The sequence below is a fragment of the Streptomyces sp. NPDC008317 genome (genome assembly GCF_042955955.1).
Classification (GTDB): domain Bacteria; phylum Actinomycetota; class Actinomycetes; order Streptomycetales; family Streptomycetaceae; genus Actinacidiphila.
Map to the genome: position 1 here is coordinate 115,344 of NZ_JBIBFQ010000006.1, position 57,671 is coordinate 173,014.

Annotated in this window: 46 protein-coding genes and 1 tRNA gene (2 of these 47 cut by a window edge); 21 read left to right on the plus strand and 26 right to left on the minus strand. The window is 72.2% G+C overall.

Features of this window, described 5'->3' with window-relative positions:
• Window positions 1-327, plus strand: partial view of an HNH endonuclease gene (locus ACFY9V_RS20670; RefSeq protein ID WP_355346841.1) — the 3' end only. Its footprint begins 687 nt before the window's first position; the window shows 327 of its 1,014 coding nt (coding positions 688-1,014); the start codon falls outside the window, past its left edge; its stop codon occupies window positions 325-327.
• Between the two features lie 8 nt (window positions 328-335).
• Window positions 336-3,068: an SUKH-4 family immunity protein gene (locus ACFY9V_RS20675; RefSeq protein WP_391162306.1), complete on the plus strand. Its 2,733-nt coding sequence runs from the start codon at window positions 336-338 to the stop codon at window positions 3,066-3,068.
• Window positions 3,069-3,208: 140 nt separating this feature from the next.
• Here the strand turns inward: ACFY9V_RS20675 and ACFY9V_RS20680 are convergent, their stop codons facing one another.
• Complete coding sequence (locus ACFY9V_RS20680) at window positions 3,209-4,120, minus strand: LysR substrate-binding domain-containing protein (RefSeq protein WP_391162307.1); 912 nt, start codon at window positions 4,118-4,120, stop codon at window positions 3,209-3,211.
• A gap of 116 nt (window positions 4,121-4,236) precedes the next feature.
• Here ACFY9V_RS20680 and ACFY9V_RS20685 point away from each other — a divergent pair, with 116 nt between their 5' ends.
• The 3 genes from ACFY9V_RS20685 to ACFY9V_RS20695 all read left to right on the plus strand — a co-directional run bounded on the left by ACFY9V_RS20685 (window position 4,237) and on the right by ACFY9V_RS20695 (window position 6,895).
• Entirely contained in the window at window positions 4,237-5,049 is an 813-nt protein-coding gene (locus tag ACFY9V_RS20685; RefSeq protein ID WP_391162309.1) for an inositol monophosphatase family protein, read from the plus strand.
• A gap of 48 nt (window positions 5,050-5,097) precedes the next feature.
• On the plus strand, window positions 5,098-5,742 hold the full coding sequence (locus ACFY9V_RS20690) for an NAD(P)-binding domain-containing protein (protein WP_391162310.1): 645 nt from the start codon (window positions 5,098-5,100) through the stop codon (window positions 5,740-5,742).
• A gap of 190 nt (window positions 5,743-5,932) precedes the next feature.
• On the plus strand, window positions 5,933-6,895 hold the full coding sequence (locus ACFY9V_RS20695; protein WP_355338013.1) for a DivIVA domain-containing protein: 963 nt from the start codon (window positions 5,933-5,935) through the stop codon (window positions 6,893-6,895).
• Between the two features lie 349 nt (window positions 6,896-7,244).
• Here the strand turns inward: ACFY9V_RS20695 and ACFY9V_RS20700 are convergent, their stop codons facing one another.
• Window positions 7,245-8,588, minus strand: a complete 1,344-nt coding sequence (locus ACFY9V_RS20700) for a histidine kinase (protein WP_391162311.1) — start codon at window positions 8,586-8,588, stop codon at window positions 7,245-7,247.
• 256 nt (window positions 8,589-8,844) lie between these two features.
• On the opposite strand from ACFY9V_RS20700, the gene ppc reads away from it, so the two are divergent.
• Window positions 8,845-11,580 (plus strand): phosphoenolpyruvate carboxylase, encoded by a 2,736-nt coding sequence (gene ppc / locus ACFY9V_RS20705; protein ID WP_355338007.1) that lies wholly within the window; start codon window positions 8,845-8,847, stop codon window positions 11,578-11,580.
• A 130-nt stretch (window positions 11,581-11,710) separates the two neighbouring features.
• Here ppc and ACFY9V_RS20710 read toward each other — a convergent pair whose 3' ends face one another.
• Window positions 11,711-12,313, minus strand: a complete 603-nt coding sequence (locus ACFY9V_RS20710) for a TetR/AcrR family transcriptional regulator (RefSeq protein ID WP_188282429.1) — start codon at window positions 12,311-12,313, stop codon at window positions 11,711-11,713.
• A gap of 148 nt (window positions 12,314-12,461) precedes the next feature.
• Window positions 12,462-13,454: a fatty acid desaturase gene (locus ACFY9V_RS20715; RefSeq protein ID WP_391162313.1), complete on the minus strand. Its 993-nt coding sequence runs from the start codon at window positions 13,452-13,454 to the stop codon at window positions 12,462-12,464.
• A gap of 222 nt (window positions 13,455-13,676) precedes the next feature.
• Here ACFY9V_RS20715 and ACFY9V_RS20720 point away from each other — a divergent pair.
• From ACFY9V_RS20720 to ACFY9V_RS20745, 6 genes are all read left to right on the plus strand, one after another.
• Window positions 13,677-13,748, plus strand: a tRNA-Gln gene (locus ACFY9V_RS20720).
• Window positions 13,749-13,856: 108 nt separating this feature from the next.
• Window positions 13,857-15,314 (plus strand): bifunctional UDP-N-acetylglucosamine diphosphorylase/glucosamine-1-phosphate N-acetyltransferase GlmU, encoded by a 1,458-nt coding sequence (gene glmU / locus ACFY9V_RS20725; RefSeq protein ID WP_391051663.1) that lies wholly within the window; start codon window positions 13,857-13,859, stop codon window positions 15,312-15,314.
• A gap of 143 nt (window positions 15,315-15,457) precedes the next feature.
• On the plus strand, window positions 15,458-16,438 hold the full coding sequence (locus ACFY9V_RS20730; RefSeq protein WP_355337998.1) for a ribose-phosphate diphosphokinase: 981 nt from the start codon (window positions 15,458-15,460) through the stop codon (window positions 16,436-16,438).
• A gap of 220 nt (window positions 16,439-16,658) precedes the next feature.
• Window positions 16,659-17,264, plus strand: a complete 606-nt coding sequence (locus ACFY9V_RS20735) for a 50S ribosomal protein L25/general stress protein Ctc (RefSeq protein ID WP_355337995.1) — start codon at window positions 16,659-16,661, stop codon at window positions 17,262-17,264.
• Between the two features lie 131 nt (window positions 17,265-17,395).
• Complete coding sequence (pth, locus tag ACFY9V_RS20740; RefSeq protein WP_391162314.1) at window positions 17,396-17,989, plus strand: aminoacyl-tRNA hydrolase; 594 nt, start codon at window positions 17,396-17,398, stop codon at window positions 17,987-17,989.
• A 108-nt stretch (window positions 17,990-18,097) separates the two neighbouring features.
• Window positions 18,098-18,589 (plus strand): hypothetical protein, encoded by a 492-nt coding sequence (locus ACFY9V_RS20745; RefSeq protein ID WP_391162558.1) that lies wholly within the window; start codon window positions 18,098-18,100, stop codon window positions 18,587-18,589.
• A 52-nt stretch (window positions 18,590-18,641) separates the two neighbouring features.
• Here the strand turns inward: ACFY9V_RS20745 and ACFY9V_RS20750 are convergent, their stop codons facing one another.
• Together ACFY9V_RS20750 and ACFY9V_RS20755 are read right to left on the minus strand one after the other, a co-directional pair.
• Window positions 18,642-19,061, minus strand: coding sequence for a glyoxalase (locus tag ACFY9V_RS20750; protein WP_391162315.1), 420 nt, complete (start codon window positions 19,059-19,061; stop codon window positions 18,642-18,644).
• Window positions 19,058-19,888, minus strand: coding sequence for a trans-aconitate 2-methyltransferase (locus ACFY9V_RS20755; RefSeq protein ID WP_391162316.1), 831 nt, complete (start codon window positions 19,886-19,888; stop codon window positions 19,058-19,060). Before ACFY9V_RS20755 ends, ACFY9V_RS20750 begins: the two co-directional genes overlap by 4 nt.
• Before the next feature lie 166 nt (window positions 19,889-20,054).
• Here ACFY9V_RS20755 and ACFY9V_RS20760 point away from each other — a divergent pair, with 166 nt between their 5' ends.
• On the plus strand, window positions 20,055-20,552 hold the full coding sequence (locus tag ACFY9V_RS20760) for a MarR family transcriptional regulator (RefSeq protein ID WP_355337983.1): 498 nt from the start codon (window positions 20,055-20,057) through the stop codon (window positions 20,550-20,552).
• Here ACFY9V_RS20760 and ACFY9V_RS20765 read toward each other — a convergent pair.
• From ACFY9V_RS20765 to rsmI, 13 genes are all read right to left on the minus strand, one after another.
• Window positions 20,511-21,293 carry a LuxR C-terminal-related transcriptional regulator gene (locus ACFY9V_RS20765; protein ID WP_188282377.1) on the minus strand — a complete coding sequence of 261 codons (783 nt, stop codon included), beginning with the start codon at window positions 21,291-21,293 and terminating at the stop codon, window positions 20,511-20,513. The two genes, ACFY9V_RS20760 and ACFY9V_RS20765, sit on opposite strands and share 42 nt — an antisense overlap.
• A gap of 439 nt (window positions 21,294-21,732) precedes the next feature.
• Window positions 21,733-22,881, minus strand: coding sequence for a galactokinase (gene galK, locus ACFY9V_RS20770; RefSeq protein WP_355337980.1), 1,149 nt, complete (start codon window positions 22,879-22,881; stop codon window positions 21,733-21,735).
• On the minus strand, window positions 22,878-23,858 hold the full coding sequence (gene galE, locus ACFY9V_RS20775) for a UDP-glucose 4-epimerase GalE (RefSeq protein WP_355338102.1): 981 nt from the start codon (window positions 23,856-23,858) through the stop codon (window positions 22,878-22,880). The genes galK and galE overlap by 4 nt, the downstream gene beginning before the upstream one ends.
• A 68-nt stretch (window positions 23,859-23,926) precedes the next feature.
• Window positions 23,927-24,973, minus strand: a complete 1,047-nt coding sequence (galT, locus tag ACFY9V_RS20780; RefSeq protein WP_355337977.1) for a galactose-1-phosphate uridylyltransferase — start codon at window positions 24,971-24,973, stop codon at window positions 23,927-23,929.
• Window positions 24,974-25,200: 227 nt separating this feature from the next.
• The gene (locus ACFY9V_RS20785; protein ID WP_391162317.1) at window positions 25,201-25,929 is read right to left on the minus strand and encodes a LuxR C-terminal-related transcriptional regulator; all 729 of its coding nucleotides are present in this window, start codon (window positions 25,927-25,929) and stop codon (window positions 25,201-25,203) included.
• A gap of 152 nt (window positions 25,930-26,081) precedes the next feature.
• Window positions 26,082-27,809, minus strand: coding sequence for a hypothetical protein (locus ACFY9V_RS20790; RefSeq protein ID WP_391162319.1), 1,728 nt, complete (start codon window positions 27,807-27,809; stop codon window positions 26,082-26,084).
• Between the two features lie 204 nt (window positions 27,810-28,013).
• Window positions 28,014-29,804, minus strand: a complete 1,791-nt coding sequence (locus ACFY9V_RS20795) for an ATP-binding cassette domain-containing protein (RefSeq protein ID WP_391162320.1) — start codon at window positions 29,802-29,804, stop codon at window positions 28,014-28,016.
• 86 nt (window positions 29,805-29,890) lie between these two features.
• Window positions 29,891-30,823 carry a 4-(cytidine 5'-diphospho)-2-C-methyl-D-erythritol kinase gene (locus tag ACFY9V_RS20800; RefSeq protein ID WP_391162321.1) on the minus strand — a complete coding sequence of 311 codons (933 nt, stop codon included), beginning with the start codon at window positions 30,821-30,823 and terminating at the stop codon, window positions 29,891-29,893.
• Window positions 30,824-30,958: 135 nt separating this feature from the next.
• A complete protein-coding gene (rsmA, locus tag ACFY9V_RS20805; protein ID WP_391162323.1) occupies window positions 30,959-31,858 on the minus strand; it encodes a 16S rRNA (adenine(1518)-N(6)/adenine(1519)-N(6))-dimethyltransferase RsmA in 900 nt (299 codons plus the stop codon).
• A gap of 70 nt (window positions 31,859-31,928) precedes the next feature.
• Window positions 31,929-33,074: a ubiquitin-like domain-containing protein gene (locus tag ACFY9V_RS20810; RefSeq protein ID WP_391162324.1), complete on the minus strand. Its 1,146-nt coding sequence runs from the start codon at window positions 33,072-33,074 to the stop codon at window positions 31,929-31,931.
• Window positions 33,075-33,220: 146 nt separating this feature from the next.
• Window positions 33,221-34,108 (minus strand): TatD family hydrolase, encoded by an 888-nt coding sequence (locus ACFY9V_RS20815; RefSeq protein WP_391162325.1) that lies wholly within the window; start codon window positions 34,106-34,108, stop codon window positions 33,221-33,223.
• 35 nt (window positions 34,109-34,143) lie between these two features.
• Complete coding sequence (locus ACFY9V_RS20820; RefSeq protein ID WP_391162326.1) at window positions 34,144-34,743, minus strand: hypothetical protein; 600 nt, start codon at window positions 34,741-34,743, stop codon at window positions 34,144-34,146.
• Window positions 34,744-35,094: 351 nt separating this feature from the next.
• The gene (gene rsmI, locus ACFY9V_RS20825; protein WP_355337951.1) at window positions 35,095-35,970 is read right to left on the minus strand and encodes a 16S rRNA (cytidine(1402)-2'-O)-methyltransferase; all 876 of its coding nucleotides are present in this window, start codon (window positions 35,968-35,970) and stop codon (window positions 35,095-35,097) included.
• A 315-nt stretch (window positions 35,971-36,285) separates the two neighbouring features.
• Between rsmI and ACFY9V_RS20830 the strand changes: the two genes are divergently transcribed.
• The 3 genes from ACFY9V_RS20830 to ACFY9V_RS20840 all read left to right on the plus strand — a co-directional run bounded on the left by ACFY9V_RS20830 (window position 36,286) and on the right by ACFY9V_RS20840 (window position 40,821).
• Window positions 36,286-38,010 (plus strand): phospholipid carrier-dependent glycosyltransferase, encoded by a 1,725-nt coding sequence (locus ACFY9V_RS20830; protein WP_391043451.1) that lies wholly within the window; start codon window positions 36,286-36,288, stop codon window positions 38,008-38,010.
• A gap of 249 nt (window positions 38,011-38,259) precedes the next feature.
• Window positions 38,260-39,894: a penicillin-binding transpeptidase domain-containing protein gene (locus ACFY9V_RS20835; protein WP_391162327.1), complete on the plus strand. Its 1,635-nt coding sequence runs from the start codon at window positions 38,260-38,262 to the stop codon at window positions 39,892-39,894.
• Between the two features lie 81 nt (window positions 39,895-39,975).
• On the plus strand, window positions 39,976-40,821 hold the full coding sequence (locus ACFY9V_RS20840; protein WP_355337945.1) for a DMT family transporter: 846 nt from the start codon (window positions 39,976-39,978) through the stop codon (window positions 40,819-40,821).
• A gap of 3 nt (window positions 40,822-40,824) precedes the next feature.
• Here ACFY9V_RS20840 and ACFY9V_RS20845 read toward each other — a convergent pair whose 3' ends face one another.
• The 6 genes from ACFY9V_RS20845 to ACFY9V_RS20870 form a co-directional block, all read right to left on the minus strand.
• Window positions 40,825-41,757, minus strand: coding sequence for an RNA polymerase sigma-70 factor (locus ACFY9V_RS20845; protein ID WP_391162328.1), 933 nt, complete (start codon window positions 41,755-41,757; stop codon window positions 40,825-40,827).
• 4 nt (window positions 41,758-41,761) lie between these two features.
• Entirely contained in the window at window positions 41,762-42,751 is a 990-nt protein-coding gene (locus ACFY9V_RS20850) for an NAD-dependent epimerase/dehydratase family protein (RefSeq protein WP_391162329.1), read from the minus strand.
• Between the two features lie 158 nt (window positions 42,752-42,909).
• Entirely contained in the window at window positions 42,910-43,752 is an 843-nt protein-coding gene (locus ACFY9V_RS20855) for an SDR family oxidoreductase (protein WP_391162330.1), read from the minus strand.
• A gap of 4 nt (window positions 43,753-43,756) precedes the next feature.
• Complete coding sequence (locus ACFY9V_RS20860) at window positions 43,757-44,941, minus strand: serine hydrolase (protein ID WP_391162331.1); 1,185 nt, start codon at window positions 44,939-44,941, stop codon at window positions 43,757-43,759.
• 338 nt (window positions 44,942-45,279) lie between these two features.
• Window positions 45,280-47,064, minus strand: a complete 1,785-nt coding sequence (locus ACFY9V_RS20865; protein WP_391162332.1) for a glycoside hydrolase family 6 protein — start codon at window positions 47,062-47,064, stop codon at window positions 45,280-45,282.
• A 299-nt stretch (window positions 47,065-47,363) separates the two neighbouring features.
• Complete coding sequence (locus tag ACFY9V_RS20870; protein ID WP_391162333.1) at window positions 47,364-49,055, minus strand: FAD-binding dehydrogenase; 1,692 nt, start codon at window positions 49,053-49,055, stop codon at window positions 47,364-47,366.
• A gap of 183 nt (window positions 49,056-49,238) precedes the next feature.
• Here ACFY9V_RS20870 and gltX point away from each other — a divergent pair, with 183 nt between their 5' ends.
• On the plus strand, window positions 49,239-50,624 hold the full coding sequence (gene gltX / locus ACFY9V_RS20875) for a glutamate--tRNA ligase (RefSeq protein WP_391162559.1): 1,386 nt from the start codon (window positions 49,239-49,241) through the stop codon (window positions 50,622-50,624).
• A gap of 87 nt (window positions 50,625-50,711) precedes the next feature.
• Complete coding sequence (locus ACFY9V_RS20880; RefSeq protein WP_391162334.1) at window positions 50,712-51,380, plus strand: hypothetical protein; 669 nt, start codon at window positions 50,712-50,714, stop codon at window positions 51,378-51,380.
• 128 nt (window positions 51,381-51,508) lie between these two features.
• Here the strand turns inward: ACFY9V_RS20880 and ACFY9V_RS20885 are convergent, their stop codons facing one another.
• The gene (locus ACFY9V_RS20885; protein ID WP_391162335.1) at window positions 51,509-51,934 is read right to left on the minus strand and encodes an ATP-binding protein; all 426 of its coding nucleotides are present in this window, start codon (window positions 51,932-51,934) and stop codon (window positions 51,509-51,511) included.
• 185 nt (window positions 51,935-52,119) lie between these two features.
• Here ACFY9V_RS20885 and ACFY9V_RS20890 point away from each other — a divergent pair, with 185 nt between their 5' ends.
• The 3 genes from ACFY9V_RS20890 to ACFY9V_RS20900 all read left to right on the plus strand — a co-directional run.
• On the plus strand, window positions 52,120-53,229 hold the full coding sequence (locus tag ACFY9V_RS20890) for a helix-turn-helix domain-containing protein (RefSeq protein ID WP_391162337.1): 1,110 nt from the start codon (window positions 52,120-52,122) through the stop codon (window positions 53,227-53,229).
• Window positions 53,226-53,915 (plus strand): ElyC/SanA/YdcF family protein, encoded by a 690-nt coding sequence (locus ACFY9V_RS20895; RefSeq protein ID WP_391162561.1) that lies wholly within the window; start codon window positions 53,226-53,228, stop codon window positions 53,913-53,915. The genes ACFY9V_RS20890 and ACFY9V_RS20895 overlap by 4 nt, the downstream gene beginning before the upstream one ends.
• A 270-nt stretch (window positions 53,916-54,185) precedes the next feature.
• Window positions 54,186-57,671, plus strand: the 5' portion of a protein-coding gene (locus tag ACFY9V_RS20900) for a S41 family peptidase (protein ID WP_391162339.1). The gene runs 351 nt beyond the window's last position; 3,486 of the gene's 3,837 nt are visible here — the first part of the coding sequence; its start codon is at window positions 54,186-54,188; its stop codon lies beyond the right edge, outside the window.

Sequence of the window (57,671 nt, forward strand, 5' to 3'; positions counted from 1 at the left end):
GTCAACGACCTGGTGTACGTGAACAAGTGCCTGCGCGACCACCTGACCAAGGACTTCCTGGCGATCTCCTACCTCCAGGGCGGCCTGCTCGCGGTCAAGGTCAAGGGCGAGCGGACCGGCTCGGTCTGGTTCTGCGCGTACGACGACGTCCGCGACGGCGACCGCTGGGCCGCCCCCGCCGACCGGGTCGCGGAACTGCTGCTGCCCTGCGGTGAGTCACTCGACGCGTTCCTGCTCCGGCTCGCGGGCAATCCGCCGGAATTGGAGACCGTCGCGAACCTGATGGTGGACGGGGGCTTCGCCAGCGCCGTCCCGGTGGAGGGATGAGGCCGGACATGGTCACTTTCGCGCAGGCCCAGGAGCGGGCGGAGCGCTGGATCAACGGCGACGTCCCCGCGTACGAGGCCCGGGAGATCCGGGTCCGCGAATTCGACCTCGGCTTCGTCGTCTGGTCGGAGCCGCGCGAGGGCGGCCCGTCCGCGGGCGACGGCGGCGACGTCCGCGTCGTCATAGCCAAGGACAGCGGCGAGGCCACCTTGTGGCCCGGCCTGCCCGTCGGCGAACTCATCAGGCGTTACGAGGAGGAGTACGGCCCGGTGCCGAACGACGCGGTGCCCGACCCGCCGCAACGCATCGACCTGGAGGCCACGTCCTTCCTGTTGAGCCCGCCGCAGTGGCTCCAGGACGCGGCCGACAAGATGGGCATCCCCGACAACCGCCGGTCGAGCCGGACCAACGGTGCCGGTATCGCCGCGGGCGCGGGCGCCGACGCTCCCGCGTGGCATGCCGCCGCCCCCGGGTCCGACGGCGCCCCGGCCGACCGTGCCCCGGCGGCCGACGCCGACGGCGGGTACGGCCTGGCGGCGGCCTCGGGACCCACCTCGGGACCGGGCGACGGTACGGGCTCCGCGCCCGGCTCCGGCTCCGGCTCCGGCTCCGGCGGTATCGACTACCGGCGGCCCGCCTCCGCCGGGTCCTCCGGCGCCTCGACGCCCTCCCCCTCCCCCTCCCCCGCTGACAGCGCTCCCGTCGCACCGGCCGCGTCCGGCGGGATCGACTACCGGCGCCCGGCCCCGGCGGCCGACGCGCCCGCGACGCCCTCGGCGCCCGCGGAACCGGCCGTGCCCGGCGGCAGTTGGGCGGGCAAGACGACCAGCGACAGCGGCGAGGGCCAGTCGGTCCCGGTGCCCGCGACCGTCTTCGCGCCGCCGATCAGCGGCTCCGACCAGGTGGACGTCGCGCAGGACCCCGAGGCCGAGCAGGCCCGCACCGAACTGCTGCCGAGCGGCAGCGGGTTGCCCAAGACCCGGATCGCCCCGCCCGTGGAGCCGCAGGCTCCCGTGCCGCCCGCCAGGCCCGGCGTGCCGCACACCGTGGGGGGTTCGGAATTCCCGCCGCCCGGCGGACCCGCGGTGCCGCTGCCGCCGCCCGGCGGCCTCGGCGCCGGATCCGTGCCTCCGCCCGGTGGCCCCGGTCGCGGTGCCGCCGACATCGCCGACCTGGAGACGGCGAAGGCCGCCCGCGGCCATGTGCCGCCGCCCTCGGGCGGTCCGGTCCGCAGCCCGGACGCGCCGCCGCCCCCGCCGGGAGCCGCCGCTCCTGCGGGCGGTTACCTGCCGACGCAGCTCGTACCGCAGAATCCGCCGGGTGGTCAGAGCCCGCAGGGCCCGCAGGGACCGCCGCCGCCCGGCGCCGGTCGCCCCGGCGGCAACGACCCGCACTACGCGGCGACCATGCTCGCGGGCCCCGGCGGCCCGCCCGGACCTCCCGGACCCACCGGTCCGACGGGACCGCCCCCGCCGCCGCCCGGCCCCGGCATGTCGCCGCCCCCGCCGCCCGCGGGGAACAACGACCCGCACTACGCGGCCACGATGCTGGCAGGACCTTCGGGGCCGCCCGGACCCCAAGCGCCCGGCGCGGGCCCCGGCGCGCCCGGCCGGCCCGGCGGCAACGACCCGCACTACGCGGCCACGATGCTCGCGGGTCCCGGCGGCGCGCCCATGGGGCCGCCGCCCCCGCCCGGTGGCGGCGGCATGGCCCCGCCCCCGCCGCCCGGCTACGGCTACCCGCAGCCGACGGCGGTGCCCACGGTCGGCCCCGGCTACATGGCGGTGCTCCGCTACCGCGGCCAGGACGGCAGCGAGCAGCAGCTCATCCGGCGTTCGGCGCCCGGCACTCCGCACCCGGAGTGGCAGATCCTGCACGAGCTGCGCTCGATGGGCGTGCGGCCCGAGCAGGTGCTCGAACTGCACACCGAGCTGGAGTCGTGCGATCTGCCCGGTGGTTACTGCACGCGGATGATCCGCGAGACCTGGCCGCAGGTGCGGATCAGCCACACCGCGCCGTACGGCAGGGACCACGCCAGCCGCCAGCAGGGCGTCCAGCATCTGCTGACGCACCAGGGCGAGCTGCACCAGGTGGCGGGCGCGCCCGCGCGCCCGCAGCCGCAGCGGGTGCCGATGCCCGACCCGCACAGTGTGCTGCGGGTGCCGCCGGTGCCGCTCGACGTGATCGGGCAGGAACTGGCGTCGGCCTTCGGGCCGCAGGGCCTGTTCCGCTTCGACCAGCGGGCGGTGTCCCGGCAGGGCGTGCCCGACATCGTGGCGCAGACCCTGGTGTGGGCCGGGCTGCCGGTGGACTTCGGCCCGTTCTTCTGGGCGCAGGCCCAGCCGGGCCAGCCGGTGCCGACGCTGGCGGAGCTGGCCCAGCAGCGCGGCGTGCAGGCGGCGTCGGACGCGGGCTCGTATCTGGTGATGGGCAATGACTTCGGCCGTCAGCTCTGTGTGCAGTACGGCACCGCGCACATCGTGGCGGTGCCGTTGGAGGCCGGTCCGGGCGGACAGCCCGCGCCGCCGCAGTTCGTCAATTCGAGCCTGCCGGAATTCGCCCGCTGCCTGGCGCTGCTGGGCCGGATGTGGCGGCTGCGGATCGGGCTGACGCCCGATCAGGCGGGCCGCTGGACGGTGGACTTCCAGGCGCAGCTCGCCGCGCAGGACCCGGCGGCCATCGCCTCGCCCGACCACTGGTGGTCGGTCCTCATCGAGCAGATGTGGGACGGACTGCTGTAACGGCCCGGCGAGGGCCCGGCCGACAGAAGTTCCGTCCCGCCGGGTCGTAGCAGAGGCGTCAGGGAACGGCCCCGCCGCGGCGGGGCCGTTCGCTGTGCCAGTTCAGGCGGGCCGGTCAGGCGGGCCGATCTGGTGGCCGGTCAGGCGTTCAGTGGTGCGAACAGCGCCTGGACGGTTTCGGTGGCCAGGTCGCGCAGCCAGATGTGGGCGCGGTCCTCGTCGTACCGCTGGTGCCACAGCAGGTACAAGGGGACGTCGGGCAGCGGGAGCGGCGTCGGCAGGGTGAGCAGGCCGAGGTGGTCCCTGGCCTCGCGGGTGACCGCGTCGGGCACGGTGACCACGAGGTCGGTGTCGAGGACCAGCCGCAGCGCGAAGGCGGCGGTGGGCCCGGCGGCGGCGACGCGCCGTTCGAGGCCGTGCGCCGCCAGGGCGTCGTCGACCGAGTCGCGCAGGCTTCCGCGCCGGGAAACGGTGAGGTGTTCCGCCGCCGCGTAACGCTCGGGGCTCAACGGGCCCTCCGCCAGCGGGTGGCCGGGCCGGACGGCGACGACCAGCCGGTCCCTGCCGACGAGGCGGTGGCGGATGTCGGGAAGCGCCGACCGGCCGGAGCTGGATTCGAGGTCGGCCTCGCCCCGGTGCGACTCGGGCGTGTCCGTGCCGGGTTCGGCGGACAGCCGCAGCCGGGCGCCGGGCGCCTGCTCGCGGACGGCCGTGGTCAGGGCGGTGCCGCAGGCCGCGGTCAGCGCGTCGTGCCAGCGCACGGTGAAGACCCGGTCCAGAGCCGCCAGGTCGAGGCTCTGCCGGGCGGACAGCAGGCGGTGGGCCTGCTGCACGAGGGCGTGGACTTCGGCGCGCATGGCCAGCGCGCGAGGGGTGGGGAGCATGCCGCGCCCGGCGCGGACCAGGATCTGGTCACCGGTGACCTTGCGGATACGGCCCAGGGACCGGCTCATCGCGGGCGCGGTCACATGGAGACGGGCCGCGGCGCCGGTGACGCTCCCCTCCTCCAGCAGCGCGTCCAGGGCCGTGAGCAGGTTCAGATCCAGTTGCATGACAGTAAATCTACAAGTGAAAAGCATGCACTTGTTGTTAATCCACGGGCGACCTACCGTCGAAGTGCGGGCGCGAGAAGAACCGCCCCGCGGCCATCGACACCAGGGAGCCCCCCATGAGCACAGCCATGCCTTTCGCCGCCGGCACGACCCTCCTGTCCGACGTGACGGCCGCGGTGCGGACCGCCGGTCGCACGTTGCGCGCCCGCCACACCACGCACGCCCGCGGCGTGAGCCTGGACGAGGTCGTCGCGGAGATCCACGCCAACGACGACGCGGTGCTGAGCGTGCTGCGCGAACCGCTGCTGCGGGCCCGGCCGGGATCGCGGTGGGCCGAGGACGAGTTGGCGGGCGGCGCGCTCCCGCCCGGGGAGTGGTGGGTGGTCGACCCCGCCGAGGGCAACATCAACCACGTGCACGGCATGGACGACTGGGCCGTCACCGCCACCCTGGTCCGCGACAACCAGCCGGTGCTCACCGTCGTCCACCTGCCGCTGACCGGTGACACGTACACCGCGGTGGCCGGCGGCGGCGCCCGCCTCAACGACCGGCCCCTGGCGGTGTCCGCCAAGACCGGTCTGGCCGCCTCGCTCATCGGCACCGGTCAGGCCAGGCCCGGCGAGGACGAGCGCACCTTCCGGCGGATCGGCGACTCCGTCACCGCCATGCTCGTCAACGGCCTGGTCGTACGCGTGTCCGTGCCCGCCACGATGCAGCTCATCCACGTCGCCGCCGGACGGATGGACGCCTTCTGGCAGTTCTCCGACGTCCGCTCGGGACTGGTCGCCGGCGCCCTGCTGGTCTCCGAGGCCGGAGGCACCGTCACCGACCTGGCGGGCGAGCCCTGGAGCACCCGCAGCCGCGACTTCCTGGCCGCGGCCCCCGGCGTCCACGCCGCCGCCCGCGAGGTCCTGTCGCCGATCGTCTGACCGGACGCCCCGCCCTTACCCGCTCGACACCGCAAGGAGCATCACCTCATGACCACCATCGGCATCCTGGGCGCGGGCCGCGTCGGGACCCACCTCGCCAACAAGCTCTCCGCCGCGGGACACCAGGTCACCCTCGGCGGCCGGACCCCGGTGGAGACCGCCGCCCGCGCCGCCGGGGCCGCCCCGACGGTCGCCTTCGCCGACCAGCCCACCGCCGCCCGCGGCGCGGACATCGTGATCAACGCGACGCCCGGCGACACTTCGCTGGAACGCCTCACCGGCCTGCGCGCCGAACTCTCCGGGAAGATCCTCGTCGATGTCTCCAACGCCACCCGCGACGCCGAGGACGGGCTGCCCGGCGACCTGTGCTACCCCGGCAGCAGCCTCGCCGAGCACCTCCAGGCCGCGCTCCCCGACACCCGTGTGGTCAAGACCCTCAACACCATGCTGTTCATGGTCATGACCGCTCCCGAGATCCTGGCCACCCCGCCGACCGCCTATGTGTCGGGGGACGACGAGGACGCGAAGAAGACCGTCAACGGTCTGCTCGCCGACCTGGGCTGGCGGCCCGCATGGATCGAGGACCTCGGCGGCATTCGCACCGCCCGCGCCGCCGAGGCCATGATCCTGGTCGTGCCCCACGTCCTGCGCCGGAACGGCTTCACGCCGTTCGCCGTCTCCCTCGCGCGCTGACCCCCACCCCGCACGCGGCGAAGAGCCGGGTGAGGAAGGGCACTTCCCTTCTTCACCCGGCCCGTCTGCGTTCGGGGCCATCAAGAAGGGAGTGGATGGGTAGGAGACAGGTCGGAGTGTCGCAGCCCGTACAATTCGGACATAAGCCAAAAATAGGCAGGACGGAACGGCCGACGGCGAGGGGCAGGGCATGAGCAGCAACACCGCATCGTCAGCCCGCAACATCGACACCGCGCGCGGACGCGGCTATCGGCCGGAACAGGTCGACCGTTTCCTCGACGAGTTGTCGGAGGACCGGGACGCCGCGTGGGAGCGGGCCGCCCGGCTGACGGTGCTCGCCAACGAGATGGACGCCGAGTGCGCCTCGTTGCGGCACCAGGTCGAAGCGCTCGGCGCCACCTCGTTCGACGCGCTCGGCGACGGCGCCCAGGAGTTGCTGCGGCTGGTCGAGGAGGAGGCCGCCGCCGTACGCGACCGCGCCGAGGCCGAGGCGCAGCACGCGCGCGACACCGCGGAGACCGCCCGCCGCACCCTCCAGGACGAGGCCCGCGCCGCCGCCTCCGCCCGGCTCGCCGCCGCCGAGGAGCAGGCGGAACGGCTCCTGGACGAGGCGTGCGGACGCGCCTCCGAGATCCTCGGCCAGGCCCGCGCGGAAGCCGAGGCCGTACGCGGCGAGGCGGGCCGCGCCCTGGACGCCATGCGGCAGGACGTCGGCCGGACCCTGGCCGAGGTCGACAAGGAGCGCCGCGAACGGCTCGACACCCTCGAACACGAGCTCGCCGAGCGCGAGGCCGGGGTCGACAGCAGGCTCGCCGATCTCCTCGGCGACGCCGAACGGCGCCTCCACGAGGCGCACCAGGAGCGTGCCGACGCCGAGGAGGCCCTGCGGGTGCAGCAGCAGGAGGCCGAGGAGCGGGCGTCCGAGCTGCTCGCCCAGGCGCGCATGCACGAGGAGCGCACCCGCCGCGAGAGCGAGCGCTCGCTGCGCGAGCACGAGCAGCACCGCGACGAGATTCGCGCGCATCTCGCGCACGTACGGGCCACCCTCGCCTCCCTGACCGGCCGCCACCTCCCGCCCTCCGGGCCGGACCACCCCGAAGCACCGGGCGCCCCCGGCCTCCCCGAACAAGCCGACCCGTCCGACCCGGCCTGACCCCCAGGGCGCGCTGCCATTGCGCAGGGCCGTGTTTTTAGGGGCGCGGGGAAGGCGCGCTGCCCTTGCGCAGGGCGCTGTCCTGAGGGGCGCGGGGAAGGTGCCCTGCCCTTGCGCAGGACGTTGTCTTGAGGGGCGCGGGGAACTGCGCGGCCCGCCCCCACCGGGCTGTCAGCCCGACGACAACCGCGTCTGCCCCGCTGGGGCCGGTGGCCAAGGGCCGCGCCACCGTCGGTGGCTGAGCGCGCAGTTCCCCGCGCCCCTCAAGGATCGGCCAGCCGCCTTGGGAGAAGAACCGCCCAGGGCCCCGCCCCCGAAGAGCGGCTTACCGACCGGCGCCAGGCGGGCGTCAGATCGGGCGGGCTGCCAGGGGCAACAAGGCGGAGACGCGGAAACCGCCGTCGGGGGTGGGGCCCGCGGCGAAGCCCCCGCCGTGGGTGGTGACACGTTCCTTCATGCCGACCAGCCCGTGCCCCCCACTGGGAAGCGGCGTGGCCGGGGTGCCGTCGGAGGGCCCGTTGAGAACGAGGACGGCGATCTCGAGCTCGCGGTAGGCGAGCCGGACATGGGCCCTGGCGCCCCCGGCGTGCTTGTGGACGTTGGTGAGCGCTTCCTGCACCACGCGGTAGACGGTCTGTTCGACGCGGGCGCCGCAGGGCCGCTCCTCGCCCTCGACGGTGAACTCGACGGTCATCCCGGCGGCCTGGGACTGCTCGACGAGTTCGCCGAGCTGGTCGATGCACGGCCCCTCGGGCTCCGGCTCCGTAGCCGTATCCGTATCCGTATCCGGCTCGGGCTCAAGAACCCGCGGCGCGGGAAGCCGCGGCGCGGGCGCGGGTGCCCGCTCGGGCGCCGCCGTACGCAGCACCCCGAGCATCTGGCGCAGTTCGGTCAGCGCCTCGCGCCCCATGTCCCCAAGCAACTCCGCGGTGCTGGACGCCTTGGCCGGGTCCTTGAGGGCGACGGCCTTGAGGGCCGCCGCGTGGACGACCATCAGGCTCACCCGGTGGGCCACCACGTCGTGCATGTCGCGGGCGATCCGGGTCCGCTCCTCGGCGCGGGCCCGCTCGGCGCGCTCGGCCGCCTTCTCCGCGAGGAGTTCCAGCTCGCGTTCCAGGCCGTCGGCCCGCTCCCGCAGGCTCTCCACCAGCCGGCGCCTGGCCCGTACGTACAGACCGAGCAGGACCGGCGGAGCGGTGAGGCCGAGGGCGAGCAGGAGTGAGGTGCTCAGGACGATCGGCAGGGACATCGAGCGGTTGTTGTCCGCGTTGCGCAGGCTGTCGTGGAGGCGGATGAAGGAGACCAGGAAGGTGCCGAGGCCGTTCATGGAGGCGAGCGCGGCGGTGATCCGGCGCGGCACCTCGGAGACGGTCAGGGAGTAGAGGCCGACCACCGACAGCAGGAAGCCCAGCTCGGCCGGGCTCAGGGCGATGCCCACCAGGACCACGGCGATCGGCCAGCGGCGGCGCAGCAGCAGGGTGCCGCCCGCGAGCAGCCCGATCAGCGCCGCCACCGCGGGTGTCACCCCGGTCTTGTGGGCGAAGGTCACGCCCTCGAAGGCGCACTCCACGGCCGAGGCCACGGCCAGCGCCAGGTCCAGGAGGAAGCCGCGCCGCCGCGTCCACCACCACCAGCCGGACCCGGGCCGTCCTCCAGCCCCGTCGTCCGGTACGTGCGCCCCCGTCGTACTCATGGCGTCCAGACTAGGCGGTGCCCGAGGCGGCGTGGCGGCCGTGTCAGCCCCGTATCGGCGCGGTATCGGCCGACGGGACCGGTAAGGGTCTCCAGGGGTAAGCGCGACCGGGTGCCGTGTCCGCCAGATGGGCGGGCCGTCTCGCCGCGGAGGCGGCCACCTATCCTGGAGCGGTCGGACAGCGCGGTCCGCAGCCACGTCTTTCCCTACGCCTTGTATGCCGTCGTCCACTTCCACTGCACAAGGAGCCGCACCTGTGAGCAGCGCCGACACCGCCCCGGAGAGCAGTACCGCCCTGCGAGCCGACATCCGCCGCCTGGGAGAACTGCTCGGCGGCACGCTGGTGAGACAGGAAGGCCAGGAACTCCTCGATCTCGTCGAGCGGGTACGTGCCCTGACCCGCACCGACGGCGAGGCAGCCGCCACGCTTCTCGGCGACACCGACCTGGAGACCGCCGCCAAGCTGGTACGCGCCTTCTCCACCTACTTCCATCTGGCCAACGTCACCGAGCAGGTGCACCGCGGCCGGGACCTGCGCGAGCGCCGCGCGCAGGAGGGCGGCCTGCTCGCCCAGACCGCCGACCTGCTGAAGGACGGCGACCCCGAGCACGTACGCGAGACCGTACGGAATCTGAACGTGCGGCCGGTGTTCACCGCGCACCCCACCGAGGCCGCGCGGCGCAGTGTGCTGAACAAGCTGCGCAGGATCGCGGAGCTGCTGGACGACACCACCGGGCAGGGCACGGGCGACCGGCGCCGCGCGGACCTGCGGCTCGCGGAGAACATCGACCTGCTGTGGCAGACCGACGAGCTGCGGGTGGTGCGCCCTGAGCCCGCCGACGAGGCGCGCAACGCCATCTACTACCTGGACGAACTGCACGCGGGCGCGGTCGGCGACGTCCTGGAGGACCTGGCGGCCGAGCTGGAGCGGGTCGGCCTGCCGCTGCCCGCGGGGACCCGCCCGCTGACCTTCGGCACCTGGATCGGCGGCGACCGCGACGGCAACCCCAATGTGACCCCGCAGGTCACCTGGGACGTGCTGATCCTCCAGCACGAGCACGGCATCACCGACGCGCTCGACCTGGTGGACGTGCTGCGCGGCGCGCTGTCCAACTCGATCCGCAACTGCGGCGCGAGCACCGACCTGCTGGACTCGCTCGCCACGGACCTGGTGGCGCTGCCCGAGATCAGCCCGCGCTACAAGCGGCTGAACGCCGAGGAGCCGTACCGGCTGAAGGCGACCTGCATCCGGCAGAAGCTCGTCAACACCCGCGAGCGGCTGGCCGGCGGCACCCCGCACGTCCCCGGCCGCGACTACCTGGGCACCGGCGGTCTGCTGCACGACCTCCAGCTCATCCAGGACTCGCTGCGCGTCCACCGCGGCGGCCTGATCGCCGACGGCCGCCTGGACCGTACGATCCGGACCCTGTCCGCCTTCGGCCTCCAGCTCGCGACCATGGACGTGCGCGAGCACGCCGAGGCGCACCACCACGCGCTGGGGCAGCTCTTCGACCGGCTCGGCGAGGAGTCCTGGCGGTACGCGGACATGCCGCGCGACTACCGGCGCAAGCTGCTGGCCAAGGAGCTGCGCTCGCGCCGCCCGCTGGCGCCGACGCCCGCCCCGCTGGACGAGGCGGGCGCCAAGACGCTCGGGGTGTTCCACACCATCCGGGAGGCGTTCGAGCGGTTCGGTCCGGAGGTCGTGGAGTCGTACATCATCTCGATGTGCCTGGGCTCGGACGACGTCTTCGCGGCGGCGGTGCTGGCGCGCGAGGCCGGGCTGATCGACCTGCACGCCGGGATCGCCAAGATCGGCATCGTGCCGCTGCTGGAGACCACCGACGAGCTGAAGATCGCCGACCAGCTCCTGGACGAGATGCTGTCCGACCCGTCCTACCGGCGGCTGGTGTCGCTCCGCGGTGACGTGCAGGAGGTCATGCTCGGCTACAGCGACTCGTCGAAGTTCGGCGGCATCACCACCTCGCAGTGGGAGATCCACCGGGCGCAGCGGCGGCTGCGTGACGTCGCGCACCGGCACGGGGTGCGGCTGCGGCTGTTCCACGGCCGCGGCGGCACCGTCGGCCGCGGCGGCGGCCCCTCGCACACCGCGATCCTCGCCCAGCCCTGGGGCACCCTGGAGGGCGAGATCAAGGTGACCGAGCAGGGCGAGGTGATCTCGGACAAGTACCTGATCCCGTCGCTGGCCCGGGAGAACCTGGAACTGACGGTCGCCGCCACGCTCCAGGCGTCCGCGCTGCACACCGCGCCCCGGCAGTCCGACGAGGCGCTGTCGCGCTGGGACGCGGCGATGGACATCGTCTCCGAGGCGGCCCACGACGCGTACCGCAAGCTGGTCGAGGACCCGGACCTGCCGCCGTACTTCTTCGCCTCCACGCCCGTCGACCAGCTCGGCGAGCTGCACCTGGGGTCGCGCCCCTCGCGCCGCCCGGACTCCGGTGCGGGCCTGGACGGTCTGCGGGCCATCCCGTGGGTGTTCGGCTGGACGCAGTCCCGGCAGATCGTCCCCGGCTGGTTCGGGGTCGGCGCCGGGCTGAAGGCCGCCCGCGAGGCGGGGCTCGGCCCGGTGATAGACGAGGCGTTCGGACAGTGGCACTTCTTCCGCAACTTCCTGTCCAACGTCGAGATGACCCTGGCCAAGACCGATCTGCGGATCGCCCGGCACTACGTGGACACCCTGGTGCCCGACGAGCTCAAGCACGTCTTCGCCACGATCGAGGCGGAGCACGCGCTGACGGTCAGCGAGGTGCTGCGGATCACCGGGGAGTCCGAGCTGCTGGCGGGCAGCCCGCTGCTGGCGCAGACCTTCCACATCCGTGACCAGTACCTGGACCCGATCTCGTATCTCCAGGTGACGCTGCTGGCCCGGCAGCGGGCGGCGGCGGAGCGGGGCGAGAGCCCCGACCCGCTGCTGTCGCGCGCGCTGCTGCTGACGGTGAACGGTGTGGCGGCGGGGCTGCGCAACACCGGCTGACCGATAGGAGAAAGGCGCCCGGCGGACCGATCATCGGTCCGCCGGGCGCCTTCTTCTGTACGCCTGTACGTCTGTATGCCTGTACATCTGTATGCCTGTGCGCCTATGCGCCTGTACGTCGTCGGCCGCCTCAGTTCTTGCGGTGGCCGATCAGCCGCGGCTTGGGCTCTATGCCCGCCAGGCCGTTCCAGGAGAGGTTCACCAGGTGGGCGACGACCTCGGCCTTCTTCGGCTTCTGCGCGTCCAGCCACCACTGGCCGGTGAGTGCCACCATGCCGACCAGCGCCTGCGCGTACATCGGGGCGAGTTTGGGGTCGAAGCCGCGCCGCTTGAACTCGTGGCCGAGGATGTCCTCGACCTGGGTGGCGATGTCGCTGATCAGCGAGGCGAAGGTGCCGGTGGACTGGGCGACGGGTGAATCGCGCACCAGGATGCGGAAACCGTCGGTGTACTGCTCGATGTAGTCCAGCAGCGCGAAGGCGGCCTGTTCCAGCAGCTCCCTGGGGTGGCCGCCGGTGAGGGCGCCGGTCACCATGTCGAGCAACCGACGCATCTCACGGTCGACGACGACGGCGTAGAGCCCTTCCTTGCCGCCGAAGTGCTCGTACACCACCGGCTTGGAGACGCCCGCCTTGTGGGCGATCTCCTCGACCGAGGTGCCCTCGAAGCCGCGTTCGGCGAAGAGCGTGCGGCCGATGTCCAGAAGCTGCTCGCGCCGTTCCTTGCCGGTCATACGGACCCGGCGGGCGCGCCGGGCGGTGGGTCCCGCCACGCCTGAGGCCGTGGCCGGACGTGAGCCCGACTTCGCACCCGAATCCGTACCCGAGGCCCTGCCGCTTCCGCCGTCGCCGTTCGATCCGCTGCCGTCGCTCACGCGTCAATCATGCCGCTTCACTGATGTTTTCCTTACGGCGGGCCGCGATACGGTCCGCGCTCGGCCAGCGGACGTCGGTGGCCCAGCCGAACTGTTCGCACCAGCGGATGATCCGGGCGCTGGAGTCGACCTGGCCGCGCAGCACACCGTGCCGGGCGGAGGTGGGGTCGGCGTGGTGCAGATTGTGCCAGGACTCGCCGCAGGACAGCACCGCCAGCCACCACACGTTGCCGGAGCGGTCACGGGACTTGAAGGGGCGCTTGCCGACCGCGTGGCAGATCGAGTTGATCGACCAGGTGACGTGGTGCAGCAGCGCCACCCGAACGAGCGATCCCCAGAAGAACGCGGTGAACGCGCCGTACCACGACATGGTGACGAGGCCGCCGACCACCGGCGGGATGGCCAGCGAGATCACGGTCCACAGCCAGAAGTCGCGCGAGATGCGGCGGATCGCGGAGTCCTTGATCAGGTCGGGCGCGTACTTCGCCTGCGAGGTCTGCTCCTCGTCGAACAGCCACCCCATGTGGGCCCACCACAGGCCCTTCATCAGCGCGGGCAGCGTCTCGCCGTACCGCCACGGGCTGTGCGGGTCGCCCTCGGCGTCGCTGAACTTGTGGTGCCTGCGGTGGTCGGCCACCCAGCGCACGATCGGGCCCTCGACGGCCATCGATCCGGCGATGGCGAGCGCGATCTTCAGGGGGCGGTTGGCCTTGAACGAACCGTGGGTGAAGTGCCGGTGGAAGCCGATGGTGATGCCGTGGCAGCCGAGGAAGTACATGCCGATCATGAGGCCGAGATCCAGCCAGCTCATGCCGCGGCCCCAGGCGAGCGGGATGGCCGCCACCAGCGCCACGAAGGGGATGCTGATGAACAGCAGCAGCGCGATCTGCTCGATCGACCGCTTGCTCTCACCACCGCGGGTGGCGCTGTTCAGCGCGTCTTCCTGTCCCGAGGGCCCGGGTTCCCGGGACTCGGGCCTCACGTCCGTGTGCGTGGTCATGTCTGTCCCTTGGGGATCTGAGGGGGCTGGTTTCAGCCGGTCAAGCCCGTAACTTACGCCGCCGTAAGTATTGCAGCGGCCGACGACGAGCGACAGAACCACTTCATGCGGCCCGTCGTGCGATCTCTACCCCGGATCTACGTCGCGTCCACCCCGGCTCGTACGGCATGATGGTGAAGTCCAGCCCGCCCGGCTCGCCAACGGGTCGAAAGCGCGGCTTGATCCGCCGTGGTGTAATTGGCAGCACTGGGGCTTTTGGTGCCTTATGTCCGGGTTCGAGTCCTGGCGGCGGAGCACCTCACCGGGGCCCCGGCCGGTCCGGCCGGGGCCGCCCGGCGTCCATCCGGGAACCCGTCGGTATCCTGCGGATGTCCAGCACCCGAAGCCGAGGAGTCTCCTCACGTGAGCCCGAACCGTCCGGCTGCCGTCGTCGTCCTCGCCGCGGGTGAGGGCACCCGCATGAAGTCGGCCACCCCGAAGGTCCTCCACCCCATCTGCGGCCGTTCCCTCGTCGGCCATGTGGTCGCCGCCTCCCGCGAACTGGCGCCGCAGCACCTCGTGGTGGTCGTGGGCCACGCCCGCGAGCGGGTCACCGAGCACCTCAACGGCATCGACCCGCAGGCGCTCACCGCCGTGCAGCACGAACAGAACGGGACCGGGCACGCGGTCAGGATCGGCCTGGACGCGCTGTCCGCGCAGGGCGTCGTCCTGGACGGCACCGTGGTGGTCACCTACGGCGACACCCCGCTGCTCACCGCCGAGACCCTGCACACCCTGGTCGGCGCGCACGAGGGCGACGGCAACGCCGTGACGGTCCTCACCGCGAAGGTGCCCGACCCCACCGGCTACGGCCGGATCATCCGCTCCTCCGACGACCGGGTCACCGCGATCGTCGAGCAGAAGGACGCCGGACCGGCCCAACTGGCGATCGCCGAGATCAACTCCGGGGTCTACGCCTTCGACGCGGCCCTGCTCGCCGACGCGCTCGGCAAGATCACCACGGACAACTCGCAGGGCGAGGAATATCTGACCGACACCCTCGGCATCCTGCGCGAGGCCGGCCACCGCGTCGGCGCGTACGTCGCCCCCGACCACCGCGAGATCGCCGGGGTGAACAACCGGGTGCAGCTCGCCGAGGCCCGCCGGGTGCTCAACGACCGGCTGCTCCACCGCGCCATGCTGGACGGCGCCACGGTCGTCGACCCCGCCTCCACCTGGGTCGACGTCGACGTCCGCTTCGAGCAGGACTGCCTGGTGCACCCCAACACCCAACTCCTGGGCGCCACCAGCGTTGGCGCGGGCGCCGAGGTCGGCCCCAACTGCACGCTCACCGACACCGCGGTCGGCCCCGGCGCGCGGGTGTCCAACACCGTCGCCGACCAGGCCGAGATCGGCGAGCAGGCGACCGTCGGCCCGTACGCGTATCTGCGCCCCGGCGCCAAGCTCGGCCCGAAGGCCAAGGCGGGCACGTACGTGGAGATGAAGAACGCCTCGATCGGCGAGGGCACCAAGGTGCCGCACCTCAGCTATGTGGGGGACGCCACGATCGGCGAGTACACCAACATCGGCGCCGCCAGCGTCTTCGTGAACTACGACGGCGAGGCCAAGCACCACACCACCATCGGCAGCTACTGCAAGACCGGCTCCGACAACATGTTCGTGGCGCCGATCACCGTCGGGGACGGCGCGTACACCGCCGCCGGATCGGTGATCACCAAGGACGTTCCCGCGGGGTCGCTGGCCGTCGCCCGCGGTCAGCAGCGCAACATCGAGGGCTGGGTGGCGCGCAAGCGTCCCGGCAGCGCCGCCGCCGAGGCCGCCGAACGCGCACAACGAGGAGACACGCCGCAGGGCGAGTGAGGGACGTCTCATCCGGGCCTCTTGAGGTGCACAGATGCGCCGGTTGGGGCGTACCGTGTGGCTTGCACACAATTCCGCCAGCACGCCTAACCGAAGGCGACGCTGTGCCGAACACCAGTCGAAAACTCCAAGGAGACGGTGCAGTGACCGGGATCAAGACGACCGGTGAGAAGAAGCTGATGCTCTTCTCCGGCCGCGCCCACCCCGATCTGGCGGAGGCGGTGGCACACAGTCTCGGAGTCGGCCTGGTGCCGACCAAGGCTTTCGACTTCGCCAACGGCGAGATCTATGTGCGGTTCCAGGAGTCGGCCCGCGGCGCGGACTGCTTCCTCATCCAGAGCCACACCGCTCCCATCAACAAGTGGATCATGGAGCAGCTCATCATGCTCGATGCTCTCAAGCGGGCCTCCGCCCGGAGCATCACCGTGATCGTGCCCTTCTACGGCTACGCCCGGCAGGACAAGAAGCACCGCGGCCGTGAGCCGATCTCGGCCCGGCTGATGGCGGACCTGTTCAAGACCGCGGGCGCCGACCGCATCCTCACGGTCGACCTGCACACCGACCAGATCCAGGGCTTCTTCGACGGCCCGGTCGATCATCTCTTCGCCCTGCCGGTGCTCGCGGACTACGTGGGCGCCAAGGTCGACCGCGCCAAGCTCACGGTGGTCTCCCCGGACGCCGGCCGGGTACGGGTCGCCGACCGCTGGTGCGACCGGCTCGGCGCGCCACTGGCCATCGTCCACAAGCGCCGTGACCCCGACGTCGCCAACCAGGTGAAGGTCCACGAAGTCGTCGGTGACGTCAAGGGCCGGGTCTGCGTCCTGGTCGACGACATGATCGACACCGGCGGTACGATCTGCGCCGCCGCCGACGCGCTGTTCGCCAACGGCGCCGAGGACGTCATCGTGACCGCCACCCACGGTGTGCTCTCCGGGCCCGCCGCGGACCGGCTGAAGAACTCCCGGGTGAGCGAGTTCATCCTCACCGACACCCTGCCGACCCCGCGCGAGCTGAACCTCGACAAGATCACCGTGCTGTCCATGGCGCCGACCATCGCCAACGCGGTGCGCGAGGTGTTCGAGGACGGCTCGGTCACCAGCCTGTTCGAGGACTCCGAGCACTGAGCTAGATCGATTTCTCCCGGGGCCTCCCCGCCGGTTACGCTGTCCGCGTTGCTCGGCGAGGGAGGCCCCGGTTTTTCCGGCGGACCTCCGTTATCGGCGCGCTCCTCGTAACGGTCTCCGCGCAAGCGGGGGTGAGTCGTGGAACGGCCCGTCGTGGGTCGGGCGACCGTATGACCCCCCTTTCGCGTACCGAGTTTTCCGTATCGAGGAGTTGAGCATCATGGCCGAGGTCAAGATCGCCGCAGAGCCGCGCACCGAGTTCGGCAAGGGCGCCGCCCGCCGCGTGCGCCGCGCCCACCAGGTCCCCGCCGTCATCTACGGTCACGGCGCCGACCCGCAGCATGTCACCGTCCCCGGCCACGAGCTGCTGCTCGCGCTCCGCACCGCGAACGTGCTGATCTCCCTCCAGCTCGACGGCAAGACCGCGCTGGTCATCCCCAAGGCGGTCCAGCGCGACCCGCTGCGCGGCACCATCGAGCACGTCGACCTGCTGTCCGTGAAGAGCGGCGAGAAGGTCACCGTCGAGATCCCGGTGCAGACCGAGGGCGAGCTGGCCGTCGGCGGCAACCTGCTGGAGCACGTGCTCAACACGCTGCCCGTCGAGGCCGAGGCGACCCACATCCCGACCGCGGTCACCGTCTCCATCGAGGGCCTGGAGGCCGGCGCCTCCATCCTCGCCAAGGACATCACCCTGCCCAAGGGCTCCACCCTGGCGATCGACGAGGACGCGGTCGTCATCCAGGTCGTCTCGGCCCAGGCCGAGGCCGCCGACGAGGCGGGCGACGAGGCCGCCGAGGGCACCGAGGACGCCGCCGCCGAGGCGTAGTCCCCCGCGCTCCCCCGGTCCTCGCGTGCTGACGTGCTCGCGTGTGACCCCGGCCGCCGCCGCACCCTCACGGAGTGCGGCGGCGGCCGTTTTCCCGGTACGAAGTCGGCGACACGGAGTCGGAGACGTGGATGAGTGACACCTCAGGGCCCTGGCTGGTCGCGGGCCTCGGCAATCCGGGCCCCGAGTACGCGGGGAACCGGCACAACATCGGCTTCATGGTGGCCGATCTGCTCGCCCAGCGGGTCGGCGGCAAGTTCAAGCGCGCGCAGAAGGCGCAGGCCGTGGTCGTGGAGGGCCGGATCGGCCCGGCCGGTCCCGCGAACCAGCGGGTGGTGCTGGCGAAGCCCCAGTCGTACATGAATCTGTCCGGTGGCCCGGTGACCGCGCTGCGCGACTTCTACAAGGTGCCGACCGAGCGGATCATCGCCGTCCACGACGAGCTGGACATCGACTTCGGCACGCTGCGGCTCAAGCTGGGCGGCGGCGACAACGGCCACAACGGCCTCAAGTCGATGACCAAGTCGATGGGCCCCGACTATCTGCGGGTGCGCGCGGGGATCGGCCGTCCGCCGGGCCGGATGGACGTGGCGGCCTTTGTGCTCAAGGACTTCTCGTCCACCGAGCGCAAGGAGCTGGACTGGTTCGTGGACCGGGCGGCGGACGCGGTCGAGGCGCTGATCACCGAGGGCCTGGAGCGCGCGCAGAGCACGTACAACACCTGACGGGACGCGCGACCGGTCAACCGCTAGACACGGCGCTCACCCTTGTCGAGGGCGGGCGCGTACCGAGGTTGACCGGACGGCATGCGATGGCCAAAGATCGCCCGCATGGTGAAACGCAGCCGTTCCCGCCGGATGGCCGAGGGCACCTGGGGGCTGGTCCTGCTGGCCCGGGTGGTGGGCGGGTGGGCGCTGGTGCTGCTGCTCCTGGCGTCCGGCGCCTGGGACTCGTGGAAGACCGCGCAATACGTGGTGCTCACCAAGGGGCACGAGCACGGCACGATGACGCTGACGAACTGCGGCGACTCCACCTGCACCGGACCCTTCGCGCCGAAGGGGTCGGCCGTCGCCCGCCCGAAGGTGGTCATCAGCCTGCCGGTCACACACCATGTCGGCGACCGTGTGCCGGTCGTGGTGAAGCCCGGGACGAACACGGTCGTACGGTCCGACTGGGGCGGCCTGTTCTTCTCCTGGGTGCCGCTGGCCGGAGCCCTGCTGCTGGCCGCGGTCGTGGCCGGCGGGGCGCTGCGGATGCGGCGCACGGCGTGGACGCTGGCGGCGCTAGGGGCGGCGCTTATCGGTGCGGCCTTCTTGCTGCTGTAGGACGCGTGGGGGGCGTCGGGCACGCTCACCCGCCGCCCCCCACGCGCGACCGTCAGGCTCTCATCGCCGTCGGCTCCAGGAACTCCAGCCGGTTGCCGACCGGGTCCTCGGAGTAGAAGCGGGAGTGGCCCGGCAGGTCGTCGTCCCAGACGACCTTGGCGCCGCGCGCCTGGAGCTCCTTGCCGAAGGCGTGGATCCCGGTGACGCGGATGCCCGGGTGGGCCTTGCGGGCGGGCCTGAAGTCCTCCTCGATCCCTAAGTGCAGCACCGCGTCCCCCGCCGCGAACCAGCAGCCGCCGCGCGCCGCGAGCACCGGCGGCTTGGTCAGCTCGGCCATCCCCAGCACCCCGACGTAGTACGCGCGCAGCGCCTCCTCGCTGCCCGGCGGCGCGGCGAGCTGGACGTGGTCGACCCCCGCGATCCCGAAGCCGTCGGCGCCCCCCGCCGTCCCCCCTGCCGCTCCCCGCGTCACGCCGCCGCCTCCTGCCCCTGTTTGCGCGCGACGGTGAAGATCCGCCGGAAGGGGAAGACCGTCCCGTGCGGGCCCGGCGGGTACGCCTTGCGCAGCAGGTCGCGGTACTGGCCGACGAATTCCGTCACCGCCCCCCGGTCGCCGTCCAGCGCGGTCAGCACCGGCCGCAGCGCGGTGCCCTTGGTCCACTCCAGCACCGGGTCCTCGCCCTGGAGCAACTGCACATACGTCGACTCCCACACATCGGCCGCGCAGCCCAGTTCGGTCAGCCGCTCCAGATAGTCGGCCGGGCTGAGGATGTGGACGTAGCGGCGGCCGTGTCCGTCGAGCCGGTCGCGCCACCGCGGGGTGTCGCACAGCTCGCCCAGCAGCGCGTGGCTGGGCGCGGTGAAGTTGCCCGGCACCTGGAAGGCCAGGGTGCCGCCGGGCGTGATGTGGTCGAGCCAGCCGGGGAAGCGGTCGGCGTGGCCGGGCACCCACTGGAGCGCGGCGTTGGAGACGATCAGGTCGAAGGACTCCTCGGGCACCCAGTGCGCCGCGTCGGCCTGCCGGAAGTCCAGCTCACCGCCGCCCGCCGTGGGTCCCGCGTACCGCGCCGCCGCGTCCAGCATCTCGCGGGAGCTGTCGAAGCCGGTGATCCGGGCTCCGGGCCAGCGGTCGGCGAGCAGCGCGGTGACATTGCCCGGACCGCACCCGATGTCGGCGATCCGGGGCGCGTCGCCGCCCGGCAGGTCCTGGATACGGGTGAGGAGGTCGAGGAAAGGGCGGGTGCGGTGGGTGGAGTGCCGGAGATACTGTTGCGGGTCCCACGTTGGCGCTGCGTGCATCGTCGTACTCCCTGGCTTTTCATAGCCGGCTGCGCACAGCCGCTACCGAAACGGAGGGCGAGGTTCTGCCCTCTGGTCGGTGTCCAGGCTCCTCCGACATATCTCTTGAAGTCAAGAGGCTTCATATCAAGAGACTTCATATCGACAGACCTACTACACTGAGCGCATGGAGGACGAGGTCGACCGGCTGGTCGCTGCATGGCGCCGAGAGCGCCCCGACCTCGACGTGGAGCCGCTGGAGGTGCTCAGCCGGGTCAGCAGACTCGCCCGGCACCTCGACCGCGCGCGGCGGCTGGCCTTCGCCGAGCACAGTCTCGAACCGTGGGAGTTCGACGTGCTCACCTCGCTGCGCCGCGCCGGACCGCCGTACCAGCTCTCGCCGGGCCAGCTCCTGACCCAGACGCTGGTCACCTCCGGCACGATGACCAACCGGATCGACCGGCTCGCCCAGCGCGGGCTCGTCGAGCGGCTGCCCGACCCCAGCGACCGGCGCGGCGTGCTCGTCCGGCTCACCGTGGAGGGCCAGGAGCGCGCGGACCAGTCGCTGGCCGGACTGCTCGCGCAGGAACGCGCGATCCTGGGCGAGCTGTCCGCCCGGCAGCGCGGTGAACTGGCCGGGCTGCTACGACAGTTGACCGCGCCTTTCGACAACGTCCCCGGCTGACGGCACCAGCTCCACCGGCCCCACGCCCGCCCTGCGGGCCAGCGCGACCGCCGCCAGCGTCGAGTGCACGCCGAGCTTGCCCAGCACATTCTGCATATGGGTGCGGACGGTGTGCGGCGACAGGAACAGCCGCTCGGCGACGGCTTTGCGGCCCAGGCCCGCGACCATGCAGCGCAGCACCTCCTGCTCGCGCGGCGTCAGCGACTCCACCAGCCGTTCGCTCTCGGTGCGGTGCCTGCGGGCGGCCGTCAGCTCGCGCAGCACCCCGGTCAGCAGGGCGGGCGGCAGATGCGTCTCGTCGCGCAGCACGCCGCGTACGACCGCGAGCAGCCGTGACAGCGAGCAGTCCTTGGCGACCCACCCCGACGCCCCGGCCTGGAGCGCGCGGGCCGCCCTGCGGGCGTCGTCCCGCTCGGCCAGCACGACGGTACGGGTCCCCGGATACTCGGCCCTGACCCGTTCCACCAGCGCCAGGCCGTCCAGGACCGGTTCCTGCTCGACCGGGATGCGCGGCACCGCCGCGAGCGTCACCGGCGGTCGCGGACCGTCCCCCAGATCGGCGTCCACCAGCAGGACGTCGTAGCGCCGGTTGTCGGCCGCCGCGCGGTCCAGGCAGCGCTGAGCGGCCGGGCCGCTCCCCGCGGCCGAGACGTCGACGTCGGGTTCCGCCGCGAGCGCGGCGGCAAGCGACTCGGCGAAGATGCGATGATCATCGACGACGAGAACGCGGATTCGTCCCACGGGTACCACTCCCGGTGTTGGGCACTCCCCCAGTGGCGGGGCGGCATTCGCGCGGGATCCGGCACCCGGATCGGGACCGCCGCCCCTCCCCGGGTGCCGAACCCCTTGCGTCTCGCCCCCTGATGCACGCCGGCCCCCACCGGCGCTGTCTCAAAAGCGTAGGGCGTCGCGCCCCCGTTAACACCGTCTTGACGGAAGTTCTCCGTCGCGGAATTCCGGATTCCCTCGTCTTGTGGTACCGGAGTGACCACGGTGACGGGAGCGGCCCCGCACGCGCCGAACGGGCCGGTCCGCGCGTGCCGAGCTTCACACGGACCGACCCGTCCGACAGCGGGGAACGGGAGCGGGGAACGGGATTTGAGCACGGGGTGGGAGAACGGGGTCTGGAAACCGGGTCTGGGAACCGGGTATGGGAACCGGGTTTGAGATCCGGGCCCCGCTAAACCAGCCGGTGCGCTCCGGGGCCCGCCGTCGTCGGGAAGAGCCGGGCCGCCGGGAGGGCGGCCTGGATGGTCGCGGACAGCGCCGGGATGTCGGCGGCCTCCGCCAGGACGATGGCGGAGCCGCCGAAGCCGCCGCCGGTCATACGGGCGCCCAGGGCGCCGTTGGCGAGCGCGGTGTCGACCACGAGGTCGAGTTCCGCGCACGAGATCCGGAAGTCGTCGCGGAGCGAGACGTGCCCCGCGGTCAGGACAGGCCCGATCTCGCGGGTGCGCCCGGCGTCCAGAAGCGCGATGACCTCCTCGACGCGCCGGTTCTCGGTCACCACGTGCCGGGTGAGCCGCCGCAGCCGCTCGTCGGGGAGGGCGGCCAGCGCGGCGTCGAGCCCGTCGTAGGGGACGTCGCGCAGGGCGGGGACGCCGAGGGCCGCGGCGGCGGCCTCGCAGCCCGCGCGCAGTTCGCCGTACGCCCCGTCGGCGTGCGCGTGCTTGACGCGGGTGTCGACCACCAGCAGTTGCAGCCCCTGCGCGGCCAGGTCGAACGGCACCTGGCGCTGCGTGAGCCCGCGCACGTCGAGGTGGAGCGCGTGCCCCTGCGTACAGCAGGCGGACGCGGTCTGGTCCATGACGCCGACGGGCGCGCCGACGTAGGTGTTCTCCGAGGACTGGCAGAGCAGGGCCAACTCCTGGCGGGGCAGGTCCAAGCCGTGCAGTTCGGTGAGGGCCAGGGCGGTGACGACCTGGAGGGCGGCGGAGGACGAGAGCCCGCCGCCGACCGGCACATTGCTGTCGTAGTGGATGTCGGCGCCGCCGATGGCGTGGCCCGCCTGCCGCAGCGTCCACAGGACGGCCGCGGGGTAGACGGCCCAGCCGCCGGTCGTACCGGGAGCCAGTTCGTCGACGCGCAGTTCGACGACGCCGCCGTCCATGTCGGCGGAGTGCACGCGCAGCAGCCCGTCGTCGCGGCGGGCGACGGCCGCCCGGGTGCGGTGCGGGAGCGCGAACGGCATGACGTAGCCGTCGTTGTAGTCGGTGTGCTCGCCGATCAGATTGACCCGGCCGGGCGCCGCCCATATGCCCTCGGGCGCGCGCCCGAAGATGTTCTTGAACGCGATCTCGAACGCGGCTTCCGTCGTGGCTTCCGTCATCGTCCGTCCTCCCCCTGCGTCGGCGAGTGGTCCTGCGACAGCGACCGGGTGAAATTCCATGCGTCGCGGATGATCTCCGCGAGGTCGGTGCGGCTGGGCTGCCAGCCGAGCCGCTGCCTGGCGCGCTCCGCGGAGGCGACCAGTACGGCGGGGTCGCCCGCACGGCGCGGCTCGTCGGTGGCCGGGATGGGGTGGCCGGTGACCTGGCGGGCGGTCTCGATGACCTCGCGGACCGAGAAGCCGTTGCCGTTGCCGAGGTTGCAGATCAGGTGCTCGCCCGCGGGCGCCTTGTCGAGCGCCAGCAGATGCGCCTCGGCCAGGTCCGCGACGTGGATGTAGTCGCGCAGGCAGGTGCCGTCCGGCGTCGGGTAGTCGTCACCGAAGACCGAGACCGCGCGGCGGCGGCCCTGCGCGACCTGGAGGACCAGCGGGATCAGGTGCGACTCGGGGTCGTGCCGCTCGCCGTGGCCGCCGTACGCGCCCGCGACGTTGAAGTACCGCAGGGAGACGGCGGACAGGCCGTGTGCCGCGCACTCGCTGGTGATCATGTGGTCGACGGCGAGCTTCGTCGCGCCGTACGGGTTGGTGGGCGCGGTCGCCGCGTCCTCGGTGATGGGGATGGCGGTGGGCTCGCCGTAGGTGGCGGCGGTGGAGGAGAAGACGAGGGTGCGTACGCCGGAGTCCCGCATGGCGGCGAGCAGTTCGAGGGTGCCGCCGACGTTGTTGCGCCAGTACTTCTCGGGTACGGCGACGGATTCGCCGACCTGCGAGGAGGCGGCGAAGTGCAGCACCGCGTCATAGGTGCTGTCGAGCACCTTGTCCGCGTCCTGGACGCGGCCCTCGACGAAGTCGGCGCCCTTGGGCACGCCCGCGAGGAAGCCGGTCGACAGGTCGTCCAGCACCGTCACCCGGTGCCCGGCCTCCAGCAGATGGGCGGCGACGACCCCGCCGACGTATCCGGCGCCGCCGGTGACCAGGACCTTCTTGGGCCGGGCGGCCGTCTCCCGCTGGGCGGTCGTCGACTCGGTGCCCGCTCGCTCGGTGCTCACTGACTCGCTACCTCTCGCAGTCGCAACGCCGCGGACTCCGGCGGCACATCGTTGATGAAAGCGCCCATTCCGGACTCGGAGCCCGCGAGGAACTTCAGCTTGCCCGATGTGCGCCGGATAGTGAAAAGCTCCAGATGGAGCGCGAAATCGCGGCGGTCCGGCGCGTTGAACGGCGCCTGGTGCCAGCCGGAGATGTACGGGGTACGCGGCTGGCCCTCGCCGAAGATCCGGTCGAAGCGGCGCAGCAGCTCCAGATAGACCCGCGGGAACTCGGCGCGCGCGTCCTCGTCGAGGCCGAGCAGGTCGGGCACCCGGCGGTGGGGATACAGGTGCACTTCGTACGGCCAGTGCGCGGCGTACGGCACGAAGGCGGTCCAGTGTTCACCCGTGAGGACGATTCGGCGGCCGTCCGCGCGCTCGTCGGCGAGGACGTCGTCGAAGAGGTTGCGCCCGCCGGTGCGCTCGCGGTGCTCGGCGAGCGAGCGCAGCATCAGGGCGGTGCGCGGTGTGACGAACGGATAGGCGTAGATCTGGCCGTGCGGGTGGCCGAGGGTGACGCCGATCTCCGCGCCGCGGTTCTCGAACGGGAAGACCTGCTCCACGCCGGGCTGCTGGCCCAGGTCGCGGGTGCGGTCGGTCCAGGCGTCCAGCACCAGGCGGGCGGAGGCGGGGCTCAGGTCGGCGAAGGACGCGTCGTGGTCGGGGGTGAAGCAGACCACCTCGCAGCGGCCCGCGTCACCGGCCAGCGAGGGGAAGCGGTTCTCGAAGACGACCACCTCGTAGTCGCTGTCCGGGATCTCGCTCAGCCGACCCTCGCGCGAGGGGCACAGCGGGCACTCGTCGGCGGGCGGGTGGTACGTACGGCCCTGCCGGTGCGAGGCGACGGCGACGGTGTCGCCCAGCAGCCGGTCGGCGCGCAGCTCGGACTCGGTGGCGACGGGCTCCAGCGGACGGCGGTCCACGGCGTCGCGCACGACGTCGTCCCTGGAGTCGTAATAGATCAGCTCACGGCCGTCGGCGAGCCGGGTCGTCGTCTTCTTCACCCTTGAGGCCCCTCATCACAAGCACTCAACATAATCAAACACAAGGAACCACAAAATAACAGCCCGGTCAATGGGGACTCCGGGAAGATGCTTGAAACAGGTTGATTGTGGTGGTAAGTGTCCGCGCACGCGAGAGCGGGGCGGCACCTCCTGTCCGGAGGTGCCGCCCCGCGTGCGGAAGACGTGCGGAAAACGTGTGGGAAAAGGGGGGTGCTGGGGTCTGTGCGTCAGCCCGCCGCGCCGGGACCGGCCGCGGAGGACTGCGGGAACGGCGCGGACGCCGGGGCGCCTTCGGCCGCCGCGCGGTCCAGCAGGCCGGTACGGGCGGCCAGGGCGGCCGCCTCCAGCCGGGAGCCGACCCCCAGCTTCATCAGGACGCGCTGCACATGCGTCCGCGCGGTGCTCGGCGCGATCCGCATGCCCGCCGCGATCAGCCGGGTGTCCTCACCCTCCGCGACCCGCACCAGGACCTCGATCTCGCGCGGTGTCAGCATCTCCAGCAGCCGCGCGCCCTCGTCGTCCGGCTGCCGCGCGGGGTTGAGCAGTTCCGCGAAGGCGCCCTGGAGGAGCGTCTGCGCCACCGCGACCTCCCCGGCCCGCGCCTTGGCCATCGCGCGCTCCACGCCCTCGATGCGCTCGTCGTGGCGTACGTAACCGGAGGCGCCGGCCGCGAAGGCCGCCGCGATGCCGCGCGGGTCGGGCACCGGTCCGAGGACGACCACGGCGACCGCCGGGCGCTCCCGCTTGATCCTGGCCACCGCGTCGAAGGCGCCCGGCTCGGCCGGTGCGGCCGTGCCGTACAGGCACACCTCGGGAGACCTGCTCAGTACCAGTTCCGCCGCGCCCGCCGCGGGCGCCGCCGCCGCGAGCACCCGGTGCCCGCGCAGCTTCAGTGCCGAGGCCAGCGCCTCGGCGAGCAGGCGGTGGTCGTCAACGACCACGAGCCGTACGCCCATGTCGGGTATCCCCTATCCCCCCGGGGTCCGGACCAATGCCGACCCCGACCCCTACGCATACCGCCCTAGGCGGCGAAGCTACACGCATCCACCACCGGCCGCGCCCCCTATCGAACAGAAGGTTCCGGCGAATCCGGAATTACCGTAGCTCGTCAGCCGAAGGTCACCAGATAGGTCTGGTCGGACGAGGAGGCGTACACCGTGCGCGTCGCGATGATGAAATGACCGTCGTGCCAGACGGGGTAGCTGCGCATCGCCGACACGTTCAGCTTCTGTGAGGCGTCGGTGTCGAACTGCGCGTAGGTGGTGAGCGCGCCGCTGGCCGGGTCCAGGGTCACCAGACGGCCCTGCACGTCGTAGCCGGCGGGCTCGTACGCGAGCACCTTGCCGTCCTCGATCGCCAGGCCCTGGATGTCGTGCTTGCTGTCGGGCTTGGCGATCCACTTCTGCTTGCCGTCGCTCAGGTTGAACGCGACGATCCCGCTGAGCACCTGGCCGTTGCTGTCGTGCTTGCTCGTCAGCGACAGATAGAGGGTGTCACTGCTGACGATCACATTGTGCACGGCCTGCATCTCGGTGCCGTCCGTGCTGATGTCGTACTTGTCGGTGCCGAGCGAGACCCGCGACTGGAGACGGCCGTCGACGATCGTCGCCACGTCCGTCTGCCTCTCGCCCTCGGTGCCGAGCACCACCACCACCGGGTCGGTGGAGACGACGGCCGAGACCTTGGTGCCGACCGGCGCCGTCCACGACCATTTGGCGCTGCCGTTGTTGTCCGGATCGATGACCTGGACCTTGTACGTCTTGTAGCCGCAGTTGACGATCGCCACGAACTGCTTGCCGCCCGCGTAGCCGTCGTCCTCGCAGTCACCGTTGCCCGACCGCCACAGCACCTTCTGGGTGCTCAGCCGGTAGCCGATCGAGCCCTCCAGCCAGTCCACGCCGAGCGTGTCGCCGCTGATCGCCATCTCGCTGTAGTCGAAGTCCGCCTTCTCCGAACTGCCGACCGGCAGCTTCGCCGTCCACACCGCCCTGCCCGCCGCGAGATCGATCACCATGACCTGCTCGCAGTTGGCGCCGAACTGGACGGCCGTCAGGTTGTTGTTGGAGTCGCGCGCGGCCGTGCAGTCGCCGCTCGACGGTGTCGGTACGGTCCACGCCACCGCGCCGGTGCCCAGGTCGTAACCGACGACCTTGTCGATCTCGTTCTTCACCACGTACTTGTCGGTGAACCAGACGCCGAGGACGCTCTTCAGATTGTCCTTCGACGCCACCGGGTCCGCGGGCTTGTCCCACTTGTACGACAGTGTCGAATTGTGCGTCTTGGCGGTGTTCGTACCGCCGTTGGCGCCACCGGCGTTGGCCTGCGGCTTGGGCGCCGGGTCGTCGCCGCCGCCGCTCTTGGTCGCGAAGTACACACCGCCGCCGATCACCAGCACCGCGGCGACGACCGCCGCGACGATCACGATCAGCTTGTTGTTCGACGAACCGCCTGAGGGGGCGGGGTAGCCCGAGGGTCCGGGCCCGTACGGCGGCTGTTGCTGCTGCGGATAGCCGTACGCCTGCTGCTGCGGCGGGACCTGGCCGGGCTGCGGGTAGCCGTACTGCGGGGGCGGTGTCTGCCCCTGCGGCACCTGACCGGGCGGCGGGGGCGGGGGCGGCACCTGGCCGGGCGGCGGCGGAGGTCCCTGCCGGCCGCCGTACTGCTGCTGCGGGAAGGCCGGTTGGGTGGGCGCCTGCGCGTACGGGTTCTGGCCGGGGGGCACCGGCTGCGCGTACGGGTTCTCGTTACCGGGAACCGGGCCCGCCTGGCCCGGGTATCCGTAACCACCGCCGGGCGGCGGCGGGTTTCCGGGGGGCGGCGGGGGCGGCTGCGACATCAACAGGTCCTTCGGGCACAGGTGAATCAGGGACGGATGAACGGAAATTCTTTCTATCACCCGCCCCCACCACCCCCTCGGGGAGCGGCCCGACCGTTACCTGGCCGCTACACGTCTTCACACGTCGAGGGATTCTGCTTCACCTGCGAAGGGGTGTTACCCGCCCCAGGTGAAGGGGTCTTACCCGCCTCATGTGAAGGGGTGTTACGCGTCCTCCGCCAACTCCAGCCAGCGCATCTCCAGTTCCTCGCGCTCCTCGCGCAGCGCGCGCAATTCGGCGTCCAGGGAGGCGACTTTCTCGAAATCGGTCGCATTGTCGGCGATGCCGGTGTGCAGCTTCGCCTCGCGCTGGCCGAGTTTGTCGAGCTGCCGCTCGATGCGCTGGAGTTCCTTCTTCGCCGCGCGGGTGTCGCCCGTGGGCTTGTCCTTGGCGGGCGCCGGGGCGGGCGCCGCGGCCTCGGCGACCCGGCGGCGGCGCTCCAGGTAATCGTCCACCCCGCGCGGCAGCATGCGCAGACTGGCGTCGCCGAGCAGCGCGAAGACGCGGTCGGTGGTGCGCTCCAGGAAGTACCGGTCGTGGCTGATCACCAGCATCGAGCCGGGCCAGCCGTCCAGCAGGTCCTCCAGCTGGGTGAGCGTCTCGATGTCGAGGTCGTTGGTGGGCTCGTCCAGGAACAGCACATTGGGCTCGTCCATCAGCAGCCGCAGGATCTGGAGCCGACGGCGCTCACCGCCGGACAGGTCGCCGACCGGCGTCCACTGCTTCTCCTTGGTGAAGCCGAACTTCTCGCAGAGCTGCCCCGCGGTCATCTCCCGGCCCTTGCCGAGGTCGACGCGCTGCCGCACCGACTCCACGGCCTGGAGCACCCGCCAGTTCGGGTCCAGTTCGGCGACCTCCTGGGAGAGGTAAGCGAGCTTCACCGTCTTGCCGACGACCACTTTGCCGGCCGCCGGCTGCTGGTCGCCGCCGGTCGCCGCGGCCTCGGCGAGCGCCCGCAGGAGTGAGGTCTTGCCCGAGCCGTTGACGCCGACCAGGCCGACGCGGTCGCCGGGGCCGAGCTGCCACGTCAGGTGCTTCAGCAGCACCTTGGGGCCCGCTTGGACTGTCACATCCTCCAACTCGAAGACGGTCTTGCCGAGGCGGGAGTTGGCGAATTTCATCAGCTCCGCGGTGTCGCGCGGCGGCGGCACGTCGGCGATCAGCTCGTTCGCCGCCTCGATGCGGAAGCGCGGCTTGGAGGTGCGGGCCGGGGCGCCGCGGCGCAGCCAGGCCAGCTCCTTGCGCATCAGATTCTGCCGCTTGGTCTCCTCGGTGGCCGCGATCCGTTCCCGCTCGGCGCGCGCGAACACGTAGTCGCTGTAGCCGCCCTCGTACTCGTACACCGAGCCGCGCTGCACGTCCCACATGCGGGTGCAGACCTGGTCGAGGAACCAGCGGTCGTGGGTGACGCAGACGAGCGCGGAGCGGCGGGTGCCGAGGTGGCCCGCCAGCCAGGCGATGCCCTCGACGTCGAGGTGGTTGGTCGGCTCGTCCAGGACCAGCAGGTCCTGCTCCTCGATCAGCAGCTTCGCGAGCGCGATCCTGCGCCGCTCGCCGCCGGAGAGCGGGCCGATGACGGTGTCCAGGCCGAGCGGGAAGCCGGGCAGGTCCAGGCCGCCGAACAGGCCGGTCAGCACGTCGCGGATCTTCGCGTCGCCCGCCCACTGGTGGTCGGCGCGGTCGCCGATCACCTCGTGGCGCACGGTCGCGGCCGGGTCGAGGCTGTCGCTCTGCGTCAAGACGCCCAGTCGCAGCCCACCCTGGTGGGTGACGCGGCCGGTGTCCGGCTCCTCCAGCTTGGCGAGCAGCCGGATGAGGGTGGTCTTGCCGTCGCCGTTGCGGCCCACGACGCCGGTGCGGTCGCCTTCGGAGACGCCGAGGGACACGGATTCGAGCAGCGCTCGCGTGCCGTATGTCTTGCCGACGGCTTCGACGTTGACCAGGTTGACGGCCACTCTCGTACGCTCCAGGGGTTCGCGGGGGTTCTGCTTCAGCGTAGTGCGGCGCGGTGAGGTGCCGGTTCCGGGTGGTGCCCCGGCGGTCAGGGGGCGGGGACGACGGTCGCGCCGGGGGCCGGGGAGGCGGCCGGGCGGGCGGTGCGGCAGGTGCCGGACGCGGTGAGGGTGACCGCGATCTTGGCGGCGGTGTCGGCGTCCGGCGCGAGGAAGGCGCAGGTGGGTCCCGAGCCGGAGACCAGCGCGGCGAGCGCGCCCGCGTCCGTGCCGGTCGCCAGGGTGTCGGCCAGCGCGGGCCGCAGGGACAGGGCGGCGGCCTGGAGGTCGTTGACCAGGACGGCGGCGAGCGCGTACGGGTCGCCGGTGCGCAGCGCGTCGATCAGCGCGGGGTCGGCGACGGGCGCAGGTACGTCGTCGGTGGTGTCGCCCGCGCCGGACTCGCGGCGCAGGCGGTCGCACTCGCGGTAGACGGCCGGGGTGGACAGGCCGCCGTCGGCGACGGCGAAGACCCAGTGGAAGGGGCCCGCCACCTCCAGCGGCGTGAGGATCTCGCCCCTGCCCTCCCCCAGCGCAGCGCCGCCGACCAGGCTGAACGGCACGTCGCTGCCCAGCTCCGCGCAGATCGCGAGGAGGTCGGCGCGCGGGGTGTTCAGGCCCCACAGGGTGTCGCAGGCGAGCAGCGCCGCCGCCGCGTCCGCGCTGCCGCCCGCCATGCCGCCCGCCACAGGGATGTCCTTGGTGATGTGCAATCCCACAACGGGATCGACGCCATGGTGCGCGGCGAGCGCGACCGCCGCCTTGGCCGCCAGATTGGTGGCGTCCAGCGGGATGCTGTCGGTGTCCGGGCCGGACGCGGTGATCGTCAACGCGTCGGCGGGCACTGCTGTCACATGGTCGTACAGGCCGACCGCCAGAAAGACGTTCGCCAGGTCGTGGAAACCGTCGGGGCGGCGACCGCCGACCGCGAGCTGGACGTTGACCTTTGCGGGCACGCGGACGGTGACGGGTGCGGCGGTCACTGCTGGCTCCCTTGCGAGGGTGGTGCGTACGGAGGGCGGTCCGCCGGGCGCGGCGGATTCACGGGGTGGGGATTCACGGGCTGGGGATTCGCGGGCGGCGGGTACGGGCGGCGGCGGGTTTACGGTGCGGCGGCGTCAGACCGCGGGCTTGTGCTCGGCCGGGGGCTTGTGTTCGGCCGGGGGCTTGTGCTCGGCGACGGCGGCGAATTCCTCCACCGTCAGCTCCTCGCCCCTGGCCTGCGGGGAGACCCCTGCGGCCACCAGCGCGGCCTCGGCGGCCGGGGCCGAGCCCGCCCAGCCGGACAGCGCGGCGCGCAGCGTCTTGCGGCGCTGGGCGAAGGCCGCGTCGACGGCGGCGAAGACCTCTTCGCGGGTGGCGGTGGTCTTCGGCGGGTCACGCCGGGTCAGCGAGACGAGACCGGAGTCGACGTTGGGCGCGGGCCAGAAGACATTGCGGCCGATGGAACCGGCGCGCTTGACCTCCGCGTACCAGTTGGCCTTCACCGACGGCACTCCGTACACCTTGTTGCCCGGCCCCGCGGCCAGCCGGTCGGCGACCTCGGCCTGGACCATCACCAAGGTGCGCTCGATGCTCGGGAAGGCGGCGAGCATGTGCAGCAGGACGGGCACCGCCACGTTGTACGGCAGATTCGCCACCAGGGCGGTGGGCGGCGGCCCCGGCAGTTCCGTCACCCGCATCGCGTCGCTGTGCACCAGGGCGAAACGGTCCGCCCGGTCCGGCATGCGCGCGGCGACGGTCGCGGGCAGCGCTGCGGCCAGCACGTCGTCGATCTCGATCGCGGTGACCCGGTCGGCGGCCTCCAGCAGCGCGAGGGTGAGCGAGCCGAGTCCGGGACCGACCTCGACGACCGCGTCCTCGGGGCGTACCCCGGCGGTCCTGACGATCCGCCGCACCGTGTTCGCGTCGATGACGAAGTTCTGCCCGCGCTGCTTGGTGGGGCGCACCCCCAGTGCCGCGGCCAGTTCACGGATGTCGGCCGGTCCGAGGAGGGCGTCGGGATCTGTCGTACTCACACCCGCAAGAGTACGGGGCGGCCGGGGCCGCCCTCGCGGACCGGACCTAGGGCCTGTCCGGCGGAAGGCCCTAACCGCCCAGGTGCCGCCCGCAGACCGGCCAGGGGGCGGCGCCGCGCTGGACGTACAGCTTCTTGGCCCGGTAGGTCTGCTCGGCGGCGGGGGCGTCCTGGGGGCGGCCCTGGCCGCCGATGCTGTGCCAGGTGTGCACGTCGAACTGGTAGAGCCCGCCATAGGTGCCGGTCGCGTCCACCGCGTCGGGTCTGCCGCCCGCCTCGCACTGCGCGAGGCCGCCCCAGTTGAGGCCGTCGGCGCCCGTGACGGCGGTGGGCAGCGGTCTGGTGCCGACGCGTACGACCTCGGTGACCGGTTCGCGCGCGGTCACCGACTCCACGACGCGCGGGCGCTCCCGGACGCCGTTGACGGTGCGGTAGGCGTAGGTGACGCGGCGGACGCCGTCGCGGCCCGGCCGGTCCACGGCCTCGGTGCCCTGCGCGAGCGTCGCGTCGGGGTGCTTGCGGGTGCGGAAGGGGATCGGTTCTTCGCGGGTCTCCTGGTGGCCGGAGATCCGCAGCACCGAGACGGTCTGGCCGTCGCGGGGGAAGCTGTCGGCGTCCACGGAGGTGGCGTCCTGGCCGCCGAGGGTGACGCCCGCGTCCGCGACGGCCTGCCGGACGGTGGCGGCGTTGGTGCGCACGGTGTGCTCGCGGCCGTCGGCCAGGACGGTGACCGTACGTTCGGTGCGCACGTCGAGGAAGAGGCCGTGGCGGCCGATGGACGCGTCGCGGGAGGCGTTGAGATACGCGCCCTCGGCCCGTACGCCGAGCTGCCGCAGCGCTTCCGCGACGGTCTTGCCGGTCGTCCACACCCGCTGGTGACGGCCGTCCACGGTGAGCGTCAGCGGACGGCCGTAGCGGACCACCACGTCGTCGCCGTCGTGCAGCGCCTCGCCCGGCGCCGGCGCCACGATGTCGTGGTCGCCCACCTCGACGCCCTGCTCGTGCAGCACGTCGGTCACGTCGTCGGCGAAGGTGTGCAGCGTGCGCGGCCGGCCGTCCACGGTCAGCCGTACCGCCTTGTCGGCCAGCACGTACGCGCCGGTGCCGCCCGCCAGGACCGCCATCACCAGCGCCCGCGGCACGATCGCGCGGCCGGTCCGCCGGACGGCGGCCGCCGGATTGGCGGCGGCTCGGTGTGTGCCCTGCGTATTGCTCACGACGGCTCGCTCCACGGCTGCGGGGTTCCGGTGCGGGGAACCGGGAACGTAGCCGACTTGTCGCCACCGGCCAAGCCCTCGCCGTCACGTGGCGTCGTCACCTCCGGTCGCGCGAAGTCACCTGTCCGGGTGAGCGCGTGGAAACGTCAGTAGGCGAACGCCCTGGCGGTGTTGGCCGCGACGGCCGTCGCGAGGGTGTCCTCGTCGATGCCGCGGGCCGCGGCCATCGCACGCAGCGTGACCGGAATGAGGTATGGCGCATTCGGCCGTCCGCGGTAGGGCACCGGCGTGAGGAAAGGCGCGTCGGTCTCCACCAGGAGGCGGTCGAGCGGGGCGACGGCCACCGCGTCGCGCAGATTCTGCGCCGACTTGTAGCTGACGGTGCCGGCGAAGGAGAGGTAGAACCCTTGCGCCGCGCAGACTTCGGCCATCTCGGCGTCGCCGGAGTAGCAGTGGAAGACGACGGTGTCCGGGGCGCCCTCCTCGTCGAGGATGCGCAGCACGTCGGCGTGCGCCTCGCGGTCGTGGATGACCAGCGCCTTGCCGTGCCGCTTGGCGATGTCGATATGGCGACGGAACGAGTGCTGTTGGGCGGCGACACCGTCGGGCCCGGTGCGGAAGTAGTCCAGGCCGGTCTCGCCGACGCCGCGCACCTGGGGAAGGGCGGCGAGCGCGTCGATCTCGTCGATCTCCCGGTCGAGCCCCTCGATGCCGCGCGGCGCCTGCGGGCCCCCGTAGGAGCCCTCGGGCGCTCCGTGGACGATGCGGGGCGCCTCGTTCGGGTGCAGGGCCACGGTGGCCCAGATCGCGTCGTGGGCGGCGGCCGTCTTCGCCGCCCAGCGGGAACCCGCGAGATCGCACCCCACCTGGATGAGGGTGTCGACGCCGACCGCGGCGGCCTGGGCGAGGGCCTGGGGAACCGTGCCCGGCTGCATGTCGAGGTGGGTGTGGGAATCGGCGACCGCGACCCGCAGCGGCTCGGGCACCGGCGGGGCGGACTTCTTGTCGTCGGCCTTGGCGTTCTTGTCGGGCATGGCCCCGATCCTAAGGACGCGGGGCCGTCGTCCTGTCAGGCGGTGTCGGCTCCCCCGGACTGCTCATCGCACTGGAGGCCGGGCTGCGCTCCGGGCTGGGTGTCGGGCCGCCCGCCGTGCTTGCCGTGCTGCTTGGCGTGCTTGCCGCGCTCCCCGTGTTTGCCGCGCTCCCCGTGCGGCTTGCGGTGCAGGAAGTGCAGGACCGACCAGTGGTGCTCGCGGCGCACACCGCGGTCGCCCCGCGGGTGGGCCCATACGGAGGCGACGCCGGAGACCTGCCCCGAGCGCATGATGCGTACGTGCGTACCGCCGCAGTTCAGGCACGCCGGGCGGGTGAGCGGTGACGGCACCCTCGCGCCGTCCGCGAGGTAGACGACGAAGGCGTGGCCGGACGCGTCCACATGGTGCTCGATCTCGTACGCCTGCTCCCAGCCGTGCCCGCAGTTCAGGCAGGCGAAGGCGTACGCCTCCGCCGCGTTCCGGCCCGACTCCTCGCGCGCGGCGGCCGCGCGGTCGGGTGCGGCGGCCGGGCCGTCGGGCGCGGGGCCGGTGACGGTCACCGTGACGGGTACGGCGGGCGTACCCGGTGCGGCGGCGGCGACGGGACGGGGATCGCTTCCGATGGTCTCGCTCATGGCAGCTCCTGCGTGCCCTCCGGACACGGTGTCCGGAGCGGGACTTTGCACCTACCAGCGAACGCCCGATTTGCCCGCTCCGCAGGAGATGCGCCCGACTCTTGAGCCAGATTTGGGCCCGTATGTGGCAGATGGCGGATATTGCTTTGCCATGCATACGGTTTAGGTTCTTACGGCGCCAAAAGGGCGGCCCGTCGGGATTGTGCGCCCGGGAATCAGGGCATCAGGCGACGGATTCCGCGAACGGCGGTCGCCAGGCCGTCAGAAAACGGTCCTCGGACCGCAGGCCGCCGCGCCGTCAGAAAACGGTCCTCGGGCCGCACGCCGCCGGGCCGTGCGGGGTCCCGGTCCTCAGGCGCCCGGGGGCAGTTCGCCGGTCCGCTTGGCGGCGACGACGGCGTCGAAGACCTCCCGCTTGGGCAGGCCCGCCTCGGCGGCGACCGCCGCGATGGCCTCCTTGCGCCGCTCGCCCGCCTCTTCCCTGGCCGCCACCCGGCGGACGAGTTCGGCCGGGTCGAGGTCGGCGGGGCCGGGTTCCGGCGCGCCTTCCACCACGATGGTGATCTCGCCGCGCACCCCCTGCGCCGCCCACAGCGCGAGCGCCTTCAGCGGCCCGCGCTTGACCTCCTCGTACGTCTTGGTCAGCTCCCGGCAGACCGCGGCCCTGCGCTCCTCGCCGAACGCCTCCGCCATCGCCGCCAAGGTGTCGTCGATCCGGTGCGGCGCCTCGAAATACACCAGGGTGCGGCGATCGGCGGCGACCTCGCGCAGCCGCGACAGCCGTTCGCCCGCCTTGCGCGGCAGGAAGCCCTCGAAACAGAAACGGTCCACCGGCAGCCCGGAGACCGCCAGCGCGGTCAGTACGGCCGACGGGCCCGGCACCGCGGTCACCTTGATGTCGCGCTCGACGGCCGCCGCCACCAGCCGGTAGCCGGGGTCGGACACCGACGGCATCCCCGCGTCCGTCACCAGCACGACCCGGGCGCCGCCCTCCAGCGCCTCGACCAGCTCCGGGGTGCGCCCGCTCTCGTTGCCCTCGAAGTACGAGACGACCCTGGCCGTCGGGTGCACGTCCAGCGCGTGTGTGAGACGGCGGAAGCGGCGGGTGTCCTCCGCGGCGATCACATCGGCGGCGAGCAGTTCCGCGCTGAGGCGGGGCGGGGCGTCGGCGGGGTCGCCGATGGGGGTTCCGGCCAGAACGAGGACGCCGACGGCTGAGGTGGTCACGCCCCCAGCCTCCCACCTGCCCGCCGTATCCCCTCAATCGCGCCCAGCGCCCAGCGTCCAACGCCCACCGCCCCGCGCCCCCGCCCCGCTCCTCGGAGCCGGCCGCACGGCGCGTGACCAGGATCACGCCGGGGCCCTCGCCCGCCCCCGCGGCCCCGCACGAACGGCATCGGCCCCGATCCCGGCCGCCCCACCGCCCGGAAACCGCCCGGAGACGGCCCGCGCACCCCTGGTTACCGGCCGGGATTGCGGACAAACCCGGGCGGTGAGCCCGGACCTCATCGCTTTCTCAGGGGGTTTCCCTACGATGGGCCGGTGACAAGTGAGACCGCGACGCAGGACCGGGCCGACGAGGGCTTTCGGGTGGAGGCGGAGTCGAGCGCGTGGGCGCGACGACTGCGCCGGTTCGGCTATGCGGAACGGACTCGGATCGACACCCGCGACCGCCTCGTACCGCCGTTCCCCGAGCCGGGCACCCGGATGTGGGAGGCGCTCGGCCTCGGCCCCGTCGCGGCCCACCGGGTGGCGAAGTGGAGCGGCTGGCTCGGCCCGCTGCTGGTCGCCGTCTTCGCCGGGGCGATCCGCTTCTGGCACCTGGGCAACCCGCGTGACGTCGTCTTCGACGAGACGTACTACGCCAAGGACGCCTGGTCGCTGCTGAAGCTCGGCTACGAGGGCACCTGGCCCGACGGCAAGGTCTCCAACCCGCAGATTCTGGCCCACCCCCAGGTGATCCCGCTCTCGGACGCGCCCGGCTATGTCGTGCACCCGCCGATGGGCAAGTGGGTGATCGCGGTCGGCGAGTGGATGTTCGGGCTCAACCCCTTCGGCTGGCGCTTCATGATGGCGCTGATCGGCACGCTGTCCGTGCTGATGCTGTGCCGGATAGGGCGACGGCTGTTCCGCTCCACGGCGCTCGGCTGCGTGGCGGGCACCCTGCTCGCGGTCGACGGCCTGCACTTCGTGATGAGCCGGATCGCGCTGCTCGACCTCGTCATCTCCTTCTTCGCGCTCGCCGCGTTCGGCTGCCTGCTGATCGACCGCGACTGGTCGCGGGCCCGCCTCGCGCGCGCCCTGCCCGTCGACGAGAGCGGTTACGCGGGACCCGACCGGCAGGTCGGCGACCGGACGGGCATGGGCTGGCGGCCCTGGCGGATCGCCGCCGCCGTCTGCCTCGGCCTGGCCTGCGCCAGCAAGTGGAACGGCCTGTACTTCCTGGCGGTCTTCGGCATCATGACCGTCGTCTGGGACATCGGCTCACGCCGCCTGGCCGGCGCCCGCCGCCCGTACCTCGCCGTCCTGCGCAAGGACCTGGGCTGGGCCGCGCTGACGATCCTGCCGGTCGCCCTGGTGACGTATCTGCTCTCCTGGTCCGGCTGGTTCCTGTCCGACAACGCCTACGGACGGCACTGGGCGGACGCCCGCGGCGGCACCTGGTCGTGGATCCCGGCCCCGATCCGCAGCCTGTGGCACTACGAGGTGCAGGTCTACGACTTCAACGTCAATCTCCAGACCCCGCACCCCTACCAGTCCAACCCCTGGAGCTGGCTCGTACTCGGCCGCCCGGTCTCGTACTTCTTCCAGTCCCCCAAGAACGGCGAGGACGGCTGCCACGCGGCGGCCGGCTGCTCCCGCGAGATCATCGCGCTGGGCACGCCCCTGCTGTGGTGGTCCGCCTGCTTCGCCCTCATCTACCTCGTCTACCGCTGGGCGATGCGCCGCGACTGGCGCGCGGGCGCCATCCTGTGCGCGGCGGGCGCCGGTTACCTCCCCTGGTTCCTCTACCAGGACCGTACGATCTTCTTCTTCTACGCCGTCGCCTTCGTCCCCTACCTCTGCCTCGCGGTCGCCATGATGATCGGCGCCTTCCTCGGCCCACCGAGTGCGAGTGAGGGCAGACGTATGTGGGGCGCGGTCGGCGCGGGCACGCTTGTCCTATTGATCATCTGGAATTTCATCTACTTCTTCCCGATCTATACCGGTATGACGATTCCGTACAGCAGTTGGCAGGCCAGGATGTGGTTCGACTCCTGGGTCTGACCGGGGTCCGGGGCCGGGGGCCGAGCGCGGGGGCCGAGCGCCGGGGGGCCGGACAGCGCTACGGGGCCGGGGGCGGACAGCGCTACGGGGCCGGGCTGAGTTTTCCTGGGACGGGTGAGGGTCCCGGGAGGGCTGTTTCCGTACGAACCCGTGCCCGGACTGAGACCTTCCTCCGCGCAGGGGTCCCGTAGGGTGCTACAGCGCGCGTTCCTTGAACGCGTTCAAAGGGGAGGGGGAGGTCTCGTGCCCATGTCACGGGGTGTCAAGTCGGGGATCATCGGCACGGTGTTCGTCGGAATGCTCGTGGTCGCCGGGTACGGCGCCTACAACGTCTACGACTCGCTGGAGGGCGGCGGCGGGGGCGGCGGCACGTCCGCGCGGCCCAAGCCGACGCCGGTCAACACCGCGCCGCCGAGCGCCGCCGAAGTCACCGACGTCGGGGACGACTTCCTGACCGCGTGGTCGTCGGGCGACATCACGCGGGCGGCGGCCCTGACCGACTCGGTGCGGACGACGACGGCCGCGCTCACCGCGTACAAGACGCAGGCCCATGTGACGTCCGTGCAGCTCACCCCCGGCACACCGGCGGCGACGACCACCACGACCATGCCGTTCACGGTGACCGCGCAGGTCACGTACGACGGCGTCACCACCCCCTGGAGCTACCGCTCGTCGCTGACCGTCGTACGCGGCGCGAGCGGGAAGCCGGTCGTGCGGTGGAAGCCGTCCGTGATCAGCCCGGAACTGGGTGACGGCGACCAGCTCGTCACCGGTCAGGCCAAGGTGCCCGAGGTGGATGTCGTGGACCGCAAGGGGCGGGTGATGGACCCGGCCGACTATCCGTCGCTGAGCCGCATCATCCCCGACCTGCGCACGCGGTACGCGGACAAGCTGGGCGACGGCACCCCCGGCATCGAGACGTACGTCCAGAAGGCGGACGACTCGGCCGGCAAGACGCTGAACGTGCTCAAGAAGGGCAAGCCCGTACGGTTGGACACCACGCTCGACGCCACGATCCAGAAGGCGGCCGAGAAGGCGGTGGCGGGCAAGGACAAGTCCGGGGTGACCGCCGTCGACACCACGAACGGCGCCATCCTGGCGGTCGCCTACGGGCCGGCGTCCGGCACCGACTACGCGTTGCAGGACAAGGCCGCGCCCGGCTCGACGTTCAAGATCGTCACGGCGGCGGCACTGCTCCAGCGCGGTCTGACGCCGTCCTCGCCCGCGAAGTGCATCAATGGTGCGAACTACGGTTACGGCAAGGCGTACAAGAACGACGGCGGCATGAACAACCCCGGCGCCTCGCTGCAATGGGACTTCATGAAGTCCTGCAACACCGGCTTCATCCTCCAGGCGAAGACGCTCGGCGCGACCGGACTCGTGGACACGGCCGAGCAGTTCGGCCTGACGCAGGGGTGGAACATCGGCACCGTGTCCCAGGACCCGGTGGTGCCGGGCGGCACGGGGGACGAGCTGACGTCGGAGATGATCGGACAGGGCACTCTTCAGATGAGCCCGCTCATCATGGCGTCCGTCGCCGCGACCGCCAGCACCGGTGACTTCCACCAGCCGCGGATCGTCGCCAAGAGCCTCATCGAGGGCCCCATCGCCACCGCCTCCGGCATCCCGTCGAAGACGACGCAGTATCTGCGGCAGATGATGCGCGCGACCATCACCAGCGGCACGGCCAGCGGTGTGATGAGCGGATTCGGCCCCAACTCCGGTGCCAAGACCGGTTCCGCCGAGACCGACACCTCCGCGGAGGCCAACGGCTGGTTCACCGCGTACGCGGGCCATGTCGCCGCCGCCGCCGTCGTCCACAGCGGCGGTCACGGCAACCAGTCCGCCGGCCCCATCGTGGCGGCCGTGCTGCGCGCCTCCTGACCCGCCGATGCGTCCGTCGCACCGGCCCAGCCGTCTGAGCGGTCCGCGCCGTACGAGCAGCCCCGGCCGTTCGAGCCGCGGATGACGCCGTTGGTCGTCGCCGTCGTCCTCACCGCCGCGATCACGCACGCCGCGTGGAACGCCATCGCGCACGGCATCAAGGACCAGGTCCTCGCCTTCACCCTCGTGGGCGGCGGCGGGGCCCTGTGCGCCCTGGCCCTGCTGCCCTTCGCGGCGGTGCCGCACGCGGGCGCGTGGCCGTATCTGATCGCGTCGGTGGTCATCCACCTCGCCTACCAGTACCTGTTGATGCGGTCCTTCCAGCTCGGCGAGTTCGGGCAGGTCTATCCGATAGCCCGCGGTATCGCGCCGCTCGCCGTCACCGTGCTGGCGGCCGTCTTCGTCGCCGAACGGCCGGGGCCCTGGCAGACCGCGGGCGTCATCACCTCCTGCGCCGGACTCGGCGGCGTCGCCCTGTGGGGCCTGCGCGGCAAGCGCCCCAACTGGCCCGCGCTGACGGCAGCCGCCGGTACGGGACTGACCATCGCCGGGTACACGGTCGTGGACGGCGTCGGCGTGCGCGCCTCCGGCAGCTCGCTCGGCTACATCGCCTGGCTCCTGCTGTTCCAGGGCCTGGTGATCCCGGCCGTCGCATTCTCTGCGCGCCGCAGAGAATTGGCCGCGCAGCTAAGACCCGTCGCCCTGCGCGGCCTCCTCGGCGGCGCCCTGTCCATCACCGCCTACGGCCTCGTCCTGTGGGCCCAGACCCGCGCGCCGCTGGCCCCGGTCGCCGCCCTGCGCGAGTCCTCGATCATCGCGGGCGCCGCCATAGGCGCGCTGTTCTTCAAGGAGCACTTCGGCCGTCCCCGTATGGTCGCCGCCGTGGTGGTCGTGACCGGCATAGGTCTGATGCTGCACGCGAGTTGACGCTCACCCGGACAGGCCGCGCAGCTTGTCGGGGTTGACCTGGAAACGCAGTTCGTGGATGCGGCCGCCGGCGGCGAGCTCGAAGGTGAGGGCGCCGGCGGGCGCGCCATGCAGGGTGAAAAGCACACCCGGCCGGCCGTTGACGGCGGCCGGTGCGGCGGTGATCGCGGCCAGTTCGGGCTTGCCCAGGACGCCGAGGACCCACCGGGCCACATGGTCGGCGCCGCGCAGCGGGCGGGTGGCGGCCGTCACCTTGCCGCCGCCGTCGGACCATGCGGTGACGTCCGGGGCGAGCAGCGCCAGCACCGCGTTGAGGTCGCCGCCCGCGCAGGCCGCGAGGAACTTCTCGGTCACCGCCGCGCGGGTGGCGTCGTCGGCGTCGTAACGGGAGCGGCGCGCCTGGATGTGCGCGCGGGCGCGGTGCGCGGTCTGCCGTACGGTCGGCTCCGCGCGCTCCACGGCCGCGGCGATCTCCGCGTACTCGTAGCCGAAGACCTCGCGCAGCACGAACACCGCGCGCTCCAGCGGGCTGAGCGTCTCCAGGACGACGAGCATGGCCATGGACACCGAGTGCGCCGTGTCGGTGCGGTCGGCGGCGTCGGGCCCGGTCAGCAGCGGTTCCGGCAGCCACGGGCCGATGTACGTCTCGCGGGTGGCGCGCGCCGAGGTGAGCCGGTTCAGGCAGAGCCGCGAGACCGTACGCACCAGGTAGGCGGTGGGGTGGCGGACGTCGGCGCGGTCGGCGCGCGCCCACCGCAGCCAGGTGTCCTGGAGTACGTCCTCGGCGTCGGCGACGCTGCCCAGGAGGTGGTAGGCGGTGGAGAACAGCAGCCGCCGGTCGCGCAGGAAGGCGTCGTGCTCGCGCGCGCCGCCGAGGTCGCCCTGTGGGCGCTCGTACGTGCCGCCCGTGCGCCGTTCCCCCGTGTCGTCCGTCATCCGCTCAGGCTGGCAGCAGCGGCCCGGCCCCGGCAACCGGCCCGGCGGCGATCGCCCGCACGCCCTGCGCGCTGTCGCGGTACGACGGCCGCCAGCCCAGTTCTGCCGCCGCCTTCGCGCTGTCCAGTTTCAGCCGGGTCCCCATGATCGCGCGCATCAGCGGGGTGGCGCGCAGCACCCAGGCCGGTACGGTCAGCGGGCGCGCCACTCCGTACGCGTCGGCGACCGCGCGGATGTGGGTGGCGAAGCCGAGCGGCCGGTCGTCGGCGATGTTGTACGCCTGCCCCGGCCGCCCCGAGGTGACGGCGAGCGCGACCGCGCGGGCGGCGTCGCCAGCCTCCACCCACGACACCTGGCGGTGGGTGTCGTCGACGACCGGCATGGTGCGCTTGCGGAGCAGCGGCAGCATCAGGGTGTCGGTGACCCCGGCGCCGTAGAAGAGGCCGAAGCGCAGGGCGACGCCCTCGACGCCGTCCGCGCCCAGGACCAGCTCCTCGTTGACGCGCATGGCCGCGACGTGCCGCTCCAGGTGCTTGTCGTCGCTGTGCGGCCCGAAGGGCGTGCCCGCCTCGGTGACCGGACCCTCACCGTGGTCGCCGTACCCGTAGCCGAACATCATCGACTCCGTGACGCAGCGCCACGCGCCGGTGGTGCGGGCCGCCTCCAAGAGGTGCCGGGTTCCGGCCGTACGCAGCGTATTGGTGCCGTCCATGTCCCGGTGCCTGGTCATGGACTTGCCGGACAGCGCGGTCGCCGCGTGCACGACGACGTCGAAGCGGAGCCCGTCGACCGCGCGCAGCAGCGCGTCACGGTCGAGGAGGTCGGCGCGGATGTCGTGGGCCGCGCCCCTGCCGAGCTGTACCACCTGGTGCCCGGCGGCTGTCAACTCCTTCGCGGCGGAACGTCCCAGGACGCCGCTGCCGCCCGCCAGCAGAATCCGCAGGCCCCCGCCGCCCGTGCGCCGGTCGCTTCCCGTGTCCTTCGCAGCGTCCATGCCGTCCGTCCCTCGTCCCGTGCCGGGGCCGGACCCACACAGGCCGGCCGCCTCGTCGATGCCCATAGGACAAACGGCCCGGCGCCTGCGTGACAGAAGCGGAGGTGACCTGCGTCACTCTTTCCCGGCGGCGCCGACGGCGGCTCCCGCCGCGGCTCCTACGGCGCCTCGTCGTCGTCGGTCCCGGCCGACAGCGCGTGGGTGAACCCCGGATTCGCGGAGAGGATGCCGCCTTCGACCGGCAGCGTGACGCCGGTGATCCAGGACGCGTCGGCGGAGGCCAGGAAGGTGACGGCGGCGGCGATGTCGGCGGGTTCGCCGACGCGGCCGAGCGGGTACAGCCCCGCGGCGGTCTCCAGCATGGACTCGCGGCCCGCCCACGCGGGCGTGCGGATGGTGCCGGGCGCGACGAGGTTGACGCGGACGCCGCTGGCCGCCGCGTGCACGGCGAGCGTGCGGGTCAGCGAGATCAGTCCCGCCTTGGCCGCACTGTAGGAGTGGTTGCCGAAGTACGACATGCCGTTGACCGAGCCGATGTTGACGATCGCGCCGCGCCCGCCGGTCGCGGCGGCCAGGTGCGGCAGCGCGGCGCGGGAACAGCGCATGGCGCCGGTCAGGGTGACGTCGAGGTCGCGCAGCCAGTTCTCGTCCGGCTCCTCGGTGAAGTCCTCGGAGTGATCGCTGCACGAATAGGCGTTGTTGACGAGGACGTCGAGGCCGCCGAAGGCCGCCACCGCGTGCGCGACCGCCGCGTCCACGGCCGTACGGTCGGCGACGTCGCACCCGACCGCCTCCGCCCGTCCGCCGTCCTCGCGGATCGAGGCGGCGGTGCGTTCGGCCGCTTCACCGTTGAGGTCCGCGAGGAGTACGGCGGCGCCTTCCGCGGCGAATCTGCGGGCCGTCGCCTCGCCGATGCCCCGCGCGCCGCCGGTCACCATGACGGTGTAGGTCGCGAATCGTTGCCCTGAATACGCCGCCGCAGCTGTCCCGTTACGCACCATCGGGTCAGCGTAGGCACTCCCGTACCGCCCTGACCAGGGCTTGGGCACGGGGATCCGCGGTGACGTTCTTCTGCATGCCGTTGGTGACGTAGCCGAAGCCGATTCCGCTCGCGGGGTCCGCGAAACCGAGGCAGCCGCCGCGGCCGGGATGCCCGAAGGAGCCGGGCGCCAGCAGCGGGGACGCCGGGCCGTGCAGCATGTATCCCAGGCCGAATCGAGTGTTGACGATCAATACTCGATCCGGCCCCTCGGACTCCACGGTCCGGGCGGCGGTGAGCGTGGCGGGCACGAACAGCCGCGGCCCGTCGGTCAGTTCCCCGATCAGGGCCGCGTAAAAGCGGGCCAGCGAGCGCGCGTCGGTGATGCCGTTGGCGGCGGGCAGCTCACCCGCGCGATAGGCGGGGTCGTTCTCGTCGGGCCGCGGCGAGATCGCCCCGAAGGCGCGCATGGTCAGCGACTCGGGGTCGGCGTACGCGTCCTGCACGGACCGCTTGGGCCGGGCCCGCAGCGCGCCGGAGACGGCCGGTTCGGGCGTGACGGTCTCGGCGGTCCCGCCCACCCGGTGCGCCTGCCCCGGCGGCAGCCCCACCCACAGGTCGAGGCCGAGCGGCCGGGCGATCTCCTCCGCGACGAAGCGGCCGACCGTCCGCCCCGACGCGCGCAGCACCAGCTCCGCGACCAGCCAGCCGTAGGTGTGCGCGTGGTATCCGTGCGCCGCGCCCGGCGGGAACTGCGGCTTCTGCGCGGCCACCGCGCGCGGCCCCGTCGTGCCGTCGAGCGCCTGCTCCGGCGTCAACGCCGTGTCCAGCGCGGGCACTCCTGCCCGGTGCGCCAGCACGTCCCTGACGGTCACCCGCTCCTTGCCGTGCGCCTTGAACTCCGACCAGTACGCGCCCACCGGCGCGTCCAGATCCAACTGGCCGCGCTGGTGGAGCAGCAGCAGACAGGCCGCGGCCACGCCCTTGGTAGCCGACCGGACGATCTGCACGGTGTCCTCGGCCCACGGCTTCCCCGAGGGCTCCCCGGCCGACGCGGCACCGCCCCACAGGTCGACCACCTTGCGGCCGTGCCTATAGAGCGTGAAAGCGGCGCCGACATCCCCCCGGCGGGTGAAATTCTGGGCGAAAGCGGTACGTACCGGCTCCCAGCCGTCCTCCGCCGTGCCGTGGACGTCCGTGAACGCGTCCATGAATGCCGCCTCCGCCTGCCGCTCCGCCGGTCCACCCGCTGCACCGAACTCTGCGGCACCCATGGTGCACGACGAAGATGCGCGTTCTGTAAACAGGCGGTGGGACGGGCCGTATACGCGGCCGAGCGCGGGCGGCGGCGGGGCGGCGCCAGTTCCCCGCGGGCGGCGGCGGGGCGGCACTCGTTCCATCGCGGGCGGCGGCTGGGCGGCGGCTGGGCGGCGCCCGTTCCCCGCGGCATGAGCCGGAAAACCACCCGGGCCCGCGGCGGGCCCGCGACCCCGGCCGGAGAGTGTCCGGCCGGAGCGCGGGACCCGTCACGGGCCCGGTGGGGGGTCCGCTACGGGAGCGGCGGGTACGCGTTCTGCACGAGCTGGTGGAACTGCGCCGAGAACCAGGCACCCGCGAGCGGGGCGTTGGCCAGGGCACCGGTCGGGTTGTTGCCGTTGCGGGCGTTACCGGTGTAGGTCGGGTCGCACATCCGGTCGAAGCCCTTGCCCTGGTCGTTCGGGATCTGGGTGCTCGAACCGTCGGACTCACCCGGAGGCTTCACCCACACGTAGGCGTCGATACCGGCGGCGGGCGCCGCGGTCGGGCGCTCACCGATGCCGGCCCCGGACTGGTTGCACCAGTTGCCGGCGTGGATGCGGCGGTCGATACGGCCACCGTCGACGTAGGTGTCAACGGTCGTGGTCGCCCCGGGACCGGCGGGACGCGAGGCGCCGCCCCAGCCGTTGCGGGAGGTGTCGATCAGCATGCCGATGTTGGAGTTGAAGCCGTCCGACACCAGGAGGTTGCGCAGGGCCTGCGCGTAGCTCTGCTCATCGACGTATTGATTCCAGTCAACCCACTTGGACTGACGAATGGTGGTGCCGTTCACGCTGTCCGTGACCTTGAAGTTCGGCTCCACGGTGGCGCTGTAGTTGGCCGTGTTGACGATGAAGCCCTGGACGTCGTTGACGGTGGCGCCACCGGTCTTCGCGGCCTTCAGGAACTCCTGCGCGGCGGGCGCCAGGTTGGTGTCCCAGCCGAGCCAGGCGTGGTGTCCGGCATCGATGTAGTTGTACGTGTTGCCGATCGCGCCGAGCTTGGCGAGCGCGTAACCGACGCCGTTCTCGTAGTTGCCGTTGGCCTTCATCGTGGCGCAGGCGTCCGTCGAACCGGCGGTGCCGCCCGCGTTGGTGACCAGGTTGGGCAGCGAGTCGGGCTCGATGATGTTGACGATCCGCAGGCCCGCGTACTTCGGGTCCGACATGATCGCGGCGATCGGGTCGATGTACTCGGTCTTGTAGCGGCCGATCTCCGTCGCGCCCAGTTCGCCGTTGGAGGCGAGCGCGGCGCAGTCACGGCCGGGCAGGTCGTAGATGACCAGTTCGATGGTGAGCGGCTGGCCTGCGGCCTGCTGCACCGCCGCGTCCAGGTGGGCCTTGAGCCCCATGGCACCGTTGGTGCCCGCGATCGCCGCGATCCGGTCCAGCCACACCGCGGTGGACTGGTTGGCGATCTTCGATCCCCCGTCGGCCGCGGCCTTCGCTGACCAGTCCGGGTTCACGTAGCCCTTGGCGCCCGCGTACGGGTTGTCGACCCTGGTGCCGGGCGGCGGCGAGGTGGGCGGGGTGGTCGGCGGCGTCGTGGGGGGCGTCGTCGGCGGAGTGGTGGGGGGTGTGGTCGGGGGCGTCGTCGGCGGGGTCGTACCGGTGCCGCCGCCGCACACGACGCCGTTCAGGGTGAACGACGACGGCTTGGTGTTGGTGCCGCTGTACGAGCCGTTGAAGCCGAAGGTCGCCGTACCGCCGGTCGCCACCGCGCCGTTGTACGACAGGCTCGCCGCGGTCACGGCCGCGCCCGTCTGGCTCACGGTGGCGTTCCAGCCCTGGGTGACCTTCTGATTGCCGGGGAAGTTCCAGCCGAGCTGCCAACTCGTGATGGCCGGGCCGGTGTTGGTGATCGTCACCTGCGCGGTGAAGCCGGAATCCCACTGGCTCACGTCGTAGGCGACCGAGCAACCGGCGGTGGCCGCCGAGGCGGATGTCGTACTCATCGCGGCGACCACGCCGCCTGAGGCGACGACCATCAGGCCGGCCGCGAGCGCGGCGGTTCTGCGTCGGACTGTCGGGACTGCCATGTGCGAACAACCTCCATAGGGGGGATGGACCCCTCGAAACGACTTCGCGGGGTCATGGGAGGTGGTGCGGTGAAGCATGGTTCGGTTACACGCTCTTAACGTGGGAGCGCTCCCATAGTGGGCAGGCGGTCCGCTCCTGTCAATGCTTGGCGCTACGTCCATGGAGTTGGTCCCGGACGGGGGCCGGGCGCCAACACCTCTGAAACGCATGACGGTTGGCGGACCCGCCCGGACGGGCGGCCGGGTGCCGGGGCACGGAGGGAGCGCCGGGGGCGGAACCCCCGGCGCCCGCTCGCGCGTTATGCCGTCGCGGCCGCGGCGGCCCGCCCCGCCGCGCGCCCGGAGAAGATGCAGCCGCCGAGGAACGTCCCTTCCAGCGACCGGTATCCGTGCATCCCGCCGCCGCCGAATCCCGCGGCCTCGCCCGCCGCGTAGAGCCCGCTGAGCACCTCGCCGCGACCGGCCGCGCCGCCGTCCTCCGCGCCTTCCGACCCGCCGCGCAGGACGCGCCCTTCGAGGTCGGTCTCCAGGCCGCCGAGCGACTTCCGGGTCAGGATGTTGAGCCGCACGGCGATCAGCGGCCCCGCCTTCGGGTCGAGCAGCCGGTGCGGCGACGCGGTGCGAATGAGCTTGTCGCCGAGGTAGTTGCGGGCCCCGCGAATGGCGGTGACCTGCAAGTCCTTGGTGTACGTGTTCGCGATCTCGCGGTCGCGCGCCTCGACTTCGCGCCGTACGACCGCCTCGTCGACCAGCCCCTCGCCCGTCACGGCGTTCATCCCCCGCACCAGGGCGCCGAGGTCCTTCTCCACCACGAAGTCGACGCCGTGCTGCTTGAACGCCTCGACCGGCCCCGGCGCCCCCGGCAGCGCGCGCTTGAGCACGTCGCGCACGCTCTTCCCGGTCAGGTCCGGATTCTGCTCGGAGCCCGACAGCGCGAATTCCTTCTCGATGATCTTCTGGGTGAGGACGAACCAGGTGTACTCGTGGCCCGTCCCCATGATGTGCTCCAGGGTGCCGAGCGTGTCGAAACCGGGGAAGTACGGGACCGGCAGCCGCTTGCCGGTGGCGTCCAGCCACAGCGACGAAGGGCCGGGCAGGATACGGATGCCGTGGCGGGCCCAGATCGGGTTCCAGTTCTCGATGCCCTCGGTGTAGTGCCACATCCGGTCACCATTGATCAACCTTCCGCCCGCCGCCTCTGTGATGCCGAGCATCAGGCCGTCCACGTGCGCGGGAACGCCGGAGAGCAGTTTGCCGGGCGGGGTGCCGAGCCGCTTGGGCCAGGCGGCCCGTACGAGATCGTGGTTGCCGCCGATGCCTCCGCTTGTGACGACCACGGCCTGCGCGCGCAGTTCGAACGCGCCCGCCGTCTCCCGCGAACTGGCCTCGCCGCGCGCCACGTCGCTGGCCACCAGGACCTCGCCGGTCACACCGTCCACGGCGTCGCCGGTACGGGTCAGGCCGGTCACCCGGTGCCGGAAGCGCAGTTCGACCCGCCCGCGCGCGACCTCGTCGCGCACCCGCTGCGCGAAGGGCGCGACGACGCCGGGCCCGGTGCCCCAGGTGATGTGGAAGCGCGGCACGGAGTTGCCGGGGCCGGTGGCCAGGAAGCCGCCGCGCTCGGCCCAGCCGACCACCGGGAAGAAGCGCATGCCGCGCTGGTGCAGCCAGGCCCGCTTCTCGCCCGCGGCGAAGTGCACGTACGCCTCGGCCCAGCGGCGCGGCCAGTAGTCCTCGGGCCGGTCGAAGCCGGCCGTGCCGAGCCAGTCCTGGAGCGCGAGGTCGGGCGTGTCCTTGATCCGCATCCGGCGCTGCTCGGGCGAGTCGACGAAGAAGAGCCCGCCGAAGGACCAGAACGCCTGGCCCCCGAGGGACGCCTCGGGCTCCTGGTCGACCAGGATCACCTTCCGTCCGGCCTCCGCCAGCTCGACCGTGGCCACCAGACCGGCCAGCCCCGCGCCCACCACCACGACATCCGCGTCCAGCGCCATCCGACCGCTCCTTACTCGCCAGTAGTCAACGTAGTGACGAGCACGTTACGCGAGCGGCGGGCGCGGGTCAGCGGCATCGGGACCCCGCATAATCCGAGGCGCGGGGCGCCGACCCGGCTCGGTAGGATTCACGCCATGTCTGATGCCCCGCTCCGCGTCCGTTTCGCCCCCTCCCCGACCGGTATGTTCCATGTCGGCGGCGCCCGTTCCGCCCTCTACAACTGGGCGGTCGCCCGACAGTCGGGCGGCACCTTCGTCCTGCGCATCGAGGACACCGACGCGGCGCGCAACAAGCCCGAATGGATCGACGGCATCATCAGCGCGCTCGCCGCCATCGGCATCAGCGGCGCCGACCCCGCCTTCGAGGGCCCGTACTTCCAGTCGCACAACGCCGACCGGCACCGCGAAGCCGCCTCCCGGCTCCAGATCGAGGGGCGCGCGTACTACTGCGACTGCACGCGCGACATGCTCAAGGAGCGCACCGGCTCCGAACACCTCGGCTACGACGGCTTCTGCCGCGAGCGCGGGCTGGCGTACGAGCCGGGGCGGGCGATGCGCTTCCGCACGCCGGACGAGGGCGAGACGGTCGTGGTCGACCTGATCCGCGGCGAACCCGCCTTCCCCAACAGCTCCATCGAGGACTTCGTCATCGCCCGCGGCGACGGCTCCCCGGTCTTCCTGCTCGCCAACGTCGTGGACGACCTCGACGAGCGCGTCACGCAGGTCATCCGCGGCGAGGAGCACCTGTCCAACACGCCCAAGCAGCAGCTCCTCTGGGAGGCGCTGGGCGCCACCCCGCCCACCTGGGCGCACCTGCCGGTGATCGTCAACGAGAAGCGGCAGAAGCTCTCCAAGCGCCGCGACAAGGTCGCCCTCGAGGACTACCTCGCCGAGGGCTACCTGCCCGAGGCCATGGTCAACTACCTGATGCTGCTGGGCTGGGGCCCCGGCGACGACCGCGAGATCCTGCCCTACGAGGAGCTGGAGCGGCTCTTCCGCATCGAGGACGTCATCGGCTCGTCGGCCTTCTTCGACGTCAAGAAGCTCACCGCCTTCAACGGCGAGTACATCCGCGCCCTGTCCCCCGCCGCCTTCGTCAGCGCGTGCGCGCCGTGGCTGACCGCCCCGCACGCCACCTGGGACCCGCTGTCGTACGACGAGGCCGTCTTCGAGACCGTCGCGCCGCTCGCCCAGACCCGGATCGCCCTGCTGTCCGAGATCACGTCGTACGTCGACTTCCTCTTCCTCGACGAGCCGGTGCGCGACGACGCGTCGTGGTCCAAGGCGATGAAGGCGGGCGCGGCGGATCTTCTGCGCGACGCAACCAATGAACTGGGCGCGCTTCCCGACTGGTCGGCCGAGCCCCTGAAGGCGGCCCTGGAGTCCATCGCCGCCGCCCACGGCCTCAAGCTCGGCAAGGCCCAGGCGCCCGTCCGCGTCGCCGTCATGGGCCGCACCGTCGGGCTGCCGCTCTTCGAGTCGCTCGAAGCCCTCGGCCGCGAGCGCGCGCTGGCCCGCCTGGAGGCCGCCCGCACCCGGCTGGAGTCGGAGACGCCCGCCGAGTCGTAAGACCCGCCACCCTGGCGCGGCGGGTCTTACACCGCCGCGCCGGACCCGGCATCGGGACCGGCCGCCGGACGGCGTACGGTCGCCGCCGTGACCGTTTACGACACCGCCCGGCGGCTCCCCGCCATCCCCGTGCTCCGTGACCACTGCCGCGCGCTGGCCATGCTGGAGGCGATACTCAGCCCGTCGTGGGAGAGCCGCTTCTACTCCTTCGACGCGCACTGGTCGGACGTCGAGGAGATGGCCTCCATGAGCAACGGCTCGGGCGACGAATACTCCATCGTCTTCTCCCCCCTCGGCGCCTACGTCCGCGGCTTCGCCCACGAGTCCCGGATGAGCCCCTACGTCGAGGACGGCCCCTGGCCCGGTGTCCTCGACGACGTGCCCGCCGTCTTCCGCCCCTGCGTCGAAGAGCCCGCCTTCAGCGACGAGGACGGCATGCCCGTCGTCACCGCCTGCCTCTGGCGGCAGGCCGCCGACACCGCGTGGCGGACCGGCGGCGCCATCGAGTTCCCCGACGCGCCCGACGGCGACCCCGACGGCGCCGGGCTCCTCTTCCCGCTGCTCACCGACCGCGACGCCGACGCCTACCGCGCCTTCGCCGAGGACTACTACGAGGTCCCGGTCGCCGCCGCTCCCGTCCACCACGTCCTCGCCCTGCGCCCGCTGACCGCCGAGGTCGTCACCACGCTCAACCCCGACCTCACGCTCCCCGAACTGGCCGACGACATCGCGGCCATCGGCTACCCGCGGCCGTAGCCGTAGCCATTGCCCCACCACCTGACTACGTACGGCCGTCCGCGCCGCTCTCCGGGGCGGCGTGGGCCACGCCCGCGCGGTAGGCGATGCCGACGAACTGCGCCCGGCCTCGACGGGGTCTTCCCGCATCACCCCTCCCCGCCCGCGGGCCCCGAAGCCACCCCCTTGAACCGCGCCCACACCACCTTCCCGAACGGCTCCCGCCCCTCGACCCCCCACCCGTCCGCGACCGCCGCGACGATCAACAGCCCCCGCCCCCGTACATCCGCCGCACCGGGCTCGCACACCCGCGGCCTCCGCTCCCCCTCCTCGTCACGACTGTCATGCACCTCCAGCCGTACGCACCCGTCCTCCACCACCACCCGCACCAAAAACCCGTGCCCCCGCCGCGTCCCGTGCGCCAACGCGTTCGACGCCAACTCCGATACGCACAACCGCACGTCGTCAACGACAGGCGACAACCCCCATGCCCTCAGGGCCCCTGCGGCGAATTCGCGCGCCAGCCCGACCGATTCGCGTTTCGCGTCGAAGAACTTCTGTGCTGACTCGGCCATGGCGGACCTCACGGTTCAGGTGGTGACGGGAAGTACGGTCGACGCGTGGACCGGGAGGCCGCGCCGTATCCGATCCTGGGCGGGCCGCGATCTCCGCGAAATGTCTTCCTGTTGCACTTCCGTCGTACTTCCGTCCCCCTGTACACCTGCGCCGTGCTTCCATGGCGGGAAGAAGGGAGTGACGTGTGGCGACGGTGCACCACTGGACCGGGCTTGAGGCCCGAGCCCTGCGTAGCGCTTTACGGTTGAGCGTCCGCGCTTTCGCCGAACATCTGGGCGTCGGGATTCGCACGGTCTCCAAGTGGGAGAAGCTGCTCACCGAGACGGAACCTCGCCCCGACACCCAGGCCATTCTCGACACCGCCCTTGCCCGCGCGAGCGCCGACGCCCATGCGCGCTTCGCGAGGAATCTCTCGGATGCCGTGACGACACGTTCACAACGGCACACACCGCCCGCCGTGCCGCAAGCGTGGGAGTACGAGTCGTGGGCCGATGATCTCGACCGGGTCATCATCGCGTTGTCGCATCAGGATTTCGCCGTCGCCGGGAATCTGCTCCATCGCCGGCTGGACCACTTCGTGGAAGGTGAGGCGAATGACCGAGGGCTGTATCTGTTTGCCCGGTCCACCGCCCTGCTCGGCGACCTGCGACGCGACCGGGGAGTTCTGTGGGGACCGCTGTCGGCCCGTCACGCGTACAGCATCGCGAACGGTCTGTTCTCCGGGCTCGATATCCCACGACGTCTGGCACAGACCGAGTTGTCGCTCGCGCTCGTGGACGAGATGTCGGGGAAGGTCGAGCAGGCCAGCCGGACGTACGAGCGGCTGACGTGCGACGGGCGCCTCAGCGGACGCGACCGGTCCCGGTCCCGGCTGTGGCTGGGCAGGTCGGCCAGCAAACTCGGTGACAACGACCGCGCCGTGAAGGTCATGACGGAGGCCGCCCGTGAATTCGAGGACCTCGCTGAACCCGGCGACTGGTCGGTGGCCCACCAGAAGATCGCACTCGCCCACCGCGCGAAGGGCGGTCTCACGAAGGCGCTGCGGCACATCGACATCGCGCGATCCGGCGGAAGCGGTGACTCCCCCTTGCAGCGCGTGCGGTTGAGCACCGCGCACGGGCACGTCCTCATGTCCGACCCGAACACCCGCGACAGCGGTCTGGCCATACTCAACGAGGCGGCGGAGGTGGCCGGCCGTTACGGCTTGGGACACCAACTACGTAGCATCGAGGGAATCCGGCGGTCGGAGGACGTCGTGCCGAACGTTGTGCCGCCACGGTCCCCGTGGCAATGAAACCGGGAGTACGTGTGCCGGAGCGCGAGCCGCGCGCCATCACCGATGGGCAGTGGAGCGACGCCAAGCTGATGTGGGACTTCCATCTGCTGAGGCACGAACCCCGTCCGTGCGACGCGGCGATCGGTCTCGGCAGTCATGACCTCGGGGTGGCGACACGCGCGGCCGAGCTCTACGGGGAAGGGCTGTTTCCCGTCGTCGTATTCAGCGGCGGGAACAGCCCCACGACAGTCGCACGTTTCCCGCGCGGGGAGGCCGTCCACTACCGGGAGCACGCCGTCGGCCTCGGTGTACCGGACGACGCGATCCTCGTGGAGCCCAGGGCCGGGAACACCGGCCAGAACATCACCTTTTCGCGTGAGGTACTGGCAGCCGCCGGATTCAGCCCAAAGACGGTTCTGCTGATCTGCAAGCCGTACGCGGAACGCCGCTCGTATGCCACGACCAGGAAACTCTGGCCCGAGGTGGACGTGCTGTGCGCCTCGGAACGTCTGGAATTCGACGACTATCTGAAGAGCATCGGCGACGACAAACTCGTCGTCGACATGATCGTCGGAGACATGCAGCGGGTGATCGAATACCCGAAGCTCGGATTCGCTGTCGCCCAGCACGTCCCGCGGAACGTACGCACCGCATACGAACGACTGATCGCCGCCGGATTCGTCAGCCGCCTGGCGCGCGTCTGAGCGGACGGAGAGGACGCGCGGCGACCGGACCGCACGTGGGGTCCGGGATCCTGGATGTCCACGGCGCGGTATTCGACGAGTCGACGCCGGAGCTGCTGTCCGCCGCATCGCACCTGCTGGCGGTGGGGACCGCCTGACGCCGCCGTCTGGCCAAGGTCTGTGGGACGGGGTCCCCCGGGGCTCCCGGGGCGGGGCGCATGGGCGGCGGACGGGGGCGAGGCGGGGGCGCAAGGTGGCGAAAAGTTGCCGGGGGTTTCCGGGGGCCGAACCATGGGAGGGGTGAGCGACGGCGCGTACCTCCGATTCCCGCATCTCCACGGCGACCTGCTCAGCTTCGCCGCCGAGGACGACATCTGGGTGGCCCCGCTGGGGGCGGCCGGGGGGTCGCCCGGGCGGGCGTGGCGGGTGACGGCGGACCGGACGCGGGTGGGGCCGCCGCGGCTGTCGCCCGACGGTTCGACCATCGCGTTCACGACCTGGCGGAGCCTGGACCCCGAGGTGTATCTGGTCCCGACGGACGGCGGGGAGTCGCGGCGGCTGACGTATTGGGGCAGCTCCGACACGCGGGTGTGCTCGTGGACGCCGGACGGCCAGGTGCTGGCGGTGTCGTCGCACGGGCAGCCGTTCGCGTACCACACGTGGGCGCACAGCGTGCCGGTGGACGGCGGGCCCGGCGGGCCGCTGCCGTGGGGGCCGGTGTCGGACATCGCGGTGTGCGACGAGAACGGGGAGCCGGGTGAGCGCCGCACCCTGCTGTTGACGGGGACGCCGCCGCACGAGCCGCACGCGTGGAAGCGGTACCGCGGCGGCGCGACGGGGCGGCTGTGGCTGCACGGCGAGCGGCTGGTTCCGGACATCGACGGTCACCTGGCGTCGCCGATGTTCGTGTCGGGCCGGATCGCCTTCCTCTCCGACCACGAGGGCATCGGCAATCTGTACTCGTGCCACCCGGACGGTACGGATCTGCGGCGGCACACCGACCACGCCGAGTTCTACGCCCGCAGCGCCGCCACCGACGGCCGGCGGGTGGTGTACCAGTGCGCGGGCGAGCTGTGGCTGGTGGAGGACCTGGCGGCGCCCGACGCCCGGCCGCGCCGCCTGGACATCCGGCTGGGCGGCGCGAGGAGCGGGCAGCGCCCGTACCAGGTGCCCGCGGCCTCGAATCTGGACAGCCTGGCCATGGACGGTACGGGCCGGGCCAGCGCCGTCTGCGTACGCGGCAGCCTCTACTGGCTCACGCACCGCGACGGCCCGGCCCGGACGATCGCCGACGAGCCCGGCGCGCGGGTCCGGCTGCCGGAGATGCTCGGCGACACCGGTCTGGTCGCCTTCGTCACGGACGCGGAGGGCGAGGACGGGATCGAGCTGGCGCACCTGCCGGGGCGGGCGTCGCGGACGGCGATCCGCGGCGGCGCGCGGGATTCCGCAGCGGCGGACGCGAAGGCGCAGGTGACGGAGGCGGAGGACGTCACCGAGGTGACGGAGGAGCTGACCGATGTGGTGCCGGTCGCGGGTGGCGGCAAGGCGGACGGCGGGGCAGGCGGTGGGGCAGGCGACGGCGGCACAGCAAGCGGAGGCAAGGCCGGTGGCGGGGTGGGCGGCGGGAGCAAGGCCGGTGGCGGCAAGGGCGGCGCGGACGTCAGCCGTTCGAGCACGGTCTACACGGACCCCGCGGCCGGCCGCGGCAAGGGCGAAGGCCCCACCCGTACCCCCGGCTCGGACGGCCAATCGCCCGACACCGATGTGTACACGGACGACGACGTCACCGGCGGCGGCCACGAGCCGGACCGCCCCACCCGCCTCGCCGTCGGCAAGCTCGGCCGCGTCCTGGAGCTGGTCTCCTCCCCCGACGGCGGCACGCTGGCCGTCGCCACGAACGACGGCCGCCTGCTGCTGGTGACGACCGGCGAGGCGGAGGACGACTCGGACGGTGACGAGGGCGATGACCCGTACGGCCTAGGCGACGACGTACGGGCCGACGTACGCGACGTGCGCGAGATGGGCAATGCGGGCGACGAGCCCGGCGGGGCGGGTGACGGCACGCGAAACGGCGTGCGCCGCGTACCGCTGGACGATCACACAACCGACGGCCGCACCATGGCGGGCGCTGTCGACGAGCTGATCCGTTCCACCAACGGCCCCGTCCGCGACCTGGCCTTCTCCCCCGACTCGGCGTGGCTGACCTGGTCGCACCCCGGTATCGGCCGCAGTCTGCGCTCGGTGAAGATCGCCCGCTTGTCGGACCAGTCGATCATCGACGTCACCAACGGCCGCTTCGAGGACGAGCAGCCCGTCTTCACCCGCGACGGCCGCTACCTCGCGTTCCTGTCGTGGCGCGGCTTCGACCCGGTGTACGACGTTCATACCGGCGACCTGTCGTTCCCGCTCGGCTGCCGCCCGTATCTGGTGCCGCTGAACTCGGCGACGCCGTCACCCTTCGCGCTGCCGGTCGACGGCCGTCCCATCGGCGGCGGTCTCGACCCGGGCGAGAGCGGCGGCGGCGACGGCCCGGTGGTCGTCGAGGTGGAGGGCCTGGCGAACCGGGTGACGCCCTTCCCCGTCCCCGCGTCGAAGTACTCGGCGCTGGAGCCCGTGCACAACGGCCTGGTCTGGCTGCGCTGGCCGATCTCCGGCGCGCTCGGCGAGACCTTCGCCAACCCCACCGACCCCTCCGCCCGCCCGACGCTGGAGTACTACAACCTGACCAAGTCCAAGCGGACCGAATTGGTCCACCACATGGACTGGTACGCGGTCAGCGGCGACGGCCAGCGCCTGGCGGTCTTCGACGAGGGCGAGTTGGCCGTCCTGCCCGCCACCGAACGCGGCGACGACGACTCGACGGTCTATGTCGACATGCGCCGCATCCTGCACGAGGTGGACCCGACGGCCGAGTGGCGGCAGTCGTACGCGGAGGCCGGGCGGCTGATCCGCGACTACTTCTGGGCGCCCGACATGTGCGGCGTCGACTGGCCCGCGATCCTCGACCAGTACCGCCCGCTGGTCGAACGCGTCGCCACGCCCGACGAGTTCGCCGACCTGCTGCGCGAAGTCCTCGGCGAACTGGGCACGTCGCACGCGTACGTCGCCCCCGCCCGCCGCAACGAGGGCCCGCCGCACTACCAGCGCCCCATCGGCCTGCTCGGCGCCGACTTCCAGCACGGCAAGGACGGCACGTGGTCTGTCGTACGGATCCTGCCGGGCGAGTCGTCGGACTCCAAGGCCCGTTCGCCGCTGGCCGGTACGGGCATCCGCGAGGGCGCGGTGCTCACCCACATCGACGGGCGGCCGGTCGACCCGGACGCGGGACCGTATCCGCTGCTGGCCGGCGCGGGCGGCACCACCGTCGAGCTGACCTTCGTCGGACCGGGCCGCCGCGGCGCGCCCCGCCGCGTCGCCGTCGTCCCGCTGATCGACGAACGCCCGCTGCGCTACCAGCACTGGGTGGCCAAACGCCGTTCGGTCGTACGGCAGTTGAGCGGCGGCCGGTGCGGTTATCTGCACATCCCCGACATGGGCGGCTCCGGCTGGGCGCAGTTCAACCGCGACCTGCGGATGGAAGTCGCCTACGACGCCCTGCTCGTGGACGTCCGCGGCAACGCGGGCGGTCACATCAGCGAACTGGTCATCGAGAAGCTGACCCGCACCATCCTCGGCTGGGACCTCACCCGCAACGCGCAGCCGGTCTCCTACACCGGCAACGCCCCGCGCGGCCCGGTCGTCGCCATCGCCGACGAAGCGACGTCGTCCGACGGCGAC

Bases quoted from the DNA above. Each gene is read 5' to 3' on its own strand.
- ACFY9V_RS20675 (WP_391162306.1), top strand. From the start codon at position 336: ATGGTCACTTTCGCGCAGGCCCAGGAGCGGGCGGAGCGCTGGATCAAC.
- ACFY9V_RS20680 (WP_391162307.1), bottom strand. From the start codon at position 4,120: ATGCAACTGGATCTGAACCTGCTCACGGCCCTGGACGCGCTGCTGGAG.
- ACFY9V_RS20685 (WP_391162309.1), top strand. From the start codon at position 4,237: ATGAGCACAGCCATGCCTTTCGCCGCCGGCACGACCCTCCTGTCCGAC.
- ACFY9V_RS20690 (WP_391162310.1), top strand. From the start codon at position 5,098: ATGACCACCATCGGCATCCTGGGCGCGGGCCGCGTCGGGACCCACCTC.
- ACFY9V_RS20695 (WP_355338013.1), top strand. From the start codon at position 5,933: ATGAGCAGCAACACCGCATCGTCAGCCCGCAACATCGACACCGCGCGC.
- ACFY9V_RS20700 (WP_391162311.1), bottom strand. From the start codon at position 8,588: ATGAGTACGACGGGGGCGCACGTACCGGACGACGGGGCTGGAGGACGG.
- ACFY9V_RS20710 (WP_188282429.1), bottom strand. From the start codon at position 12,313: ATGACCGGCAAGGAACGGCGCGAGCAGCTTCTGGACATCGGCCGCACG.
- ACFY9V_RS20715 (WP_391162313.1), bottom strand. From the start codon at position 13,454: ATGACCACGCACACGGACGTGAGGCCCGAGTCCCGGGAACCCGGGCCC.
- ACFY9V_RS20735 (WP_355337995.1), top strand. From the start codon at position 16,659: ATGGCCGAGGTCAAGATCGCCGCAGAGCCGCGCACCGAGTTCGGCAAG.
- pth (WP_391162314.1), top strand. From the start codon at position 17,396: ATGAGTGACACCTCAGGGCCCTGGCTGGTCGCGGGCCTCGGCAATCCG.
- ACFY9V_RS20755 (WP_391162316.1), bottom strand. From the start codon at position 19,888: ATGCACGCAGCGCCAACGTGGGACCCGCAACAGTATCTCCGGCACTCC.
- ACFY9V_RS20760 (WP_355337983.1), top strand. From the start codon at position 20,055: ATGGAGGACGAGGTCGACCGGCTGGTCGCTGCATGGCGCCGAGAGCGC.
- galK (WP_355337980.1), bottom strand. From the start codon at position 22,881: ATGACGGAAGCCACGACGGAAGCCGCGTTCGAGATCGCGTTCAAGAAC.
- ACFY9V_RS20785 (WP_391162317.1), bottom strand. From the start codon at position 25,929: ATGGGCGTACGGCTCGTGGTCGTTGACGACCACCGCCTGCTCGCCGAG.
- ACFY9V_RS20790 (WP_391162319.1), bottom strand. From the start codon at position 27,809: ATGTCGCAGCCGCCCCCGCCGCCCCCCGGAAACCCGCCGCCGCCCGGC.
- ACFY9V_RS20815 (WP_391162325.1), bottom strand. From the start codon at position 34,108: ATGCCCGACAAGAACGCCAAGGCCGACGACAAGAAGTCCGCCCCGCCG.
- ACFY9V_RS20820 (WP_391162326.1), bottom strand. From the start codon at position 34,743: ATGAGCGAGACCATCGGAAGCGATCCCCGTCCCGTCGCCGCCGCCGCA.
- ACFY9V_RS20835 (WP_391162327.1), top strand. From the start codon at position 38,260: ATGTCACGGGGTGTCAAGTCGGGGATCATCGGCACGGTGTTCGTCGGA.
- ACFY9V_RS20840 (WP_355337945.1), top strand. From the start codon at position 39,976: ATGACGCCGTTGGTCGTCGCCGTCGTCCTCACCGCCGCGATCACGCAC.
- ACFY9V_RS20845 (WP_391162328.1), bottom strand. From the start codon at position 41,757: ATGACGGACGACACGGGGGAACGGCGCACGGGCGGCACGTACGAGCGC.
- ACFY9V_RS20850 (WP_391162329.1), bottom strand. From the start codon at position 42,751: ATGGACGCTGCGAAGGACACGGGAAGCGACCGGCGCACGGGCGGCGGG.
- ACFY9V_RS20855 (WP_391162330.1), bottom strand. From the start codon at position 43,752: ATGGTGCGTAACGGGACAGCTGCGGCGGCGTATTCAGGGCAACGATTC.
- ACFY9V_RS20860 (WP_391162331.1), bottom strand. From the start codon at position 44,941: ATGGACGCGTTCACGGACGTCCACGGCACGGCGGAGGACGGCTGGGAG.
- ACFY9V_RS20865 (WP_391162332.1), bottom strand. From the start codon at position 47,064: ATGGCAGTCCCGACAGTCCGACGCAGAACCGCCGCGCTCGCGGCCGGC.
- ACFY9V_RS20870 (WP_391162333.1), bottom strand. From the start codon at position 49,055: ATGGCGCTGGACGCGGATGTCGTGGTGGTGGGCGCGGGGCTGGCCGGT.
- gltX (WP_391162559.1), top strand. From the start codon at position 49,239: ATGTTCCATGTCGGCGGCGCCCGTTCCGCCCTCTACAACTGGGCGGTC.
- ACFY9V_RS20885 (WP_391162335.1), bottom strand. From the start codon at position 51,934: ATGGCCGAGTCAGCACAGAAGTTCTTCGACGCGAAACGCGAATCGGTC.
- ACFY9V_RS20895 (WP_391162561.1), top strand. From the start codon at position 53,226: ATGAAACCGGGAGTACGTGTGCCGGAGCGCGAGCCGCGCGCCATCACC.